General features: G+C 29.6%; 45 protein-coding genes. 2 read left to right on the top strand and 43 right to left on the bottom strand.

Annotated elements, in window-relative coordinates:
• Positions 1–19 precede the first annotated feature (19 nt).
• The 43 genes from ACQRC6_RS07040 to ACQRC6_RS07250 form a co-directional block, all read right to left on the bottom strand.
• Complete coding sequence (locus ACQRC6_RS07040; RefSeq protein ID WP_427848336.1) at positions 20–337, bottom strand: YerC/YecD family TrpR-related protein; 318 nt, start codon at positions 335–337, stop codon at positions 20–22.
• 109 nt (positions 338–446) lie between these two features.
• Positions 447–1,097, bottom strand: a complete 651-nt coding sequence (locus tag ACQRC6_RS07045) for an ATPase (protein ID WP_427848337.1) — start codon at positions 1,095–1,097, stop codon at positions 447–449.
• Between the two features lie 4 nt (positions 1,098–1,101).
• Positions 1,102–1,335, bottom strand: coding sequence for a hypothetical protein (locus ACQRC6_RS07050; protein ID WP_427848338.1), 234 nt, complete (start codon positions 1,333–1,335; stop codon positions 1,102–1,104).
• Positions 1,336–2,787, bottom strand: coding sequence for an AAA family ATPase (locus ACQRC6_RS07055; protein WP_427848339.1), 1,452 nt, complete (start codon positions 2,785–2,787; stop codon positions 1,336–1,338).
• Entirely contained in the window at positions 2,784–3,761 is a 978-nt protein-coding gene (locus tag ACQRC6_RS07060; RefSeq protein WP_427848340.1) for a metallophosphoesterase family protein, read from the bottom strand. The genes ACQRC6_RS07055 and ACQRC6_RS07060 overlap by 4 nt, the downstream gene beginning before the upstream one ends.
• Before the next feature lie 11 nt (positions 3,762–3,772).
• The gene (recA, locus tag ACQRC6_RS07065) at positions 3,773–4,843 is read right to left on the bottom strand and encodes a recombinase RecA (protein ID WP_427848341.1); all 1,071 of its coding nucleotides are present in this window, start codon (positions 4,841–4,843) and stop codon (positions 3,773–3,775) included.
• Positions 4,844–4,845: 2 nt separating this feature from the next.
• Entirely contained in the window at positions 4,846–6,081 is a 1,236-nt protein-coding gene (locus ACQRC6_RS07070) for a competence/damage-inducible protein A (protein WP_427848342.1), read from the bottom strand.
• Positions 6,082–6,089: 8 nt separating this feature from the next.
• Positions 6,090–6,623 (bottom strand): CDP-diacylglycerol--glycerol-3-phosphate 3-phosphatidyltransferase, encoded by a 534-nt coding sequence (gene pgsA / locus ACQRC6_RS07075; protein WP_293559201.1) that lies wholly within the window; start codon positions 6,621–6,623, stop codon positions 6,090–6,092.
• Positions 6,620–7,936, bottom strand: a complete 1,317-nt coding sequence (rimO, locus tag ACQRC6_RS07080; protein ID WP_427848343.1) for a 30S ribosomal protein S12 methylthiotransferase RimO — start codon at positions 7,934–7,936, stop codon at positions 6,620–6,622. Before rimO ends, pgsA begins: the two co-directional genes overlap by 4 nt.
• Complete coding sequence (locus ACQRC6_RS07085) at positions 7,929–10,319, bottom strand: DNA translocase FtsK 4TM domain-containing protein (protein ID WP_427848344.1); 2,391 nt, start codon at positions 10,317–10,319, stop codon at positions 7,929–7,931. The genes rimO and ACQRC6_RS07085 overlap by 8 nt, the downstream gene beginning before the upstream one ends.
• 38 nt (positions 10,320–10,357) lie before the next feature.
• On the bottom strand, positions 10,358–10,789 hold the full coding sequence (dut, locus tag ACQRC6_RS07090) for a dUTP diphosphatase (protein WP_427848345.1): 432 nt from the start codon (positions 10,787–10,789) through the stop codon (positions 10,358–10,360).
• A gap of 56 nt (positions 10,790–10,845) precedes the next feature.
• Positions 10,846–12,951, bottom strand: coding sequence for a polyribonucleotide nucleotidyltransferase (locus ACQRC6_RS07095; RefSeq protein WP_427848346.1), 2,106 nt, complete (start codon positions 12,949–12,951; stop codon positions 10,846–10,848).
• A gap of 43 nt (positions 12,952–12,994) precedes the next feature.
• Positions 12,995–13,261 carry a 30S ribosomal protein S15 gene (gene rpsO / locus ACQRC6_RS07100; RefSeq protein ID WP_075658746.1) on the bottom strand — a complete coding sequence of 89 codons (267 nt, stop codon included), beginning with the start codon at positions 13,259–13,261 and terminating at the stop codon, positions 12,995–12,997.
• Between the two features lie 290 nt (positions 13,262–13,551).
• Positions 13,552–14,481: a DDE-type integrase/transposase/recombinase gene (locus tag ACQRC6_RS07105; protein WP_427848347.1), complete on the bottom strand. Its 930-nt coding sequence runs from the start codon at positions 14,479–14,481 to the stop codon at positions 13,552–13,554.
• Positions 14,482–14,546: 65 nt separating this feature from the next.
• The gene (locus tag ACQRC6_RS07110) at positions 14,547–15,485 is read right to left on the bottom strand and encodes a bifunctional riboflavin kinase/FAD synthetase (protein WP_427848348.1); all 939 of its coding nucleotides are present in this window, start codon (positions 15,483–15,485) and stop codon (positions 14,547–14,549) included.
• Positions 15,472–16,371 carry a tRNA pseudouridine(55) synthase TruB gene (truB, locus tag ACQRC6_RS07115; RefSeq protein WP_293557279.1) on the bottom strand — a complete coding sequence of 300 codons (900 nt, stop codon included), beginning with the start codon at positions 16,369–16,371 and terminating at the stop codon, positions 15,472–15,474. The genes ACQRC6_RS07110 and truB overlap by 14 nt, the downstream gene beginning before the upstream one ends.
• Positions 16,368–17,342 (bottom strand): DHH family phosphoesterase, encoded by a 975-nt coding sequence (locus ACQRC6_RS07120; protein WP_427848349.1) that lies wholly within the window; start codon positions 17,340–17,342, stop codon positions 16,368–16,370. The genes truB and ACQRC6_RS07120 overlap by 4 nt, the downstream gene beginning before the upstream one ends.
• On the bottom strand, positions 17,335–17,688 hold the full coding sequence (gene rbfA / locus ACQRC6_RS07125) for a 30S ribosome-binding factor RbfA (protein ID WP_293557277.1): 354 nt from the start codon (positions 17,686–17,688) through the stop codon (positions 17,335–17,337). The genes ACQRC6_RS07120 and rbfA overlap by 8 nt, the downstream gene beginning before the upstream one ends.
• Positions 17,688–19,994 carry a translation initiation factor IF-2 gene (gene infB / locus ACQRC6_RS07130; protein ID WP_427848350.1) on the bottom strand — a complete coding sequence of 769 codons (2,307 nt, stop codon included), beginning with the start codon at positions 19,992–19,994 and terminating at the stop codon, positions 17,688–17,690. Before infB ends, rbfA begins: the two co-directional genes overlap by 1 nt.
• Before the next feature lie 24 nt (positions 19,995–20,018).
• A complete protein-coding gene (gene rnpM, locus ACQRC6_RS07135) occupies positions 20,019–20,282 on the bottom strand; it encodes an RNase P modulator RnpM (RefSeq protein WP_293557275.1) in 264 nt (87 codons plus the stop codon).
• Positions 20,283–20,308: 26 nt separating this feature from the next.
• Positions 20,309–21,586, bottom strand: a complete 1,278-nt coding sequence (gene nusA, locus ACQRC6_RS07140) for a transcription termination factor NusA (RefSeq protein WP_427848351.1) — start codon at positions 21,584–21,586, stop codon at positions 20,309–20,311.
• A gap of 11 nt (positions 21,587–21,597) precedes the next feature.
• Entirely contained in the window at positions 21,598–22,059 is a 462-nt protein-coding gene (gene rimP, locus ACQRC6_RS07145; RefSeq protein WP_293557273.1) for a ribosome maturation factor RimP, read from the bottom strand.
• 102 nt (positions 22,060–22,161) lie between these two features.
• The gene (locus ACQRC6_RS07150; RefSeq protein WP_427848352.1) at positions 22,162–26,403 is read right to left on the bottom strand and encodes a PolC-type DNA polymerase III; all 4,242 of its coding nucleotides are present in this window, start codon (positions 26,401–26,403) and stop codon (positions 22,162–22,164) included.
• 4 nt (positions 26,404–26,407) lie between these two features.
• The gene (gene ispG, locus ACQRC6_RS07155) at positions 26,408–27,463 is read right to left on the bottom strand and encodes a flavodoxin-dependent (E)-4-hydroxy-3-methylbut-2-enyl-diphosphate synthase (RefSeq protein ID WP_427848353.1); all 1,056 of its coding nucleotides are present in this window, start codon (positions 27,461–27,463) and stop codon (positions 26,408–26,410) included.
• A complete protein-coding gene (gene rseP / locus ACQRC6_RS07160; protein ID WP_427848354.1) occupies positions 27,460–28,470 on the bottom strand; it encodes an RIP metalloprotease RseP in 1,011 nt (336 codons plus the stop codon). Before rseP ends, ispG begins: the two co-directional genes overlap by 4 nt.
• 9 nt (positions 28,471–28,479) lie before the next feature.
• The gene (locus tag ACQRC6_RS07165) at positions 28,480–29,262 is read right to left on the bottom strand and encodes a phosphatidate cytidylyltransferase (RefSeq protein ID WP_427848355.1); all 783 of its coding nucleotides are present in this window, start codon (positions 29,260–29,262) and stop codon (positions 28,480–28,482) included.
• Between the two features lie 2 nt (positions 29,263–29,264).
• Entirely contained in the window at positions 29,265–29,990 is a 726-nt protein-coding gene (locus tag ACQRC6_RS07170; RefSeq protein ID WP_427848356.1) for an isoprenyl transferase, read from the bottom strand.
• Between the two features lie 45 nt (positions 29,991–30,035).
• Positions 30,036–30,593, bottom strand: coding sequence for a ribosome recycling factor (frr, locus tag ACQRC6_RS07175; RefSeq protein WP_427848357.1), 558 nt, complete (start codon positions 30,591–30,593; stop codon positions 30,036–30,038).
• 9 nt (positions 30,594–30,602) lie between these two features.
• Positions 30,603–31,307, bottom strand: a complete 705-nt coding sequence (pyrH, locus tag ACQRC6_RS07180) for a UMP kinase (protein WP_320850464.1) — start codon at positions 31,305–31,307, stop codon at positions 30,603–30,605.
• Positions 31,308–31,323: 16 nt separating this feature from the next.
• Positions 31,324–31,968, bottom strand: a complete 645-nt coding sequence (tsf, locus tag ACQRC6_RS07185) for a translation elongation factor Ts (protein ID WP_293557265.1) — start codon at positions 31,966–31,968, stop codon at positions 31,324–31,326.
• A 71-nt stretch (positions 31,969–32,039) separates the two neighbouring features.
• A complete protein-coding gene (gene rpsB, locus ACQRC6_RS07190) occupies positions 32,040–32,834 on the bottom strand; it encodes a 30S ribosomal protein S2 (protein WP_427848358.1) in 795 nt (264 codons plus the stop codon).
• A 366-nt stretch (positions 32,835–33,200) separates the two neighbouring features.
• Positions 33,201–33,743: a rubrerythrin family protein gene (locus ACQRC6_RS07195; protein WP_427848359.1), complete on the bottom strand. Its 543-nt coding sequence runs from the start codon at positions 33,741–33,743 to the stop codon at positions 33,201–33,203.
• Positions 33,744–33,851: 108 nt separating this feature from the next.
• On the bottom strand, positions 33,852–34,919 hold the full coding sequence (gene prfA / locus ACQRC6_RS07200; RefSeq protein WP_427848360.1) for a peptide chain release factor 1: 1,068 nt from the start codon (positions 34,917–34,919) through the stop codon (positions 33,852–33,854).
• An 8-nt stretch (positions 34,920–34,927) separates the two neighbouring features.
• The gene (gene prmC, locus ACQRC6_RS07205) at positions 34,928–35,764 is read right to left on the bottom strand and encodes a peptide chain release factor N(5)-glutamine methyltransferase (protein ID WP_427848361.1); all 837 of its coding nucleotides are present in this window, start codon (positions 35,762–35,764) and stop codon (positions 34,928–34,930) included.
• A 42-nt stretch (positions 35,765–35,806) separates the two neighbouring features.
• The gene (gene rpmE / locus ACQRC6_RS07210) at positions 35,807–36,010 is read right to left on the bottom strand and encodes a 50S ribosomal protein L31 (RefSeq protein ID WP_005956574.1); all 204 of its coding nucleotides are present in this window, start codon (positions 36,008–36,010) and stop codon (positions 35,807–35,809) included.
• Between the two features lie 141 nt (positions 36,011–36,151).
• Positions 36,152–37,582: a transcription termination factor Rho gene (rho, locus tag ACQRC6_RS07215; protein ID WP_427848362.1), complete on the bottom strand. Its 1,431-nt coding sequence runs from the start codon at positions 37,580–37,582 to the stop codon at positions 36,152–36,154.
• 5 nt (positions 37,583–37,587) lie between these two features.
• Positions 37,588–38,553, bottom strand: a complete 966-nt coding sequence (gene glpX, locus ACQRC6_RS07220; protein WP_427848363.1) for a class II fructose-bisphosphatase — start codon at positions 38,551–38,553, stop codon at positions 37,588–37,590.
• 1 nt (position 38,554) lies between these two features.
• Positions 38,555–39,208 (bottom strand): fructose-6-phosphate aldolase, encoded by a 654-nt coding sequence (gene fsa / locus ACQRC6_RS07225; protein ID WP_427848364.1) that lies wholly within the window; start codon positions 39,206–39,208, stop codon positions 38,555–38,557.
• A 4-nt stretch (positions 39,209–39,212) separates the two neighbouring features.
• Positions 39,213–39,689: a 2-C-methyl-D-erythritol 2,4-cyclodiphosphate synthase gene (ispF, locus tag ACQRC6_RS07230; protein ID WP_427848365.1), complete on the bottom strand. Its 477-nt coding sequence runs from the start codon at positions 39,687–39,689 to the stop codon at positions 39,213–39,215.
• Positions 39,686–40,387: a 2-C-methyl-D-erythritol 4-phosphate cytidylyltransferase gene (gene ispD / locus ACQRC6_RS07235; RefSeq protein ID WP_427848366.1), complete on the bottom strand. Its 702-nt coding sequence runs from the start codon at positions 40,385–40,387 to the stop codon at positions 39,686–39,688. Before ispD ends, ispF begins: the two co-directional genes overlap by 4 nt.
• Positions 40,388–40,391: 4 nt before the next feature.
• Positions 40,392–41,834 (bottom strand): peptidoglycan D,D-transpeptidase FtsI family protein, encoded by a 1,443-nt coding sequence (locus tag ACQRC6_RS07240; RefSeq protein WP_427848367.1) that lies wholly within the window; start codon positions 41,832–41,834, stop codon positions 40,392–40,394.
• Positions 41,827–43,092 carry an FtsW/RodA/SpoVE family cell cycle protein gene (locus ACQRC6_RS07245; RefSeq protein WP_427848368.1) on the bottom strand — a complete coding sequence of 422 codons (1,266 nt, stop codon included), beginning with the start codon at positions 43,090–43,092 and terminating at the stop codon, positions 41,827–41,829. The genes ACQRC6_RS07240 and ACQRC6_RS07245 overlap by 8 nt, the downstream gene beginning before the upstream one ends.
• 4 nt (positions 43,093–43,096) lie before the next feature.
• The gene (locus tag ACQRC6_RS07250) at positions 43,097–43,537 is read right to left on the bottom strand and encodes an FHA domain-containing protein (protein WP_427848369.1); all 441 of its coding nucleotides are present in this window, start codon (positions 43,535–43,537) and stop codon (positions 43,097–43,099) included.
• A gap of 124 nt (positions 43,538–43,661) precedes the next feature.
• On the opposite strand from ACQRC6_RS07250, the gene ACQRC6_RS07255 reads away from it, so the two are divergent.
• Both ACQRC6_RS07255 and ACQRC6_RS07260 read left to right on the top strand, forming a co-directional pair.
• Positions 43,662–44,279: a RecX family transcriptional regulator gene (locus tag ACQRC6_RS07255; protein WP_427848370.1), complete on the top strand. Its 618-nt coding sequence runs from the start codon at positions 43,662–43,664 to the stop codon at positions 44,277–44,279.
• Positions 44,272–44,559 (top strand): GIY-YIG nuclease family protein (locus ACQRC6_RS07260; protein ID WP_427848371.1); only part of this gene is annotated, 288 nt, incomplete at its 3' end. The genes ACQRC6_RS07255 and ACQRC6_RS07260, both read left to right, overlap by 8 nt.

The following is a 44,559-nucleotide window of genomic DNA, read 5'->3' on the forward strand; positions in this document are numbered from 1 at the left end:
AAAAAGAATAAGGTCAGCCTTATTCTTTTTCTTCATCTTCATCTATAATATTTAACCTTGTTAAAATTAATTTATAACCATCAGCACCATAATTTAAAGATCTGTTAATTCTTGAAATAGTTGCAGTTGAAGCTCCAGTTTCGCTTTCGATTTCATGATAAGTTTTATTTTTAACAAGTAGTTTTACAACTTGTAATCTTTGTGCAATTGCTTGTAATTCTTTAACAGTGCAAATGTCTTCAAAGAATCTATAACATTCTTCTAAGTTTTCTAGTAATAAAATTGCTTCAAACAAGCCATCTATTTCCTTACTTTTTATTTTTGAGTCGTAAATCATTGTATCCTCCTGACTTCAATAATAATGTTAATATACGAACAATTCATATTTCCATTAATATACTAACAATTTTACTTGCTAAAGTCAAGGCAAAAATCTAAGATATAAATCACTGATTATATACACTTACTTCGCTAATTCCCCTTTTATTTGTTACATGAAAAGCTTTATCACAAATTTGAGAAAGATGTGGATTGTGAGTAACCATAATTATTTGTCTATCAAATAAATTTGATGATTTTTTCAGAAATTCACCTAAATTAAAAATATAATCATTGCTTACATGTTTTCCAGGTTCATCAAGAATAAGCGGACCAGATAGCTTTGGTTGATTTAGCTGTAAGAATGCAATTCTAAGAGCGAGTGAAATAATATCAACGACTCCTCCACCTCTTGAAATTTCTGGTTTAGTTTTTATACTGTAACCTTCAGGATAATTACTTTGTACAAAAAATTCTGCAACAGGAACAGAACGAGATTCAGATAGTTCAATTAAAAATTCAATATCTGTTTCAAAAATAAATTGTAAACATTTTGTGACTGTATCTTCAATTTGTCTTTTAGATTGTTCTCTTGCAAATTCAGAAGTTTTTTGAAATAAAACAGAGACTTTAGTAAGAATATCGCTGTACTTTTCTTTATCATTTAAAGTTTTTTCAGTTTTTTCTAATTGTTGGGTTAAAATTTCAATTTTTCCCTCATCACTTAAAATTTTATTATTTAGTTCAATTAGTTTTAAATCAAGTTCTTTTAAGTCCAAAAAATCACACCCTAGGCATTAAATTACTAGCTTCGTCAAAAAGTTTATCAATTTCATTTTTTAAATCAGAAATTTCACTTTCAAGATCTTCAGGTTTTATACCCAGCTTTTCGATTTCAGCAAGAATATCTTTTTTTTGTGAGTTTAATTGTTCCAATCTAGCTTCAGATTTATATTTCATATTTTTTAATCTGTCTAAATTATCTTTTAATATTTTCAAATTATCTTCGTAATTCATTTAATCATTCCTCAAGTGGTATTTAATGTGTTCAATTGAATTTTCATCAATTTGACTGTAACAGAAAGGGCATATTCCCATTTCTAAGATTATTTTTTCGTAAGAGTCAGAACATTCTTTAATATTTGTATAAATATTTTTAAGACTATTTTCTGTATCAAAAATTTGTGTAGAAATCTCTTTAAAAATATTATTTATTTCAATAATCTTTTTTAAAGAATTTAATTTATCTTGTATATTAGTTTCAATAAAATTAATTTTATCATTATTGTCAAAATTTTTTATGTAATCCTTACCTAGATCAAGTTTTAAATTAATTTTGTTTAAACTATCTTTATACTCATAAATTTTTGAATAAAAAGTTAAATTTTCTTCTAAGTTTTCTATAATTTTTTGAATATTGTCATTGTTCTTATATTTTTTCAAATCATTATTTACATTAGCTACATTCTTGATATTTTCTAAATATTTAGTGTACAAACTTTCGTAAATATCTAAAATCTTTTTTTCATCATTAATTTTAGATATTATGAGATTTAGTTGGTCTAGAGATTTAAGCTCAATTAAAATATTTTTTATGGAATTTGTTTCAATATCAATTTTTTCTATTTTTTTTAAATAATTTTCAAAACTATTTTTCTTAAAAATAAAGTTTTCTAGTGTTGATGCAATCTTTTCTAAATCATTAAGACTTTTAAACTTTTTAACTAAATTTGTGATTTCATCAAGTTCAATTTTGTTTTTATCAAGAGTTACCTTTAATTTAACACAAAGATTCAATCTTTCTTGCAGATATTTAATTTTGTTTCTAATTTCAGTAATTTTTTCGAATTTTTCTTTATAATCTTTAATATAATTAAATTTGACAAGTTGTTCCTTTAATTCATCCCTATTTTTTATTAATTCAGCGATTTCTTGATTAGTTCGCTTGTTATCTCTTACTACAGTCCTCAGTGCATCATCAACATAATTTACGCCTATTAATCTACCAATTGCAGATGCACGAAGCGATGCTTGTTCATTTAATAAAAATGGTCCATCTAATTGTTCGGCAATATTTAAAATTGTTTTATTATTTGAATTATCTAGGGGAACTTTATACATATTTGTTGCATCTGTAATTTCCTTTGGAACATCAATGCCAAATCCCTCAAATCTCATTTCATTGCCTGAAGAATCAACGAAAAAATAAGAATTTTTTGATGGAGTTTTAGATCTTTCAACTATTACACCATTGGAGAAAGTGATTTTTACAGAGACATCTTTCTCGCCTTGTCTAATAAAATAATCTCCCTTTGGCTCATTATAAAGAGCCCATTTTATAGCTCTTAAAATTGCTGTTTTTCCTACATCAGAATTGCCTAAGATTACATTTAGACCTCTGTCAAATTCCATTTCAGTGTAATCATGAGATTGAAAATTATGAAGTTCAATTTTTTTTATATAAATCATGAATAACTAACTCCATTAATCTGTGCTTCTTCGAATCTTTTCAAGGCTTCTTTTTTTACTTCTTCAGAAATATTTTCACTTTTAGAAATTTTTAAAAGTAAATCAAAAATATCTAAGCTTTTATAGTTAGAGGTTGAGTCAATACTTTCTTTAAATTCAGCAAGTTTAAGCCCCTTAAATTGATGCCTTTCCATCTCAGATCTATCCAATACTTCATCTCCTGGTTTTGCGCATTTTAAAAAGCGATCTTCTATTTTTATTTGATCATCCAAGGTAATAATATTAACTTTTGGTCTTCTTTTAATTTCTGCATTAGAATTTGAGATTCTAATTAATGCTCCAGGATTTACAAAATATTTATTATCTATTTTAACAGTTTTAAACCCAAAGTGATAATGACCTCCAAGAGTTATGTCTGCTTTAGTTTCCTTAATGTCGTCAATTAAAGTATGGGAAACTTCTTTCATAAAAGGTTTGTCAATTAAAAATCCATGAGTCATATGAATTGAAAATTTACAGGTATTATCAACTTCATTTAAAATATAATTATGTCTATTAGAAATTTCATCCATGGAATATACATAGGGCGAACCAGTTAGTTGAACTTTTATATCTTTTTCTAATATTATTTTTTTATAATTTACTAAATGCATAATGCCCAAATTACATAAAAGTCCAAGCATAGTTCGATCTAAAGTGTCTGGATTATGACCAAAAATATCATGATTTCCACTAATAATATATATTGGTACACCATATTGTTGAAAAATTTGTGCAAATTCTGAAACTATACTTACTGAAACGTCAGGTCTATCAAATAAATCGCCACCATGCAAGACATAGTCAATTTTTTCTTCTTTTATAATATTTGCAATTTCTCTTAATTTTTCTTTTAAAGTCTCTTTATAATCATCTAACCTATTTTGAGGATTGGTTCCTCTAATATGAGTATCTGTTAGATAGAGTATTTTCAAAAAATCACGCCCTATTTATCCTCTTCTAAAAAATTTTCTGGCTTAGCTGATTCATTATCACTATCAAGTTCATCTTCTGGTATTAGATTGTAGTAAACTCTAACTTTATGTTCAATTTCCTTTAACATTTCAGGATGTTCTTCTAAAAAATCCTTAGAATTTTCTCTACCTTGACCAAGTCTTTCCTCGCCATAGGAGTACCATGCGCCTGCTTTTTTGACAATATCAGCTTCAGCTGCTACGTCAAGAATATTTCCAACGCTAGAAATCCCCTTGCCATACATAATATCAAATTCAGCTTGTCTAAATGGAGGTGCGATTTTATTTTTAACTACTTTAACCCTAACTCTATTCCCTATTATTTCGTCACCTTTTTTAATGATTTCTGACCTTCTAATATCGAGTCTTACTGAAGAATAAAATTTAAGAGCTCTACCACCAGTAGTGGTTTCAGGATTTCCAAACATAACTCCAACTTTTTCTCTAAGTTGATTAATGAATACAACAGTACATTTAGATTTATTTATTGCACCAGTAAGTTTTCTAAGAGCTTGTGACATTAATCTTGCTTGAAGACCAATTTGGGCTGCACCCATTTCTCCATCAATTTCTGCCTTTGGAACAAGAGCTGCAACTGAGTCAATTACAATTAAATCCACAGCATTAGATCTAACTAGAGCTTCTGTAATTTCAAGAGCTTGTTCTCCAGTGTCAGGTTGTGAAATAATCAAATTTTCTATGTCTAAGCCAAGATTTTTTGCATAGCCAGGGTCAAGAGCGTGTTCAGCATCTACAAAAGCACCTGTTCCCCCCTTTTTTTGAGCTTCTGCTAACATATGAAGTGCCAAGGTAGTTTTACCAGAGGATTCAGGTCCGTATATTTCAATAATTCTTCCCTTAGGTATTCCACCAATTCCAAGAGCAATATCTAGAGCTAGAGAACCTGTAGGTATTGATTCAATATTAAGCTTAACATCTTCTCCTAAAATCATAACTGAACCTTCACCATACTGTTTTTCGATTTTTGATAATACATTGTGAAGAGCTTCTTGTTTATCTTTGCTTAAATTACTATCTTTCATAATTACTCCTTAAAATTTTTTCTAAGTATATAAAGTATTTGAGACAATACTCTATTTACAGTGCTTCTTCTTATTTTATTTCTATCTCCCGAAAAGAAATAGTGCTTAGTATAATATTTGTCATCAGATAAATAAATGCAAGTAAAGACATTTCCTACTTCGGTTTCAGAAGGATTAGGTCCTGCTTCGCCAGTAGTTGATACACCAATGTTTGCATTAGTTTTTTCTTTTACTTTCCTTGCCATTTCATAGGCAGTATTTTCGCTAATAGCTCCAAACTCCTCTAATGTATCTTTAGATACACCTAAATTTTTATTTTTTGAATTATTGGAATATGTGACAAAAGAAGTTTCCATCACACCAGATGCACCACTAATGTCTGTAATCGCAGCACTTAACATTCCGCCAGTTATTGATTCTGCAAAGGAAATTTTTAAATTATTTTTGTTTAAAATTCTTACAATTTCTTTTGCAACATCATCATTATTCTCAGAATAAACGTGAGTTTCAAATTCGGCATAAAGTGATTTTAAAACTTTTTCTATGGAAAATTGCAATTCCTCTTTTTTTGTACTTTTGCCAATAATTTTGACTTCAGTGTAAGTCCCATGAGCAAAAGTATTTACGCTTACGCTTTTATCTTCAAAGGACATCTTTCTAATTCTATCTTCTATTAAAGATTCACCAAGTCCAATAATATCAAGAGATTTTACCATTATATTTTCATCAGTAAAGGAGTTATTAGCAAAATAATAATCCATCATTGGTTCCATTTCGTTTGGAGGTCCTGGTAAGAGAATAATTCTTTTGTTGTCAAATTCTATGGATTCGCCAAGCGCTACTCCCCATTTATTTTCAATTTTTTCAGAACCTTTTATTAGCATAATTTGTTTTAAATTATTTGGAGTCATAGTTCTGCCAAGTCTTGTAAATCTATCTTCCATTTTTTCTTTTTCTAACTCATCAATATAGAGATTTCTATTTAAAAACTTTGCTACGGCTTCTCTTGTTATGTCATCATTAGTAGGTCCAAGTCCACCACTTATAATAATTAAATCAGAGTTATTGGTAGAATAATTTAATTCCTTAATTATTTCATCTAAGTCATCATCAACAGAAACCTGTCTATTTACTTCAATTCCCATATCAGTTAATTTTTCGGAAATATATTTAGAATTTGTATTTGTAATTGAACCAATTAAAATTTCTTTGCCAATTGTTAAAATGCTAGCTTTCATATTTCTCCTTAAATATTCTCTAAATCAAGAACTTTTTTATTCTTAATTAAATAATCTGCACCTGAAATTACTGTAAAAACAACAGCTAGATAAAATATTCCCATTCCAATAGGTCTAAGAGAACTAATTCCTGTTAAGAGTAAAATATTAGATATTAGTTGTGTAACAGTTTTAAATTTACCAAGAGGACTGGCTGCTATGGTAATATTTTCAGAAGCTGCTATAATTCTAAAACCCGTGATAGTAAATTCTCTTGCAATAATAATTATTACAGCCCATGCGGGCATTTCACCAGAACTAACTAACATAATCATTGCAGAACATACTAAAATTTTATCTGCAAGAGGATCTGCAAATTTCCCAAAATTTGTGACTAAATTATCACGCCTTGCTAAATGTCCGTCTAAAAAATCTGTAAAAGAAGCAATAGCAAAAATAAGAGTTGCAATAATTCTTGAATTGTTAAAATCTAAGTACATAAATAATACAAAAACTGGAACCATCAAAGTTCTCATAAGAGTCAATTTATTTGGGGTATTCATATAACTTCACCTACTAAATCATAATCTAAAGTATCAATAATTTTAACATTAACAAAATCATTAACTTCAAGATTTTTATTTGATTCAATATATGTTACTCCGTCGATTTCAGGAGCATCCATATAAGTTCGTCCAATGTAATTATTTTCATCGATTTTTTCTTCAATTAATACTTCTAAAGTTTTATTAAGATTTTTTGAAAGAATTTTACTAGATATGTCACTTTGGATTTTCATAATTTCATCATTTCGACTTTGTTTTACCTCATCTGATATTTGATTTTCAAATGTAGATGCTTTTGTTCCGTATTCTTTAGAGTATTTAAAAACCCCAAGTTTATCAAATTTTGTTTCTTTAATAAAATCAATGAGTTCTTTAAAGTCTTCATCACTTTCTCCAGGAAAACCAACTATAAAAGTTGTTCTAATTACAATTTCTGGGATTGATTCACGTAAACTTTTAAGAGTTTTAATGATGTGATTTTTGCTAGTTTTTCTATTCATATTTTTTAAAACATTGTCAGAAATATGTTGAAGTGGCATATCAACATATTTTACTAATTTTTCATTAACCTTAAATTCTTCGATTAATTCATCTGTAAAATGATCTGGATATAAATATAAAACTCGAATCCATTTTAAATCTTTTATTTTTGAAATTTCTTTAATTAAACTTGCAAGAGAATATTTTGAGTACAGGTCAATTCCATAATCAGTAGTGTTTTGTGCGATTAAAATAATTTCTCTTGCACCCTTACTTACTAAATATTCAACTTCAGAGTATATATCTTCAATTTTTCTAGATCTATTTTTGCCACGAAGTGAAGGAATAATGCAATAAGAGCAATTGTTATTGCAACCTTCAGAAATTTTCACATACTCAGTAGTATTTACGATTTCTTTTTTTATGCCCTCTATATAAGCAGAATTCAAATTATCAGTTTTTACAAACAAATCTCCTGCAAGACTTCTATCTAAAAGTTCATTTATATAATTTATATTACCAGTACCAATAATTCCATCTATTTCTGGAATTTCTTTTAATAGCTCTTCGGGATATCTTTGAGCTAAACAACCTGATAGAAGAACTTTTTTACATCTTCCTTCATTTTTATATTCCACAGATTCTAAAATAGTGTCAATGGATTCTTCTTTTGCAGCATCAATAAATCCACAAGTATTTACAATTAAAATATCGGCTTGACTGGCAGAATTTACCATTTTGTATTTTTCCTTATCCAAAAGTGAATACATCATGGATGAGTCAACATCATTCTTTGAGCAACCCAATGTAACTATATGCACATTATTCATCTTTATCACCTAAAATTATATCTATTTCTTCCTTTGTTTTCAAAAGCTTTCTAGGCTTTGAACCTTCATGTGGACCAATTATGCCCATTTCTTCCATTTGATCTATGATTCTACCAGCTCTTGAATAACCCACTTTTAATTTTCTTTGAATGTAAGAAATGGATGCTTGCTCATCGTTAACTACAAGTTCAACTGCATCTTTGAAAAGTAGATCTCTCTCTTCTTCGCCTTTTAATTTTTTGCTTTCAATAGCTTTCTCAATTTTTGATTCAACATTTACCCTTACTTCATTGTTGCTTTTTACAAAATCGACCACTCTTTCAACTTCGTTATCACTTATAAAAGCACCTTGTATTCTCTTAGGTTTTGGATACTTACTTGGATAAAATAGCATATCTCCCTTTCCAAGGAGTTTTTCAGCTCCACTCATATCGAGAATTGTCCTTGAATCAATAGATGATGCAACTGCAAATGCAATACGTGAAGGGATATTTGCCTTGATTGTCCCTGTAATTACATCTACTGAAGGTCTTTGCGTAGCAAGAATTAGATGCATTCCAGCAGCTCTTGCCTTTTGTGCAAGTCTAGCAATATATTCTTCAATTTCCTTAGAGGCAACCATCATGAGATCCGCAAGTTCATCGACAATAATTAGGATTTTAGGAAGTTTTTCTTTCTCTCTTCCCTCTTCAACCATTTTTTTGTTGTAGCCCTTCAAGTCTCTCACGTGTTTCTCGGCAAAGGAAATATATCTTTTTTCCATTTCATCGACAGCCCAGTTAAGTGCAAAGGCTGCTTTTTTGGGATTAGTAACAACGTCGATTAAAAGATGTGGTATGCCATTATAGACACTAAGTTCAACAACTTTTGGATCTATAAGCATAAGTTTTACATCCCTTGGAGAGGATTTATATATTACACTAGTGATTATTGAATTGATACATACTGATTTACCAGAACCAGTAGCACCAGCAATTAATAGATGAGGCATATCTTCCATGCCTGAAATTAATATATTTCCTTCAACATCCTTACCAAGAGTTAATGGTATATCTGAATTAATAGTTTTAAATTCATTAGAATCAATTAACTCTTTAAGACTAACAGCATCCTTTTCCTTATTTGGTACTTCAATACCAACTACATTTTTTCCAGGAATTGGTGCTTCTATACGAAGGTCAGAACTAGAAAGAGCCATGGCAATATTATCGTTTAGTCCAACTATTCTAGATAATTTAATTCCAGGAGCAGGTTTTAATTCGTAGGATGTTATTACAGGGCCACGATTTATTGCAACAACTTTAGATTCAATACCAAAGTTTCTCATAGTGTTTTCGATAATTTTTCCCTTTTCAATAATTTCGTCCTTAGAAAATCTACCCTTTGGGTTAGTTCTATCTAATAAAGCTATATCGGGATAAGTGTAGGTATATTCTTCTTTATTCTTATTTTCAATGTCATTTTTTATAGTATCAACAACATCTTCTTCAATTTCCTCATCTTGTAATTGAGTAATTATTTTAGAATTATTATCTTCTATAATTTCATTACTATTTTCTTTAATTTTTTCAGATTCTTCTTCAATATTTTCTTCAGAATAATCTTTAATAACTAAGTTTTCTACAAATTCTTCTGTGTCCTTTGAATTTTCTTTAGCTTTTTTGAGTTCAATTTTTTCTTTCTTAAGATTTTCTTTTTCTAATTTCTTCTTTTCTTTTTCTTCTAATTTAATTTTTCTATCAGCTTTTTTTTCTTCTAATATTTTCTTTTTATCTTCAATGTATTCGCCCATATCTTCAATATATTCGCCCATATCTTCAATAAACATAATCATTTGGTCGATGTTTATTTTTATCATAAAGTAAAGTGAAGCAATAATTATTATCCCAAGAATTAAATAAGTACCAAGTGAACCTAAAAGTTTATATGAAAAAAATCCAAAGATTGCTCCAATTATACCACCACTTCTAGTTATATCCATATACTCAGTTGATTTTATAATTCTTTCTATTAAAGTCATGTCCATTTCCTTGGATCCATCAAGGAAAATTAAAATGCACAAGAATATTATAAGGGAACAAAGAATATACCTTCTCATATGAAATTTAGTAGCTTGAATATTAAACAATATTCCCCAAAAAATGAATAGTAGAGGAATAATAAAATTTCCAGAACCAGTAATAACAGAAAATAATTTATATATTAAGGTACCAATTAGCCCCATTTTTTGACTGTATAGGCAAATGAAAAATACTATGCCTATTACAATTAAAAATAGACCAATAATTTCTTTTCCAGAAGAAATACTTGAAGAAGTTTTTCTTCTTTTTTGAATATTTTTTTTATTTGAATTTTTTTTATTGTTTTTTTTGTTTTTTATCAAGAGAAAGCACCTCATTAATATTATAACAATTTGTCATCTTAAACGCCAGTATGACCAAATCCTCCAGTGCTTCTTTCTGTATCACTTATCTCTTCAACTTCAACAATTTCTGGAGTTTCAATTTTCATAAAGACAATTTGTGCAATTCTCTCACCGTCTTTAATAATAACTTTTTCATTACTCATGTTAATCAAAATTACTTTTAATTCTCCACGGTAGTCTGAATCGATTGTTCCTATTCCGTTTGGAAGACCTAGACCTTTTTTTAAGGCAAGACCAGATCTTGCCCTAACTTGAGCTTCGTATCCTTTATCAAATTCAAGAAATAATCCCGTAGGAACTAATACTCTATCAAGTGGTTTTAATACTATATCTTCGTCAAGATTTGCCCTCAAATCCATTCCTGAAGAACCTTCAGTTTCGTATTTAGGAAGTGGATGCTTACTTTTATTTATAATTTTTAATTTCATAAATTCCCCTTTAAAAAATCGCATTAAAATAAATCTTAATGCGACTAAAAAATTATTTATTTATCTTCTGTCTTTTCATCTTCTCTTTTTATAAGAGCTTTTCTTGAAAGTGAAATTTTTCCAGTATCTTCAGATATTTCGATAACTTTAACTTCAACAGTGTCGCCAACTTTTAAAACGTCTTCAACATTATTTGTTCTTTCATGAGCAATTTCAGAAATATGAAGAAGCCCTTCAGTTCCCTTTTTAATTTCAACAAAGGCACCGAATTTAACTATCTTTTTAACCTTACCTGTATAAACATCACCAACTTCAATGTCTTTTACAATGTCTTCTATGATGGCAATAGCCTCTTTAGCTTTTTCATCGCTTTCAGAAAGTATAGAAATTCTTCCATCATCGTCGATATCGATTTTAACGCCAGTTTGTTCAATAATTTTATTAATTATTTTTCCACCGGCACCTATTACTTCACCAATTCTTTCAGGATCAATAGAAATCATGTGAATAATTGGGGCGTATTTAGAAAGCTTAGACCTTGGTTTGTCAATAGTTTTAGCTAAGTGATCAAGAATCTCAATTCTTGCAACTTTAGCTCTTTCAAGTGCAACTTCAAGGATTTCTTTTTTAATTCCTTCGACTTTAATATCCATTTGAATAGCTGTAATTCCCTCGCGAGTTCCAGCTACTTTAAAGTCCATATCTCCAAAATGATCTTCAAGTCCTTGAATATCTGTTAAAATTTTTATGACACCATTTTCTTCAATAAGTCCCATTGCAATACCAGCTACGGGTGCTTTAATAGGAACACCTGCGTCCATAAGAGCTAGAGTAGATCCACAAATTGATGCTTGAGAAGAAGAGCCATTAGATGATAAAACTTCAGAAACAACTCTAATTGTATATGGGAAAGTTTCACTATCAGGAATTACAGGTTTGAGAGCTCTTTCGGCAAGAGCGCCGTGACCAATTTCACGTCTACCAGGGGATCTTGATGGTTTAGTATCACCAACGCAGAATCCTGGAAAATTGTAGTGATGAATATATCTTTTTGGCTTGTCATCTCCAAGACCATCAATAACTTGTTCTTCAGAAATTGCACCGAGAGTTGCAATTGATAACACTTGAGTTTGTCCTCTAGTAAATAGTCCTGATCCGTGAGTTCTTGGTAAAATTCCAACTTCAGAAGAAAGAGGTCTTATTTCTGTAAGTTTTCTATCGTCAGGTCTTCTTTCCTCTTCAAGTATTCCTCTCCTAACTTCATTTACTTCAATTTCTTCTAAAGCAAATTCAACGTCTTTTGCATTTTCTTCCATAAGATCTTTAAAATGTTCTCTTATGTCATTTTTTGCAGCTTCAGTTTTTTCAACTCTTGTGATTTTATCTTTTTGTCTTATTGCGTCAATTAATAAATCTTTGCCATATTCTTTAACTTTAGCAACAATTTCTTCGTCAGCTTTAAATACCTCGTATTCAGCTTTTTCTTTTCCAACTTCTGAAGTAATTTTATTTACAAAGGTACAAATGTCTTTAATAACTTCATGACCTTCTAAAATAGCCTCCAACATTTCAGCTTCACTTACTTCTTGTGCACCGGCTTCAACCATCATAATAGCGGTTTCAGTGCCAGAAAGAGATAAATTAATTCTGGAATTGTTTCTCTCTTCTTCATTAGGATTTATAATGTATTTTCCATCAATAAAACCAACTTCAACAGATCCAGTAGGTCCGTCAAAAGGAATATCAGAGATAGAAAGAGCAATAGAAGAACCTATCATAGCAACAATTTCAGGTGAGTGATCTTGATCAACACATAATACTGTTGCAACAATTTGTACATCATTTCTATATCCCTCAGGGAAAAGAGGTCTAAGAGGCCTGTCGATTAATCTGGCAGATAGAGTAGCTTTTTCGCTTGGTCTTCCTTCACGTTTAATGAATCCACCAGGAATTTTCCCAACAGCATACATCTTTTCTTCATAATCTACACTTAGAGGAAAAAAGTCGATTCCCTCTCTTGGCTTAGATGAAGCTGTAGCTGTAACTAGGACAACAGTATCTCCATATTGTACTAAACAAGCACCATTAGCTTGTTCTGCAACTTTTCCAATTGTAACTTTTAATTGGGAACCTGCAAGATCCATAGTATAAGTTTTTTCCATTATTTCCTCCTTCTAATAAGAAAGAGCGGAATTACCGCTCCTACTATCCTCTTATTTGTAGTTTTTTAATAAGTGTACGATATCTTTCTATATCACTGTTTTTTAAATATCTTAATAAATTTCTTCTTTTACCAACCATTTTAAGAAGTCCTCTTCTTGAGTGATGGTCTTTCTTATGAATTCTTAGATGTTCATTTAAATCATTAATTCTTCTAGTAAGAATTGCAATTTGTACCTCTGGTGAACCAGTATCACCTTCATGAGTCTTAAATTCATCAATAATAATCTTTTTAATATTTGGTTCTAGCATATTTTCCTCCTAATTTTTAATAAAGCTAATCAAAGTACACGTCGAGGAGCGTCGAACTGTGAATAGCTATTTAACCTTATATATCTTATCATATAATGCTTAAAATGTAAAGTTATCTATTCCTTGTAATCAAAACATCTTCTTAACTGTCAAGACATATGTTACACTTTTTGTACCCCAATACAATTTCTTCAAAAGCTTTTATATATTAGCTAGAACTTAATGAATGATTGTCAAGGGCTTTAGAGCGTTAGCGTCCCTTGACCAAGAATGAATTAAGTTCTATAATCTCAGGAAGCTTTTTGAAGATTATATTCTTTTATTATTTCATTTGGACTCTTAAATTTTAATACATATTTTGCTGTGCTATTGTATTGTGTTTCATGTTTTTTTATTGCTCTTTTTAACTGTTTTTCACTGGTAAATACTGCTCTTGCGTAAATTATTTTTTCATCTTCTCTATGACTTCTTTCTACTTTCCCGTTTTGCCATGGTGAGTATGGTCTTGTTCTTTTTATATCTATTCCAAGCTTTTCTGCTACTTTTTGAAACTTAGATATTTTATTTGTTTTGTCAATGTCATTAACAAATTCATACCCGTTATCCACTTGTATTGTTTTTATTTTAAATCCCATTTCGGTTTCTAATGTTTTTAGGAATTTTGAAGTTTCATAGGTGCTTTTTTCTTTTACTATTTTTAATATTCTTTTTCTGGAATATTCATCTATTGCTGTTATTTGATAATATTTATTTCCATATGTGGGGAATCTTATGCAGCTTTCTGGTACATATTTTATGTCTATTTGCACTTTTTCTCCGGGATATTTTCCATCTAATCCTATATATCTTGTGTAGCTTTGACGCTTGATTTTTGGCTTTTTAAATCCATATTTGCGTATTTGCCTACACATATTCCCAAAAGATCTTTCATAGCCCTTAGATTTGCATCTGACATATACTTCTGCCAATCCATAGACTCCTATTTCTTTATACATTCTTTCAATTAACTCTAATTCTTCTTTTTTGTGGGCTTTTGGGCTTGTTTTTGGGCGTCTAGATCTTAATGCTAAACTTCTTACATTTCCATCGTATTTTTTTAACTGTCTATATACAAATTGACGATTAGTATGATATCTTCTTGCAGCTTTAGTAACACCATGTTTAAGTGCATATTCACATAATATTTGACGAAATCTCATTTCTTCTGTTATTATTGACATAGAGAGGGCTCCTTTCGATACTTTTTTTGCTTATTATATTGTATCAGAAGTACCTCTCTATTTTTTTATTTCTGTAACATATGTCTTATCACATTACATCTATTCCTTGTAATCAAAACATCTTTCGCTATTTGACTAAATAAATCTTCTATATTATTAAACTTTAGTTCAGGTCTAACAAAATTTAAAAGTTCAAGTTCTACAATATCACCATAAATATCTTTGGTGAAATCAAGTATGTGTGCTTCAATTTTTACACCATCATGTTCAACAGTTGGATTTGTTCCAATATTTGTAGATGCTTTGTATCTTTTTCCTTTAATGATAATATCACTATCATATACTCCAAACTTTGGTATTACAAAATTATCTATTAGTTCAAGATTTGCAGTAGGATAACCCATTTTTTTACCTAATCCCTTAGCATGAATAATCTTTCCAATTAGCTTATAAGGTCTTGATAATAAAAAATTAGCTTCTTTTATTTTTCCACTTTCAATAAGTTTTCGAATTAAAGATGATGAAATTTTTTCTCCATTGTAAGAAATTTGATCTATTACTTCAACAGATTCAAATAAATACTTATTCTTTTTTAAAAATTCTACATTTCCAGATTTTTTATATCCATAAGTATAATCATAACCAACGACGACGCCTTTAATTTTTAAATTTTTTGCTAAAAAGCAATCTAAAAATTTAATTGGACTATAAGACATAAACTTCTTTGTAAAATTAATGAGATAAATCAAATCTATGCCTAAATTTTCTAGAATTTCAAACTTTGTCTTGTTAGTTGTAATAATCTCTTTCTTTCCTACCTTTACAAGGTTATCTGTGTGCTCGTTAAAAAGTAAAAGACTTGACTTAATATTTAATTTTTTAGCATTTTCTATTGCCTTATTTATCAGTGCAATATGTCCTCTGTGAACTCCATCAAAATTTCCAAGTGCTATAACTGATTCTTCATTTGCAATATAATTTAAGTCTATTTCAATTATTTTCATAAGTCACCATTAAATTCTTTTTCATCTTGAGAAAAATTTCTCCATCTTTTTTTCTAATTTCTCCAATGCCTAAAAATCTATCATTTGAATAAATTCTATAATCTTCATTAATAAGATTTTTGTCTAGTTTATAAAATTGTCCCATCAAAAATTTTTTGCAAAAAAAACTTGGAATATCAAGTCTTTTTAAATTGCTAAGAGCTAAATCCATAGGTAGAATTTTTTCTTTTATTTCATTGATGCTTAATTTTTCAAAGTCAGAAACTGTTATGGAGTCTTCAATTTTAAAATTTCCTGTTCTTATACGTCTAAGTTCAGTTAAAGTTCCAAAAGTTCCAAGATATTTTCCAATATCATTTGCAAGGGACCTTATATATGTGCCCTTAGAAACGTCAACTAAAACAGTAAATTCATCACTACCATTAAAATCTATAAGTTCATTTTTATAAATTTCTATATCTCTTTTTTTGATCTCAACATCTTTACCTTCTCTTGCATATTCATAAAGTTTTTTTCCATTAACTTTTAAGGCAGAATAAATTGGAGGTTTTTGAGAAATTTTGCCAGTGAATTTAACTAAAGTTTCCTTAATTTCTTCTTCAGTAAAATTAACTTCTTTTTCATCTAAAATATTTCCAGTTATGTCGTAGGTATCAGTTAAAATTCCAAGTTTAATTTTTGCTTTATATACCTTATCACTAGATAGAATATAATCACTAATCTTTGTTGCCTTGCCAATGGAAATAACGAGAACTCCTGTCGCCATTGGATCAAGAGTTCCAGTGTGGCCTACTTTTTTTATGCCTAATTTTTTTCTAACTTTATAAACTAAATCGTGAGAAGTTATTCCCTTTTCTTTGTCAAAAATTAAAAGCCCATCTATCATAATTGTTCTTCAGCTACTTTTACTACATCTTCTTTTGCTTTGTTTAAATCTGTATGATTAATTGTACCTCCAGAAGCTCTGACATGACCGCCACCATTAAATTTTGAAGCAATTTTTGTGCAATCAAGATAGGACTTTGATCTTAGCGATAGTCTAATACAGTCGTCTTTTTCTTTTAATAAAACTGCAAGTTCAACACTATCAATATCTCTTACAAATTCAACTATTCCGTCTGCATCAGCCTTTTCAGCCTTTGATTTTATCATGTCATCCTTTGTAACAAAGACAACTGCAATTTTGTCATTGTCAAAATATTCAATAGAGTTCATTGCTCGTATCAATAAATCCGTTTTTTGTCTAGATCTACTTTGATAAACATTTACTGTAACTTCATTTATATCAATATCATATTTAAATAAGTTCGATGCAATTAAAAATGTATTTGAATTTACAGAGCTATATTTAAATGAGCCGGTATCTGTTGAAAGTCCAGTAAAAAGTGAAGTTGCAATATCTTTATTTAGTTCTAAATCAAGAGTTTCAAAAATTCTTGCAAGGACTTCACAAGTTGCAGGAGATTTGTCGTCAACAATATTTAAATCGGCAAATTTTGTATTACTAAAATGATGGTCAATATTTACAGTTTTTTTTGATGTTTCAAAAATTTTTTTAATATTGTCGCCCATTCTATTCTCGTCAGATGAGTCTAATGCAATAAATAAATCAAAAGCATTATTTATTTTGTCAGGACTTTTTGCGTATGATAAATTTGGCAAGAATTTAAAGGGATTTGGAATAGTGTCATCTAACACATAAACAGCATTTTTACCAAGTTTTTTTAACATCCCAACCATGGCTGTAACAGACCCTAAATTATCTCCATCTGGATTTAGATGAGAAGCAACTGCAATATTTTCACTTTCATTAATTAAATTTTTTAATTCAGAAGAAAGTTCTTTTAAATTAATCATTTCCACGATTTACCTCGTCAATTAATTTGTCAAGCTCAAGAGCCTTTTCTATTGAATCATCCTTAATAAAAATAAGTTCAGGCATTGCTCTCAATTTGATTTTTTTTGCCAATTCTTTTTTTATAAATCCCTTTGCAGAATTTAACCCTTCTACTGCTTCATCTCTATCAGAATCATTTCCCAGTACGGAAACATAAACTTTTGCAAAAGATAAATCATTAGTTACATCTACATGAGAAATACTTGTAATAGAAGGAATTCTAGGATCTTTTAGTTCATTTTGGACAATATTTGAAATTATTCTTTTTACTTCTTCAGATATTCTATTAATTCTCTTATTGTTCATTATGATCTCTTAACTTCCTTTATTATATAGGATTCAAGAAGGTCTCCCTCTTTAATGTCATTGAAACCATCGATTACAAGACCACCTTCAAATCCAGTTGCAAGTTCCTTTGTATCGTCTTTAAATCTCTTTAGAGAAGAAATATCGCCTTCATGAATAACTACGTCATCTCTAAGAACTTTCACTTTAGAATTTCTTAAAATTTTACCATTTAAAACATATACCCCTGCAACCATCTGATTGTTAGGAAGTTTAAATGTTTGTCTAATTTCACATCTTCCAAGAATTTCTTCTACAATATCGGGGTCAAGCATACCCTTTGCTGCTTGTTCGATATCGTTTATAATTTCATATATTACTCTGTAAGTTCTAATTTCAACGTCTTCACTCTTAGCAAGTTCCATGGCATTGATGTTTGGTCTTACATTAAATCCAATTACAATTGCATTTGATGCAGAAGCGAGTGTTACATCAGATTCGTTAATTCCACCAACTCCAGAGTGAATAATTGAGATTTTTACTTCTTCTGTTGATAGTTTTAGAAGTGATTGATTCAATGCTTCTACGGAACCCTTTACGTCAGCTTTTACAACTATATTTAATTCTTTTACATCTTCTTCAGAAATTTTTTCAAATAAATTATCTAAGCTAATTTTTGTAGTTTGGCTAAGTCTTTTTTCTCTAGTAATTTCGGCGTTTTTATCTGCAATAGCCTTTGCTGTCTTATCGTCTTTTACTGCATAAATTGTATCACCTGCGTTAGGAACGTCGTTAAGTCCAAGAACTACCACTGGCATAGATGGACCAGCTTTTTTAACTTTCTTGCCCTTATCATCTTCCATTGCTCTAATTCTTCCTGAACATACCCCAGATACAATTGAATCTCCAAATCTTAAGGTACCGTTTTTTATAAGAACAGTAGCCATAGGACCCTTAGCCTTATCTAAGTTTGCTTCAATAATTGTACCAATAGCTCGTCTGCTAGGGTTAGCCTTTAATTCCCTCATTTCAGCAACTAGAAGAATCATTTCAAGAAGTTCGTCAATACCTTCACCAGTTTTTGAAGAAACACCAACAACTATTGTATCTCCTCCCCATTCTTCAGCAACTAAATTTTCATTCATAAGTTCTTGTTTTACCTTTTCGGGATTGGCTTCAGGCTTGTCAATTTTTGTAATTGCAACAATAATAGGAACTTCAGCAGATCTAGCATGTGAAATAGCTTCAATAGTTTGTGGCATTACACCATCGTCTGCAGCGACAACAAGTACAGCAATGTCTGTCGTTTGAGCTCCTCTAAGTCTCATAGAAGTGAAAGCTTCGTGTCCAGGTGTGTCTAAGAAAGTAATTTTCTTTCCAGCTAAATTAACTGTGTAAGCTCCAATATGTTGAGTAATTCCACCAGCTTCTGATTGAGTTACATGAGTTTTTTTAATGGAATCAAGTAGAGATGTTTTACCGTGGTCAACGTGTCCCATTACTGTAACAACAGGTGGTCTAATTTTTAAATCTGTTTCTTTATCTTTTTTTAATAGTCCATATTCTTCTTCAATTGAATCATCGAGTTTTTGTTCTTCTATTTCAATTTCAATTCCAAGTTCATCTGCTAAAAGAACACAAGTATCTTCATCAATACTTTGATTTTGGTTAGCCATAACTCCGAGGCTTATTAATTTAGTAATTACTGTAGATACAGATACTCCAAGTTGATCTGCAAAATCTTTTACTGTAATTGGTGCAATCACTATTATAGGATCATCTCCTTTGCTATCTTCTTCCGTTTTGTGTCTTGATTTAACTTTTTTCTTTGGCTTTTTCTTAGTTAAATCTCTATTATAGGAGTTGTTAAATTCCTTTTTATTTTCTTTATTATTTTTAAATTTTTTCTTTTGATTTTTACTAAAATTGTCATCATCAAAAGAGTCTTCTTTTTTTGTTTTGTGAATTTTATTTTTATGAATTTCCTTTTTGTTTTCATCAAAGGAATCTTTATTTAATTGATCATGTTTCTTTTGATTTTTAACTTCATTATGTCTAATATGTTTTTCTTGTTTTTTCTTATTAGAATCTGTAACTTTTCTTTTATCTTTTGCATCTCTATTATTTTTAGAATTATTATTCTTTACAGGAGATTCATTCTTAGAAGAATTTTTTGCATATAATTTTCTTATTTTTTCTTCATCAGCACTTTCTAAAGTTGACATATGGTTTTTTACAGGTATTTGCATTTCATTTAATTTTAAAATTAATTCTTTACTAGTAATACCAATTTCCTTTGCCAATGCGTGCACTCTAATTTTTGACAAATTGAACACCTCCTCAAAAGAAGCTTAATCCACAGAATTAATTAGTTTTTCATATATTTCCTCACTAATTTCTGTTTTAAATGCCCTATTTAGGGATTTTGACTTTATCGCTTTTTCCAAACAATTTTTGTCATTACATAAATAAGCTCCTCTTCCATTTGCCTTTCCAGTTTTATCTATAAAGATTTCATCATCTTTGTTTTTAACCACTCTAATTAAATCTTTTTTTGGTTTTTGTTCACGACAACCTATGCAAGTACGCATAGGTATTTTCCTAATTTTAGTCATTTTTTACTCCGTTAAATTAAGAATTTTTAATCATCATTTTCTTCATTTTCTTTTATTTCTTCAAACTTATCAGCGTCTTCATTTTCTTTTTTGAAAAAATCTAATTCCAAATTGTCATCTTCTTGAATTTCTTTTCTTTCAGTATTTTTAGAAAAGTCTTCAGAACTATGAATTTCATCAGAACTTTCCATTTCTTCATGCATTTCTTTCTTTGCATTTGCAAATTCGTCAGCTAACTCTTCTTCAGTAATTCCTCTATCTTCTAGATAAGCTTCAAATTGTTCATTAGATTTAATGTCAATTTTCCATCCAGTAAGCTTGGCAGCAAGTCTAACATTTTGTCCTTCCTTACCTATGGCAAGAGATAATTGGTAATCTGGAACTATTGCAAGTGCAGATTTTTCAGCTTCATTTACAAATACTTTTTCTACTTTTGATGGACTTAAAGAATTTGCAATAAATTTGTCAATTTCTTTTTCATAAATAACTATATCAATTTTTTCATTATGAATTTCATCTACAATCGCATTAACTCTTTGACCTTTATATCCAACACAAGCTCCTAGAGGATCTACCTCAGGATCTCTTGAAAATACAGCTATTTTTGTTCTTGAACCAGCTTCTCTTGATATAGAATAAATTTCTACTATTCCTTCACTAACTTCCGGAACTTCTAATTCAAAAAGTCTTTTAATTAAATCTGGATGCGACCTTGAAAGAATAATTTGCGGACCTTTAGTAGATTTTTCAACTGATAAAATTAACATCTTATATCTATCGCCATGTTCGTATCTTTCATTGATAATTTGTTCACTATATGGGAGAATAGCTTCAGTTGTTCCTAAATCTACATATACATTGTTGTACGCTTTTCTTTGAACCACTCCAGTGATAATTTCTTTTTCTCTTTCAACAAATTCTTCGAAAACAATATCTCTTTCAGCATCTTTTATTCTTTGAATAACAACTTGTTTAGCCGTTTGAGCTGCAATTCTGCCAAAGTTTTTTGGATGTATTTCTAAATTATAAACATCTCCAATTTCGTATTTTGGGTCTATTCTTTTTGCATCTTCTAAAGATATTTGAAGTTGTTCATCTTCAACATTTTCGACAACATCTTTTGATGCAAATAACTTAATTTCTCCAGTTTCTCTATTCATATTAACAATTACATTTTGAGATGTGCCATAATTTTTTCTATAACTAGAAACTAAAGCTGATTCCAAAGCTTCGAAGACAATTTCTTTAGAAATCCCTTTTTCCTTTTCAATTTCATTCAAAGCGTCTATAAACTCTTGGTTCATTTAATCCTCCATTAAAATTTAATAGTTTGTTTCATAGATGAAATTGATTTAATAGGTATAACAATATCTTCATCATCAATTTTACAATAAAAGTTTTCATCATCGTATTTGTCTAAAACAAAACTAAATTCTTTTTTTCCGTCAATTGGTGCATAAAGTTTTACATCAACTTCATTTCCAATATTTCTTCTATAGTCATCTTTTGTTTTTAAAGGTCTATCAAGTCCCGGTGAAGAAATTTCAAGATAATAAGGATTTTTTAAAATTTCAAGATTATCCAATTTTTTTTCTAAATTTCTACTCATTTCTGTGCAGTCATCAAGATCAATTCCTTCTTTTTTGTAAATAAAAATTGATAAAAGGTCGTGTTTTGATCCATTTTGAAATTCTATGTCTACAATTTCGTAACCTAGTTCTTCTGCTACCTCTTCAGCTAGTGGGTAAATCTCTTTTTTTAATTCTTTTTTATTCACTTAACACCTCACTACTAAAAAACAAAGAGTGGGTTAACCCACTCTTTACACTAAAATATCTTTCTTATTAAATTATAACACATATTGCTAAAATTACAACTTTCAAAAATTAAATAATGAAATTTGATTGGTCTCATCTAGATCATTTAACATTCCGTTTTTTTGTAAAATTGTTATTACAGAATTTCCTGCCTTTGTTCTCTTAGAAAAATCTTCCACTGACAGAAAAATAGACTTCTGAGCTTCTTCTTCAATACTATTTGCACAGTTTTCTCCTATTCCAGGTATGGCTCTAAGTGGCATTCTTATCTTATCATTTTCGATTGTGAATTTTGAAGCCTTTGATTTATATAAATCTGCTTGCAAAAATTCGAAGCCTCTTGCATACATTTCAAGTGCAACTTCAGAAACTCTTATCTCTCCCTTATCCTTGGCTGTTGGATTTTGAATTTCTTTTAAAGTCTTAATTCTGTTTTTTAAAAAATTTGGCCCTTCAATAATATTTTCTCCGTTAAAATCATTTAGCTTAATAGTAAAATATGTTGCGTAAAAAGCTAAAGGATAATTTAATTTATAGTATGCAATTCTAAATGATAACATTACATATGCAACTGCATGAGCCTTTGGAAACATATACTTAATTTTTTTACAAGAATCAATATACCATTCAGGTAAATCTAACCCCTTCATTATTTTTTCTTGCTCTTCAGTAAGTCCCTTTCCTTTTCTTACCTTTTCCATAGTGTCAAATGCCATTTTATTTTCTGCACCAGCATTTATTAAATAAACCATAATATCTTCTCTAGTTGCTATTACATCTTTTAACTCTGCTCTTCCTGAGTTCACAAGTTCCTGAGCATTTGAAATCCAAACATCAGTACCATGAGATAACCCAGAAATTCTTACAAGGTCTGCAAAACTCTTTGGTTTTGTTTCCACAAGCATAGCTATTACAAAGGATGTACCAAATTCTGGTATGCCAAGTGTTCCTGTATCACATGAGAAAATTTCTTCATCCATATTAAAAATTTCTGCACTATTAAATATTGATAGTACCTTTTCATCGTCAAGTCTAATTTTACTTGAATCAATTCCTGTAAAATCTTCAAGCATCTTTATAATAGTTGGACCGTCGTGACCAAGTATGTCAAGTTTTAAAATCTTTCCATGAATAAAGTTATAATCAAAATGTGTAGTTATTACTCCAGAAGCTGGGTCATCTGCAGGATATTGTATTGGCGTGAAATCAAAAATACTTTTATTCTTTGGAACAATCATAACTCCGCCAGGATGTTGTCCACTTGTTCTTTTGCCATCAGTTATTTCTTTTGCCAATCTATCTACTTCTATTGGAGAAATATTTTTATTTTCAAAATATTTTTTAACATAACCATAGGCGGTTTTTTCTGCAATCTTTCCAATTGTACCAGCTCTAAATACATATCCTTTGCCAAATAACTCTTCGGTATATTTATGAGCTTGGGGTTGGTATTCTCCCGCAAAATTCAAATCAATATCAGGTTCCTTGTCACCATAAAATCCTAAAAATACTTCGAAAGGAATATTATGTCCGTCTTTTTTCATTGGAGTTCCACATTCTGGGCAAAGTTTATCTGGCATATCAACTCCGCTGCCAAATTCCAAATTTTTTGTAATTTCAGAATGTTTACAATTAGGACAAATATAATGTGGCGGAAGTGGATTTACTTCTGTTATACCTGACATTGTAGCTACAAAAGATGATCCAACAGAACCTCTAGAACCTACTAAAAATCCATCATCATTAGATTTTTTTACAAGTTTTTGCGCAATAATATAAAGCACAGAATATCCATTTGAAATAATAGATTTTAATTCTTTTTCAAGCCTTTCTTCTACTATTTGCGGAAGAATATCTCCATAAATTTCGTGAGCTCTTTTATAGGTCATTTCTCTTAAACTTTCATCTGAACCTTCAATAACTGGAGGATATTTTCCATCGGGAATTGGTTTTATTGATTCTATTTCATTTTTAATTTTATTAGTATTAGTTATTACAACTTCATAAGCTTTTTGATTTCCCAAATAAGAAAACTCATCAAGCATCTCCTCTGTAGTTTTAAAATAAAATTTTTGCTCGCGATTTGCTCTCGGGTCAGGTCTTCCTGGCTTTCCGTTTAAAACAATTCTTCTTAAAATATCTTCTGATTCTTCAAGATAATAGGTATTTGAGTCTGCAATTACAGGAATTCCTAATTTTTCTCCAAGCCAAACAATTTTTTCATTAATTTCTCTTATGTCATCTATGCAAAATTTTCCATCTTGAATTTCAATTATATTGTCACTTGCTGGTTGAATTTCTAAAAAATCATAATATTTTGCAATTTCTAATAGTTGATGATCCGGGCACCTCCTATAAACAGCATCAAAAAGTTCTGAGCTTGCAAGACCAGAGCCAACTAGTATGCCTTCCCTATATTTGTCTAATAAAGTTCTAGGAACTTTTGGAGAGAAATTATAAAACTGCATATGAGAAGCTGAAATTAGTTTATATAAATTTTTAAGCCCGACTTCATTCTTAACTAATAAAAGCAAGGAACTTTCAAATAAACGTTTAGAATCTATGTTTACAATTTCTTTGTTTAAATTATCAAAATTAAATTCTTTATCTTTTTTAAATCTTTCAATTAATTTTATAAACATAGCTGCAGTAGCTTCGGCGTCATTAACAGCTCTATGTGCGCCAATAAGAGATACGCCTAAATTTTTACAAAGAGTTCCTAAATTAAATCTCTTCATATCAGTCATAATTGCCCTTGCAAGGATTAATGTATCGAGAATAGGGTGATTAAATTCTAAATTATTGTTGGCATATTCTCTTCTAATAAAAGAAATATCGAATTTAGCATTGTGCGCTACGAGAACTGAGTCTTTGGCAAAATCGAAAAATTTAGGAATTATTTCTTCGATGGTAGGTTCATTTTCTACTTTTGAATTGCTAATTCCTGTCAGTTCAACAACAACTTGTGGAATTTCCATTTCTGGATTAATTAACTGTGAAAATCTATCTACTATTACTCCGTCAACAATTTTTACGGCACCAATTTCTGTAATTTTATCCTTTCTTGATGATAATCCGGTAGTTTCTATGTCAAATACAACATAAGAATTGTATTTTTTATTTGAATCATAATTTGTTACGATTTTTTCTTCATCATCTACAAAATTTATATCTGCTCCATATAAAATTTTAAGTCCATTTGCTTCTCTTGCTTCCATTGCTTCAGGAAAACCTTGAACATCGTTGGTATCAGATATTGCTAAGGCATCATGACCCCATAGCTTTGCCCTTTTTGCAAAATCAGTAAAGGAAGTTACTCCTGACATTTGAGACATTTTTGAATGAATTCTAAATTCAGTCCTTTTTTCCTTAGAATAATCCATGCGAATAACTTTATCTTTTTTTTCAATGTATCTAATCATAATAGTTTCACATTTTGAAAAATTATCATAGCTTACATTTCCAGTTATTAAAACATGTTCGCCATTTTTAAAGCTTTCTAAAAAATCTCGAGCCTTTTCTGGCTTTAAAAATATTTTTGCAAGAGTTGACGTTGTATAGTCAGTTATAGATAGAGAAATTAAAAAGTTTCCATTTTTTAGTTCTCTGCTTTCAACATTAAATATATCAACTTCTACGGTTACTTTTTGGGAATTTAAGTTTACGTCTATAAGTCTTTGAATGTTTTCAACTTCTTTTTTACCGTAACTATTAATTTTTTTTGTTTTGCTTTCCCCTTCATTATTAACTGTTTTTGTCTTTGTTTCCAATTCTTGTTTTGCAGAAATGACTTCTTCCGCTTCATCAATTTGTGAGATAAAAGATTCAAGATGTTCTTCTTCAACTATTTCTTTTACAAAATCAAAATTTATTATGTAAGATCCAAAAACTTTAAGTTCTTTTTCCAAATAAGCCCCAAAACCATTTTTTGTTAATGTGTAATAGGCTTCTTCTGTTGGTACTTTTATTTCGATTTTAGAATTCTCTTTTTTAATATCAATTTCATCAATCCAAATTTTTGATGAAGGATTGTATTTTAAAATTTCTGCACAAATTAAATCATCTTCACTTTCATAGAGAGAAGATGATTTAAACTCAATATAAATTTTATATTCTTTTAAATTTCTTGAAAATATTTCTTTTATATTTTTCTTTAAACTATTTTCTAGTTCATCTTTAGCTGACACTATAAAAAAAACTTCTCCAGTATTTCTATTTCTTTTAATGGATTCAATATAAATATCTTCAGAAATATCAATAGAAGTAACTTCTAACTTTTTAAAAATATCCTTTAATAAAATCAAATCATCACCCAATTTTTTCAATCTCTTGTAATAATTCACTTAAAAGTTTATCTTCTGGAACTTTTCTAATTATTTCACCTTTACTAAAAATAAGTCCTTCTCCATTTCCACAGGCAATTCCAATGTCAGCTTCTCTTGCTTCACCAGGTCCATTTACTGCACAGCCCATAATTGCAATTTTTAAATTCTTATCCATTGAATAAAGCTTATCTTCCACAGTATTAACAATTTCAATTAAATTAACTTTAGTTCTTGCACAAGTTGGACATGAAATTAAATCTATTCCTTCTCTACGAAGATCTAATGCTTTTAAAATATCCTTTGCAGCTATAACTTCATCTAATGGATCAGATGTCAATGAAACTCTTATTGTATCGCCAATTCCTTCGGCTAAAAGAGTTCCTATTCCAATAGCAGATTTAACTATTCCCTTTTTTGGCGTTCCTGCTTCAGTAACTCCAAGATGAAGTGGATATTTTGACATTTGAGAAAATTTTCTATAACTATCAATTGTTAAATTTACATTTGAAGCCTTTAAAGATACTGCAATATCGAAAAAATTATTTTTTTCGAGAATTTCAACTTCTTCCATTGCACTTAAACATATTGAAGATGCATTAACTCCCTTAAATTTATCTAAAAATTCTTGCTTAATAGAACCGGAGTTCACACCAACTCTTATTGGAATATTATGAAATTTACAAGCTTCTGTTACTTCTTTTATCTTCCATGAGGCTCCAATATTTCCAGGATTTAGTCTTATTGCATCACTTTCATTTTCCGCTGCAGCAATTGCAAGTTTATAATCAAACTGAATGTCAGATATTATTGGAATTTTAATTTCTTTTTTTATTTTTTTAAGAGCGGCTGCATCTTCTAAATCATTTACCGCCATTCTAATAATGTCGCAACCTGCATCTTCTAATATTTTTATTTGTGAAACAGTTGATTTTACATCTTTAGTATTGGTGTTTGTCATTGATTGGATAGAGATAAAAGCATCTCCTCCAATGGGAACATCGCCAACATAAATCTTTTTTGTTTCTTTTCTGTTTATCATTTATTAAACAACCTTCCAATATCATTAAATATAGTTACATATATCATTAAGCTAAATAAAAGACTCATTCCAATTAAAGAAAGTTTTTGTTCAATTTTTTCATCAATTGGCTTTCCTCTTATTGCTTCAATTAATAAAAAGAAAAACTTTCCACCATCAAGTGCAGGAATTGGTAATAAGTTAAATACACCTAAATTCACTGAAATTAAAGCTAAAATTTGTAAGAAATTTAAAAATCCCTTAGAGGATTCAGATCCTATCATTTGTACAACTCCAACTGGGCCTGAAAGGTATTCAATTTTAAAAGAGCCGTCTAATATCACTTTTAAACTTTTTAAAATTATAATGGACATATCAAGAGTTCTTTTTGCGCCAATTTCTATTGATTTAAAAAAGGAATGTTTCAACTTAGATGTAATACCTATTAAATACATTTTATTTTCTTCAGAATATTTTGGCTTTAAATTAAAGCTTAATATTTCGCCTTCTCTATCTACTTTTAAATTTAAATTTTCATCTTTTTTGTCCCTAATCAATGAATTAATTTTGTATATATCTTTAGTTTTTATTTGGTTAATTTCTACAATTTTATCTCCAGATTTTAAACCAGAAATTTCAGCTGGAGAATTTTTTATTACATTTTCTATTTCATTTGATCCATAGCCAACTATGGAAAAAATAATTGTAAATGCAAGAAATCCTAACACAAAATTCATGAAAGCTCCAGCCAAAACAACTGCCATTCTCTTTAAAATAGAAACATTATTAAATGCCCTTGGATCATGTGAGTTTTCTTCTTCACCTTCCATAGCAACATAACCACCAATCGGAAGTGCTCTAAAGCTATAAAAAGTATCTCCCTTTTGTTTTTGGATAAGTTTTGGACCCATACCAATGGAAAATTCATTAACCTTTATTCCTGAAAGTTTTGCAACAGTGAAGTGTCCAAACTCATGAAGCATTACAACTAATAGAAAAACTGCAACAGAACTTATTAAAGTAATCATTTATCCTCCTTAAATAAAATTATACAAAATGAACACAAAGGGACTAATAAAAATTAAACTGTCAAATCTATCAAGTATACCGCCATGTCCAGGAAGAACTTGAGCGTAATCTTTTATTCCTGTATATCTTTTTATCTTAGAAGCAAATAAATCCCCAAATTGACCAGCTACGGAAGCTAAAAAAACAATTAAAACAACAAGAGCATTTATATTATAAATGGAATTGTATTTATTTAACATAATAAAATATGTCGTTGTAATAACAAGCGCAAAAAATGTGCCGCCTATTGCACCTTCTACAGACTTGTTAGGACTTACTCTTTCTATTAATTTATGCTTTCCAAAAGTTGATCCAACAAAATAAGCGAAAGTATCTGTTGAAAAAGATATTATAAAGGCAGAAATAATTAAATAGATATCGTCAATACTACCAAGTAAATTCAATAAAAATATAGCATAAAAATAAGTAAAAAAAGTGTAAGTGTAATTGCTTATATCATAATTTTTTAAAAATACTAAAAGGCATGAGTTAACAACAAAAAAAAGAACAAGAGAATAAATTAAGTTTTTATCAAAAAAAGAACATAAAAAAGTTATAATTGCACCAAAAAATAAAACTGGCAAACATAACTTAATGCCTTTAATGTGAAGAGCATTGTAAATTTCTCTAACACTTTCAAGAGTCAAAAGAAAAATTGAGATCTTAATAGCGTTTATTCCCAAATAAAAAATTAAAATTATTAATAAAATGCCCAATATTCCCGTGATAACTCTTTTTTGTAAATCTTTCAAAATTATAGTCCTCCGTACCTTCTGTTTCGCTTTTGAAAATCATAAATTGCCTTGTAAAATTCATTTTCATGAAAATCAGGCCACAATACATTTGAAAAATAAAATTCGCTATAAGCTAATTGATAAAGTAAAAAGTTAGAAACTCTGTATTCTCCACTAGGTCTAATTAAAAAATCAAGATCATCTTGTTCTTTTGTGTATAAATAGTTTTTAAAGTTTTCTGTGTTGATATCATCAATGTTAATTTTATTAGCAATAACTTCCTTGCAAATCATTTTTGTCGCTCTAACAATTTCACTTTGACCACCATAATTTAGCCCAATATTTAATATCATTCTATCATTTGATTTTGTTTCCTGCAATGCATATTCAATTAGTTTCACTATTGTGGGTGGAAAAACATTGTAGTCGCCTAATACATTAACTTTAACATTATTTTTTTTAATTTTTTCTAATTGAGCTTTTATGTAAAAAGCTAATAAGTCCATAAGTTTTGAGATTTCATTATCGGGCCTCTTCCAATTTTCTGTAGAAAATGCATATAAAGTTAAGGATTTTATATTTATTTTATAAGCTGCCTCAACTATTTCTATTACTCTTTTAGTTCCCTCTTTGTGCCCAAAAGTTCTTGGCATATTCCTATTTTTTGCCCATCTTCCATTCCCGTCCATAATTATCCCCACATGTTTCGGAATGTTATTTAAGTCTAATTCTTCGTAATAATTCATAAAACTCCTTAAAAAAAGAGCCTTAGAATAATCTAAGGCTAAAAATTAAATTTCCATAAGTTCTTTTTCTTTATTTTCTGCTACTTTGTCAACTTCTTTAATATATTTATCTGTCAACTTTTGAATATCTTCTTCATATGAAACCTTGTCATCCTCAGAAATTTTCTTAGCTTTTTCAGCTTTTTTAATATCTTCCATAGCATCTCTTCTAATATTTCTAATAGAAATTTTTGCTTCTTCAGCATATTTGCCTACTAATTTTGTAAGATCTTTTCTTCTTTCTTCTGTAAGTTGAGGAATAACAAGTCTAATAATTTTTCCATCATTTGAAGGTGTTATTCCTAAATCTGATTTTAATATCGCTTTTTCAATTTCAGGAATTAAAGTAGAATCCCAAGGTTGAATTGTAAGTAGTCTTGGCTCTGGAGCAGAAAGACTAGAAACTTGATTAATTGGAGTTTGTTGTCCATAATATTCAACATGAATTTTATCTAGTAAAGTAGTATTAGCACGACCTGCTCTTATAGATTGAAGTGATTCAACTAATGATCCTACAGTTTTTTTCATTCTGGATTCAGAATTATTTTTTAGATCAGATATCATAATATCCTCCTATTTAACACTTGTACCAATTTCTTCGCCACACACAACTTTATACATTGCATCTTCCTCATCAATTCCAAAAACCCTTAGAGGTATATTGTTATCCATGCAAAGTGTAGTTGCAGTGCCATCCATTATTTTTAAATTTTTATTTAAAATTTCTCTATAACTTAAATTGTCATATTTTTTTGCATTAGCATTTATATTTGGATCAGAGTCGTAAATTGCATCTGTACCTTTTTTAGCCAAAAGTATAACATCGGCATCAATTTCTGCTGCCCTAAGAGCAGCGGCAGTATCAGTTGAGAAATATGGATTTCCAACTCCAGCTGAAAATATAACAACACGACCCTTTTCTAAATGTCTTATAGCACGTCTTCTTATATATGGTTCTGCAACTTGCTTCATCTCTATAGCAGTTTGCACACGAGTAATAACGCCTAATTTTTCTAAAGAGTCCTGTAATGCTAAAGCGTTCATAACAGTACCTAACATACCCATATAATCAGATGTGGCACGATCAATATTATTTTCGTCGCGTCCCCTCCAAAAGTTTCCGCCACCTACAACAATTCCCGTCTCAACACCTAATTCATAAATTTTCTTTACTTGCCTTGCAATTAAATTGACATAATCAATATCAATTCCAACGGAATTTGAACCTGCTAGTGCTTCGCCGCTGAGTTTTAAAACAATTCTCTTATATTTTGGCATTTACTCCTCCAATTTGTTAACCTATTTGTTTAGCTACTTCTTCAGCAAAGTTTTCTTCTCTTTTTTCAAGACCTTCGCCAACTTCAAATCTAACAAATCTTCTGATCTTTATATTTTCACCAATTTTTGCTATTAAATCATTTAAAATATCCTTGATTTTTTTGTCTGGATCTTTAATAAAATCTTGGTCAAGAAGACAAATTTCTTCATAGAATTTTTCCAGTCTACCTTCTACCATTTTTTCAATAATATGTTCTGGTTTATTTTCTCCTCTTGCTTGTTCAGTAAGAATATTTTTTTCATGCTCAACTTCTTCAGCAGGAACTTCTTCACGACTAACATATTTTGGAGCAACTGCAGCAACTTGCATAGCAATATCTCTAACAAAATTTTTAAATTCTTCGTTTTTAGCAACGAAGTCTGTTTCAGAGTTTACTTCAACTAAAACCCCAATTCTTCCACCATGAATGTAAGAGTCAACAAGACCTTCAGATGCAATTCTTGAAGATTTTTTAGCAACAGATGCCAAACCTTTTTCTCTTAGAAAATCAACTGCCTTGTCCATATCTCCATTTGTTTCTGACAAAGCTTTCTTGCAGTCCATCATGCCTGCTCCAGTTTTTTCTCTTAATTCTTTAACTAATGCTGCTGTAATAGCCATTTTAATTCACTCCTTATTTATTTTAAAAAAAGAGAGTTTTAAAGGATTACTTTAGAACTCTCGAAATATCTTTACTCTTCTATAGTTGACTTTTCATCCTCAACAGTTTCTTCGTTTTCAATAGATTTTACAGAAACATCTTGAGTGGATTCATCATAATCATCATCGTTATCTTCAATTTGGCTTCCTTGTTTTCCTTCGATAACTGCATTAGCAATAGTTTCAGTAATAAGTTTTACTGCTCTAATTGCATCGTCATTTCCTGGAATTGGAATATCTAATTCTTCAGGGTCGCAATTTGTATCAACGATACCGATAACAGGAATTCCTAAAATATGTGCTTCTTTAACTGCAATTCTTTCTTTTTTAGGGTCAACTACAAATAGTGCTTGAGGCATTCCCTTCATTTCTTTAATTCCGCCAAGGAATTTTTCAAGTTTTTCTCTTTCATGTAGTAATTGAGCAACTTCTTTCTTTGGAAGAACATCAAATGTTCCATTTTCTTCCATTTCAAATAATTTGTATAGCCTTTCAATTCTCTTGTTAATAGTCTTATAGTTAGTTAAAAGACCACCTAACCATCTTTCATTAATATAAGGCATACCACATTTAGTTGCTTCTTTTTCGATTGCGTCCTGAGCTTGTTTTTTTGTACCAACAAAAAGAATTTCTCCACCATTTGCTGCAATCTCTCTTACGAAATCATAAGCTTCTTCAACTTTTTTAACAGTCTTTTGAAGGTCGATTATATAAATACCGTTTCTTTCAGTAAATATAAATCTCTTCATCTTAGGATTCCATCTTCTAGTTTGGTGTCCGAAGTGAACACCGGCTTCTAATAAATTTTTCATTGAAATTACTGACATTTAAGCCACCTCCGTGTTTTTTCCTCCATTTTTATCACTTATCAAAGGGACCAAATTGGCAACTCCTTAGATATCAAAAAATGTGTGTATTAGTTACCGGATAAAAGTATAACATAATGTGTTAAAATTAGCAATATTTTGTTTATTTTATATTGACCTTTGCCAGTATTTAAAATTAAAAAAATAAAATTCTCTAAAGATTTAGAAAAAACTTTAATATTATATTAATACATAAAAAGACTAAGTTAGTCTGCCAAAAAATTTTAATTTTTTCAAGAAATAGTAAAAAATATATAAAAAAAGAGTCAATATCATACTACCGACTCTTTTATGTATTAGCCTCTCTATAAGAGAGACTTTTTTAAATTAGTAAGCTATAAATTTGCTTCCTGCACATCCGCAAATTGGACATTTTTCTTCTTCTTCAAATGCTATATATCCACATACAGGACATAGATAAATATTTTCAACATCAAGATCTTTACCTGAATCTACAGCTTCTTTTGCAGTTAAATATCTTTCAGCGTGAACTTCTTCAGCAGCTGTTGCAAATTTCATAGCTTTAACAGCTTCTTTTTCTCCTTGCATTTCTGCAACTGCGATAAAAGCAGGATACATTTGAGTTGATTCAAATATTTCTCCATTTCTTGCAGCTTCAAGATTTTCAGAAGTGCTATTAATTCCAAAACCAGCCATTGATGTTACAGGAAAATCACCTGATACATCTTTAAGAGCTTTGAAATGTAGCGTTGCGTGAATTTTTTCTGCATCAGAAGTTGCATCAAAAAGTCTTTTTACATTTTTAAATCCATCTTTTTCAGCTACATTACCCCAGATATTATATCTAGTACGAGCTTGAGATTCTCCTCCGAATGCTGATCTTAAATTATCACTTGTCATTTGATTCATAATATTACCCCCATAAAATTTAATAATAAATTACTCTTATTATTATAGACTAATATTTATGAAAAATCAAATAAATATACTAAAAAAATCTAATATTTGTCTAAATTATTAATCTAAATTTTCAATTTTTTTTGTTTGATCATATGTTATCAAGGCGTCTATTATTTCATCTAAATCTCCATCATTAATAGCGTCAATTTTGTGGGATGTAAAATTAATTCTGTGATCAGTTACCCTTCCTTGAGGATAATTATAAGTTCTGATTCTTTCAGATCTATCCCCAGTTCCAATTTGCGAAGATCTTTCCATTGATTCTTTCTCATTTTGCTCTTGAAGTTTTAAATCATATAATTTAGACCTAAGTAGTTTAATTGCTTTTTCCTTATTTCTAAGTTGTGATTTTTCGTCTTGACAAGAAATAACTATTCCAGTTGGAATGTGAGTAAGTCTTACTGCAGAGTCAGTTGTATTTACACATTGTCCACCGTTTCCAGAAGCACGGAATACGTCAAATTTAATTTCTGTAGGATCAATTTCAACATCTACATCTTCGGCTTCTGGTAAAACTGCAACAGTAGCTGTAGAAGTATGAATCCTTCCACCACTTTCTGTTTCGGGAACTCTTTGAACTCTGTGCACTCCTGATTCATATTTTAATCTTGAGTAAGCCCCATTTCCTATAATCATGAATACAATTTCTTTAAATCCCCCAATCCCAATTTCGTTTGAAGAGATTGTTTCAACTTTAAATCCAGATCTTTCTGCATATCTAACATATTGTCTATATAAAACTCCAGCAAAAAGAGCTGCTTCATCTCCGCCAGCTCCAGCACGAATTTCAACCATTACATTTTTATTGTCATTTTTGTCTTTTGGAATTAACAAAATTTTCAAATCATTTTCTAATGATTCCATTTTTTTTGTTTCTTCATTTATTTCATCTTTTACTAAATTTTTAAATTCATCATCTAATTTTTCTTTAATCAATTCTTTATTTTCATTTAAAGATTTCAAAGTATTTTTATATTCTCTATATTTTTCAACAATAGGTTCAATTTCGGCATGCTCAATTGCCTTTTGTTGATATAACTTAGAATCATTAATAACTTCTATATTGCTTAAATCTTTTTCAAGCTCTATTAATTTATCTTCAAAAACAGAAAGTTTTTCGTACATATTTGCTCCTATACTTTTAATTGTCCAACTACTACTCTATCTAAATTGTTTAGATCCTTAAAAATTTCAACATTAAAATTTTTTCTCATGAGCAATGAAACATCTTTTGCTTCATCATAACCTATCTCAAATATTAAAAATCCATTTTTATTTAAGTAATCTTGTGACTTTTTTATTATTTTTCTATAAAAATAAAGTCCATCACTTCCACCATCTAGGGCAAGTCTTGGTTCGTGATTTCTCACCTCAACTTGCAGGTTTTCTATTTCACTAGTTTTAATATAAGGAGGATTTGAGTAAATTAAATCAAATTTTTCTTCAACTTCCTCAAATAAATTGCTCTTTAAAATTTTAATATTTGATTTTAAAATTTTTTTATTTATATTTGAATTTTTAATTGCGTAGGGACTTATATCAACTGAAGTAATATTAATTTTCCCTGCACTTTCTAAATCAACAGTAATACTCACAATGCCTGTTCCACATCCAATTTCAAGCATATTTTTAATATTATTTTCTTTAACTAGTTTTAATATTATTTCAACAGAAGTTTCTGTATCCTGTCTAGGTATTAATACATTTTCTAAAACTGTAAAAGTCCTACCATAAAAATCTTCTTTTCCAAAAATATATTGTAGTGGTATTCCTTCTTGTCTTTTTGTTAAAACATTGAAATAATTTTCTTCTATTGATTTTTCAAGTTCTTCATCGTCATGTGCAATTAAATAATACAAGTCTTTATTTAAAAGTTCTGTTAAAATTTTTCGCGTTTCAAAAGCAGGATCTGTATATTCTAAATTTTTTAAAAATTTTCTTCCCTCAATAAGTGCATCTTTTATTTTCATAAATTTAAGTAATAAAAAAGGTTAGCTAGGCTAACCTTACTGTCATTTATTTCTCTTGTATCTGCTATTGAATTTTTCAATTCTTCCGCCATGATCAGAGAGTTTTTGCTTTCCTGTAAAGAAAGGATGACAAGCTGAACAAATTTCAACTTTTAAATCTTCTTTAACAGATCCTGTTTTAAAAGTATTGCCACAAGCACAAGTTACTGTAGCTTCTTTATAATCTGGATGAATTCCTTTTTTCATTGTTTAGCCCCCTTAAAGTATTTTATAACTCAATTTTTATATTATAACATAATTTTCATTATTATACAAATTATATTTATTACCTCAATTATTATACAATAAACTAGGCTATAAATCAACATTTTAAGAAACAAAGATAAACTATTTATTTAAAAACTCTGAATTACTCTTTGTATTTGAAAGTTTATCTAAAAATTTTTCGGTTACATCTTCAATATTCTCTTCGTTTAAATTTTTTCTAAACTCGTAATTAAATGCTAGCTCGTCTTTATTCAATAATAGTTCTTCTTTTCTTGTGCCAGATTTTAAAATATCAATAGCAGGAAAAATTCTCTTTTCTGAAAGAGTTCTGTTTAAGTGAAGTTCCATGTTGCCCGTTCCCTTAAACTCTTCAAAGATTACATCATCCATTCTTGAACCTGTATCCACAAGAGCCGTGGCAAGTATGGTTAAACTACCGCCCTCTTCAATATTTCTTGCAGCACCAAAAAATCTCTTTGGTTTGTGAAGTGACAGAGGATCAAGTCCTCCAGAAAGAGTTTTGCCACTTGTGGGCGTGATTAAATTATAGGCACGAGATAATCTAGTTAAAGAATCTAAAAGTATTACAACATCTTCTTTATTTTCAACTAATCTCTTAGCCCTATCGATTACCATTTCAGCAACACGAGTGTGATTTTTAGGGTTTTCATCAAAGGTTGAATACACCACTTCACCTTTAACAAATCTTTTCATGTCCGTAACCTCTTCAGGTCTTTCATCAACTAACAATACTATCAAATGCAAATTGGGATAATTTATATTAATTGATTTAGATATTTTTTTCAAAAGAGTTGTCTTTCCAGATTTTGGTTGAGATACTATTAGTCCCCTTTGACCAAGTCCTACTGGTGAAAGCAAATCTATTACTCTCATTGCTATATCTTCCTCTTTTGTCTCTAAATTAATTTTATTTTTAGGATAGATTGGAGTTAGATTGTCAAAATAAGGTCTGTTCAATACTTTTGAAGGATGCATTCCATTTACTAATTTAATATATAACAGAGCATTAAAACTTTCTCCATCCTTTGGAGGAGATTTAATTCCAAGAATTTCATCGCCATTTCTAAGTCTAAACTTTCTTATTTGTGATGGGGACACATAGATATCCTCTTCACTTGGAAGATAATTAACTCGTCTTAAAAATCCATAACCATCTTGATGAAGTTCTAAAATCCCTTTAACATAGTCTTTTTCTTCTAAATTTTTTAAAGTTTTTTGTGCATTTTCTGAAAGATCTAAATTTTCAATTTTTTCATTTTCTCTTATTAAATTTATTTCTTTAATTAGTGCTTCTTTTTTTAAACTATAGGATTTTTCAATTCCATAATCTTTAGCAATATCTCTAAGTTCAGAAACTTTTAACCTCTCCAAAGGTTCATCTTTCAAATTTTTATTTTGGATCTCGCCTTTAATAATATAATGTTTTAAATCTTCAATATTATATTTTTCAACATCTTTTAATCCTAATGATTTAGAAATTTTTCTCAAATCATCTATGGATTTATTTTTTAATTCATTGTCATTGTTCATAATAATTATTTTGCGTAATCAGGTTTTAAATCAAGAGAGTGAATTGATTTTATAAATCTTTGCGTTCCACTAGGAAGTCTTAGGACTAAAGTTTCAGTCTTTGCTTTATTGTCCCCGTAGTATTTTACTCCTTCAAGAATTTCTCCAGAAGTAATACCAGTTACTGAGAAAATAACTTCATTTCCCTTTACTAAATCTTCAATTGTATAAACCTTTTTTAAATCTGAATCTAAATCCCTACATCTTTGCTCTTGCTTTTCATCTGTTGGATGAAGTCTTCCTTGGAAATCTCCACCTAAACATTTTAAGGCTGCAGCTGCAATTACCCCTTCAGGTGCACCTCCACGACCAATTACAAGATCAATTCCAGAATCTTCATAACAAGTTTCAATAGCTGTAACAACATCACCGTCAGAAACTTTTTTAACTCTCGCTCCAATAGAAATTATCTCATTAATTAGATTTTCATGTCTAGGTCTATCTAAAACAGCTACGACTATATCATTAATATTTTTGTTAAGAGCTTTTGCTACTCTTTTAATATTTTCAGTTGGTGTATCGTCAAGTTTAATAAGTCCCTTAGCTTTTGGTCCACAGGCAATTTTATCCATGTATATATCAGGTGCATTTAAAAGACATCCTTTAGGAGCTACTGCAAGTACAGCGATAGAATTATCAGTACCATTTGCAATAGAATTTGTTCCATCAATAGGGTCAACTGCAATGTCTACTTGTTCTTCGCCTTTTTTTGTACCAATTTTTTCTCCAATATAAAGCATAGGAGCTTCATCAATTTCTCCTTCGCCAATAACTACAGTTCCATCAATATCAACTGTGTCAAACATTCTTCTCATCGCATCAACTGCGGCACCATCTGCTGCATTTTTGTCTCCCCTTCCAAGCCATTTACCTGCTGAAAGTGCTGCCGCTTCTGTTACTCTTGCTAAGTTTAGTGCTAAATTTCTGTCCATCTTATTTCTCCTTTGTCTTTACATTTTTAAAATCTTCTAAAAATCTTTTTAAACCACTATCTGTTAATTCATGCTTAATCATTTCTTTAAATATTTTATAAGGAATAGTTGCTATATCTGCACCAGTTTTCGCAACATCTTTTACATGATTTATATGTCTTATGCTCGCTGCAATAATTTGAGTATTATATCCATATTGTTTAAATATATATGCTATATCCTCAACAAGATTAATTCCCGATTCACCAATATCATCAAGTCTTCCCATGAAAGGACTCACATAGGTAGCACCAGCATTTGCTGCTAATAAAGCTTGAGAAACTGAAAATACCAAAGTTACATTGGTCCTTATGCCCTCTTTATTAAGTATACTTACAGCCTTTAATCCCTCTTCAATCATTGGAATTTTTATTACAATATTCTTAGAAATTTTTGCAAGAGCTCTTGCTTCTTTAAGCATTCCATTCAAATCTGTAGAAATAACTTCCGCAGAAATGTCTCCATCAACAATTTCAGATATTTCTTTGATCACATCTTCAAAAACTCCGCCACTTTTTGAGATAAGTGTTGGGTTAGTTGTTACTCCTGATAGAACACCCCAAGAATTAATTTCCTTAATTTCTTCAATATTTGCCGTATCAATAAAAAACTTCATCTAATTAATCATCCCTTTCAAGTAAACATACTGATTCTGAGGAAATTCCCTCTTCCCTTCCAATAAAGCCAAGTTTTTCAGTTGTCGTTGCCTTTATAGAAATATTTTCTATATCCGTATTTAAAATATCTGCAATTACCTTTCTCATTTTGTCAATATAGGGTGCTAATTTTGGCTTTTCGCAAGCGACGACAACATCAATGTTTCCAATTTTATAGTTTTTAGATTTCATAATTTCAAAAACTCTTTTTAAAAGAATTTTTGAATCAATGTCTTTGTAATTATTGTCATTATCAGGAAAATGGTAGCCAATATCTCGAAGAGCAAGGGCACCTAAAATTGAATCCATAATCGCATGAATAAGTACATCTGCATCAGAATGGCCTAAAAGTCCCTTTTCATAAGGAATTTCAATTCCGCCAATAAATAATTTTCTATCTTCTACTAATTTATGAACATCATAACCAATTCCTATTCTCATGTATTCACCTTCTTTACTAGGATGTTTGCAATGGACAAGTCTTCCCTTGTAGTGATTTTTATATTGTCATATGAGTTATAAATTAATTTCACTTTAATTCCCGTCTTCTCAACTAAGGAGCAATCGTCTGTACCATAATATCCTTCAGAATAAGCTTGATCGTAAGCTTTCATAAGAATATCTTTTTTAAAAACTTGAGGCGTTTGAACCTGCCACAGTCTATCTCTATTTGGAGTATAATCTACAAGTTTTCCATCCGTAGAAACTTTTATAGTGTCTTTAACTGGATTTGCCAAGACAGCTGCTCCAGTATCCAATACATTCTCAATTGCTTCGTCAATTTTATCTACTGATACAAAGGGTCTTGCTCCATCATGGGTAAGGATAATATCAGTTTTTTCTGGCATTTTTAAAAGTCCATTATAAATTGAATCCTGTCTCTCTTTGCCACCGTAGACTATTTTGTAATTTATATTAATTTTATGTTTTTCAATGATATCATATACATATCGCATATCACTTTTTTTTACTATCAAAATTAAAAAGTCAATGTACTTTGATTTTTCAATCTTCTTAATAGTATGAGCAAGTATTGGCTTGTCATCAATGGAAAGAAATTGTTTATTTATTCCCATATTCATTCTCTTTCCCATTCCCGCTGCAGCAACAAAGGCCGTTACAAAATTATTATTAAACATGACATCACTCTTCTTCAAGTTGTAAATTGTTTACAGCATATTTTAAAAGTTCACCTGCAATAGGGGCAGCTGCCTCTGACCCATAATCTTTTACGTTTGGAATTACAACTGCAATTGCAACTTTTGGATCATCTGCAGGAGCAAATCCTATAAACCAGGCATTATTAGTTCCTTCTTTTAAATCAAGTTGAGCAGTACCAGTCTTTCCTGCAACTTTCAAGCCATGAACATAAGCTTCTGTTCCAGTACCATTGTTAACAACATTGACCATGTATTTAGTAATTTGATTTGCATTTTCTTTAGAGGTTACTTCGCTTAAAATAGTTGGAGAATTTCTCAATATATTCTTTCCATCTGAGGAATCAATTCTTTTTACAATATGAGGTTGCATCATTACACCATCATTAGCAATGGTAGACGCCACCATACACATTTCAAGAGGCGTAACTAAAACTGTGTCGTGTCCAATACCTGCAGCTCCAAGTGCAGTTCTATCAAATCCACTCCTCTTGTAATCCCATGTTGAAGTTTCTAGAGGTAGTTCAAAATCAACTTTTTTATTTAACATGTATTTCTCAGAAACTTGTGCCATTTCATCTATTCCCATATCAACAGATTTTCTTACGAAATAAGTATTTAATGAATTTGTAAATGCTTTTTTAAGGTCAACTCTTCCATAAGTTTTGTTACCTGCATTTCTAAATTCACGACCATTATCAATTTTCTCCACTCCCTCATCTGTATAATTTTGTGAAATTCCAGATTCTAGTATGGCAGTAGTTGTAATTATCTTATAAATTGAACCAGGTGCAAATTTTCCTTTTGTGGAACTATTAAAAAGGGCACCATTATTTTCCTCATTAATTTTTTGCATATCCTTGGCTATATTTTGCGAATTAAAGTCTGGAAGTGAAATCATGGAAAGAACTTCTCCAGTTTTGGGATTCATCATTACTACTGAACCCTTTTCAGTTTTTCCTGATAAAACTGATCTAGTTTTTTCTTGGAGATTAGTATCGGTTGTTAATGTAACATCATCTCCACTATATAGATCATAATTTTTATTTATTATTGATTTGAAGGTTTTTAAAATCTTTGAGCCCTCTTTACCAACGAGATAGCTATTTAATTCTTTTTCAAGACCGTATTTGTCTACTATTTTGTCAGAATAACCAATTATGTGAGAATAAATAACAGGTTGATTGTAAATTCTATGATAATTATATTTTTCTCCATTTGAATAAGCAAGAACTTCGTGATTTCTGTCGTAAAAAGTTCCACGTTTAACAGAATTTTCTCTCAACTCACTTCTTCTGTTTGCAGGATGATTAATAATGTCTCCTGCTTTAAAGACTGTGAAATAAGTGAGATAAATTATTGGAGCAACTAATAGCATCATTAAAAAAACAAGTAAAACCAAAATTCTCTTATTGTCTTTACTATTCATTGTCAATTCCCCTATCATATTTGTAAGATAAATCTTCACTAGTAACTTGAAGTATTCCAAGTGCAACAAAACTTGAAATCATAGAACTTCCGCCATAAGAAATGAAAGGAAGTGTAAGTCCTGTCATTGGTATTAATTTTATAACACCACCAATATTAAGAAAAGCTTGTACTGTAAATAAAATTGCAATAGCGAGAGCAAGAATCCTGTAAAACAAATATTCTTGATTTAGTGCAATCTTTATGGCTCGATAAACTAAAAGCATATAGAGCATAATAATTCCAATGCCTACTAATATGCCCATTTCTTCACAAATTGATGAAAATATAACATCTGAGTAAGAAAAGGCAATTTGTTTTGGATAACCAAGCCCAATTCCTTGACCGAAAAATCCACCTTCGCTTATTCCAAAAAGTGACTGAACAATTTGTCTAGCGCTATTTACTACTTTATCAGCTGTCCATGGGTTTAGCCAAATATCAACTCTATTTCTGACGTGAGAAAATAAAAAATATCCAGCTACTGAGCCAAACAACATAAGTCCAATATTTACTATAATTGATTTTCTGTCTTCATCATAGATGTATTGAAGAAGAGTATATATGCTAATAAATATAGCAGCTGTCCCAAGGTCTCTTTGAATAAATAAAAATCCAACAAAAATATATATTACTGCCATTAAGTAATACGAAGTATGTTTGTAATTTAATTTTTTAAGTCTTGTTTGGAAAGTTGTATAAAAAGAAGCTATTAAAAATATTACTAAGATTTTAGTAAATTCTGAAAGCTGAATTGTTATCCCTTCTGAAATTTCTATCCAGTTTTTTGCACCATACTTATCTGGTGCAAGAATAATTGTAAGAAGAAAAAATAAAACTGAAAGCCCTAAGTAAAGACCTGTCATATATTCAAGCCTTCTCATAGCCCTAATTACAAAATATGTTAAATAAAAAACTAATATACCTGCCAATACCCAAATAAGTTGTCTTAATCCAAGTTTTGGAGATAACCTATATATAGTTATAATTCCAAGACTCAAAAGCATTGAGACTATTAAAAATATATAATTGTCTCCTGAAGATACTTTTCCCAAAACTAAATTTGAAATGTATACAATTAAAATCAAACCTAAAAATAAAATAACTATATATTTATCAACATTGTTATTGTTAAAAGAAAACAACAATAAAATACTTAGAATTTCAAAAATCAAAAGGAGATTTCTAGGCTTTCGCTGTTTTAAAATATTATCTAACACAATTTCACCTTTTATCTACAAAAATAAATTGAATAAAACCAACACCAATTTTGTCATTATTTTGAAGTTCAATTAACTCATTGGGTTCAATTTTCGTACCATTTAAAAAAGTTCCATTGGCAGAACCAAGGTCTTCAATATAATATGCTTGATTTTTGTCAAGAATTTTTAAATGATTTTTACTTACAAATTTATCCTTTATAACCACATCGTTCCTTGAACTTCTGCCAAGAGTTATATCGCCATCTATTACATAATACTCCTGCATTTTAAAGTTCAATGAATCAAGTCTATTTACCACTTTTAAATAAGCATCATCAAGGGACTCTCCTCTACTTGTCATGCTTTTCACATCGAGATACATCAGTCTTAAAATACTAAAAATAAAAAGATAAATTAAGATTATAAAAACATATCTCAGCACTTGTGAGATTAATTCAAACATATTACACCTCTTCGTCTTAAACTCTCTATAATTATATACTCTTTACTTTTATTTTTCCACAGTTTGTTAAATTAGATGAATTTTGAATTTTCTTTTTTTATGTTAAAATTATCTTGGTGATAAAATGATTATATCAAATATAAGTTTTGAAAATAAAAAATTTCATATTCTTTTTGATAATGGCAAAGAAATAAATATTTCAGAAGAAACTCTAATTGAATTTGGTCTCTACAAAGGTCAAGAAGTAGAAGATGAAATTATCGAAAAATTAAAATTTGAAGATGAAAAATCAAATGCCCTTCTTATAGCCTATAAATTTTTACAAAGAAATAAGACTGAAAAACAGCTAATAGACCATTTGTATAAAAATAAAGTAAGTAAAAATATAATAGATATAATTATCCCCATCTTAAATGAAAAAAAGTATTTAAATGACGAGGATTATGCAAGGAGATACTTATATGATGCCATGAATATAAAAAAGTATGGCAAGATAAAAATTATTTACATGTTAAGGTCTAAGGGAATTGACAATAGGATTATTGAAAAAATTATGAAAGACTATGATTATGAATTGGAATATTTAAATGCCGAAAAACTTATAAGCAAAAAATTAGATGCTAATGAAAAAGATTTAAAAAAAATAAATTCTGCAAAAAAGTATTTGCAAAGTCGTGGATTTGAATTTGAGATTGTAAATTTCACAGTTGACGAATATCTTAGTGGAGAATCTTATGTCTAGTTACGTTTATATTTTAAAGTGTGGCGACGGGAGTTTATATACTGGATACACTAATAACTTAGAAAAAAGATTAAAGGCACACAATGATGGAATTGCATCAAAATATACCGCATCACATCTTCCTGTTGAAATGGTTTTTAGTGAAGAATGTATCGATAAATCCGACGCTTTAAAAAAAGAACATTTTATAAAAACTCTTACTCGTAAAAATAAATTAAAATTAATTCAAAACAAATTATCCCTTCAAAACTTGTACGATAATTATTTACTTAAAAATAAA

Origin of the sequence: Peptoniphilus sp. SGI.035, assembly GCF_050315115.1 — a bacterium.
Classification (GTDB): domain Bacteria; phylum Bacillota; class Clostridia; order Tissierellales; family Peptoniphilaceae; genus Peptoniphilus_A.

Bases quoted from the DNA above. Each gene is read 5' to 3' on its own strand.
- ACQRC6_RS07040 (WP_427848336.1), bottom strand. From the start codon at position 337: ATGATTTACGACTCAAAAATAAAAAGTAAGGAAATAGATGGCTTGTTT.
- ACQRC6_RS07050 (WP_427848338.1), bottom strand. From the start codon at position 1,335: ATGAATTACGAAGATAATTTGAAAATATTAAAAGATAATTTAGACAGA.
- ACQRC6_RS07055 (WP_427848339.1), bottom strand. From the start codon at position 2,787: ATGATTTATATAAAAAAAATTGAACTTCATAATTTTCAATCTCATGAT.
- recA (WP_427848341.1), bottom strand. From the start codon at position 4,843: ATGAAAGATAGTAATTTAAGCAAAGATAAACAAGAAGCTCTTCACAAT.
- ACQRC6_RS07070 (WP_427848342.1), bottom strand. From the start codon at position 6,081: ATGAAAGCTAGCATTTTAACAATTGGCAAAGAAATTTTAATTGGTTCA.
- pgsA (WP_293559201.1), bottom strand. From the start codon at position 6,623: ATGAATACCCCAAATAAATTGACTCTTATGAGAACTTTGATGGTTCCA.
- rimO (WP_427848343.1), bottom strand. From the start codon at position 7,936: ATGAATAATGTGCATATAGTTACATTGGGTTGCTCAAAGAATGATGTT.
- dut (WP_427848345.1), bottom strand. From the start codon at position 10,789: ATGAAATTAAAAATTATAAATAAAAGTAAGCATCCACTTCCTAAATAC.
- ACQRC6_RS07095 (WP_427848346.1), bottom strand. From the start codon at position 12,951: ATGGAAAAAACTTATACTATGGATCTTGCAGGTTCCCAATTAAAAGTT.
- rpsO (WP_075658746.1), bottom strand. From the start codon at position 13,261: ATGCTAGAACCAAATATTAAAAAGATTATTATTGATGAATTTAAGACT.
- ACQRC6_RS07105 (WP_427848347.1), bottom strand. From the start codon at position 14,481: ATGTCAATAATAACAGAAGAAATGAGATTTCGTCAAATATTATGTGAA.
- ACQRC6_RS07110 (WP_427848348.1), bottom strand. From the start codon at position 15,485: ATGAAAATAATTGAAATAGACTTAAATTATATTGCAAATGAAGAATCA.
- truB (WP_293557279.1), bottom strand. From the start codon at position 16,371: ATGATAGATGGGCTTTTAATTTTTGACAAAGAAAAGGGAATAACTTCT.
- ACQRC6_RS07120 (WP_427848349.1), bottom strand. From the start codon at position 17,342: ATGATTAATTTAAAAGAACTTTCTTCTGAATTAAAAAATTTAATTAAT.
- rbfA (WP_293557277.1), bottom strand. From the start codon at position 17,688: ATGAACAATAAGAGAATTAATAGAATATCTGAAGAAGTAAAAAGAATA.
- rnpM (WP_293557275.1), bottom strand. From the start codon at position 20,282: ATGACTAAAATTAGGAAAATACCTATGCGTACTTGCATAGGTTGTCGT.
- nusA (WP_427848351.1), bottom strand. From the start codon at position 21,586: ATGAACCAAGAGTTTATAGACGCTTTGAATGAAATTGAAAAGGAAAAA.
- ispG (WP_427848353.1), bottom strand. From the start codon at position 27,463: ATGATAAACAGAAAAGAAACAAAAAAGATTTATGTTGGCGATGTTCCC.
- rseP (WP_427848354.1), bottom strand. From the start codon at position 28,470: ATGATTACTTTAATAAGTTCTGTTGCAGTTTTTCTATTAGTTGTAATG.
- ACQRC6_RS07170 (WP_427848356.1), bottom strand. From the start codon at position 29,990: ATGAATTATTACGAAGAATTAGACTTAAATAACATTCCGAAACATGTG.
- frr (WP_427848357.1), bottom strand. From the start codon at position 30,593: ATGATATCTGATCTAAAAAATAATTCTGAATCCAGAATGAAAAAAACT.
- pyrH (WP_320850464.1), bottom strand. From the start codon at position 31,307: ATGCCAAAATATAAGAGAATTGTTTTAAAACTCAGCGGCGAAGCACTA.
- tsf (WP_293557265.1), bottom strand. From the start codon at position 31,968: ATGGCTATTACAGCAGCATTAGTTAAAGAATTAAGAGAAAAAACTGGA.
- rpsB (WP_427848358.1), bottom strand. From the start codon at position 32,834: ATGTCAGTAATTTCAATGAAAAATTTATTAGAAGCCGGTGTTCACTTC.
- ACQRC6_RS07195 (WP_427848359.1), bottom strand. From the start codon at position 33,743: ATGAATCAAATGACAAGTGATAATTTAAGATCAGCATTCGGAGGAGAA.
- prfA (WP_427848360.1), bottom strand. From the start codon at position 34,919: ATGTACGAAAAACTTTCTGTTTTTGAAGATAAATTAATAGAGCTTGAA.
- prmC (WP_427848361.1), bottom strand. From the start codon at position 35,764: ATGAAAATAAAAGATGCACTTATTGAGGGAAGAAAATTTTTAAAAAAT.
- rpmE (WP_005956574.1), bottom strand. From the start codon at position 36,010: ATGAAAAAAGGAATTCATCCAGATTATAAAGAAGCTACAGTAACTTGT.
- rho (WP_427848362.1), bottom strand. From the start codon at position 37,582: ATGAACAATGACAATGAATTAAAAAATAAATCCATAGATGATTTGAGA.
- glpX (WP_427848363.1), bottom strand. From the start codon at position 38,553: ATGGACAGAAATTTAGCACTAAACTTAGCAAGAGTAACAGAAGCGGCA.
- fsa (WP_427848364.1), bottom strand. From the start codon at position 39,208: ATGAAGTTTTTTATTGATACGGCAAATATTGAAGAAATTAAGGAAATT.
- ispF (WP_427848365.1), bottom strand. From the start codon at position 39,689: ATGAGAATAGGAATTGGTTATGATGTTCATAAATTAGTAGAAGATAGA.
- ispD (WP_427848366.1), bottom strand. From the start codon at position 40,387: ATGTTTAATAATAATTTTGTAACGGCCTTTGTTGCTGCAGCGGGAATG.
- ACQRC6_RS07240 (WP_427848367.1), bottom strand. From the start codon at position 41,834: ATGAATAGTAAAGACAATAAGAGAATTTTGGTTTTACTTGTTTTTTTA.
- ACQRC6_RS07250 (WP_427848369.1), bottom strand. From the start codon at position 43,537: ATGTTTGAATTAATCTCACAAGTGCTGAGATATGTTTTTATAATCTTA.
- ACQRC6_RS07255 (WP_427848370.1), top strand. From the start codon at position 43,662: ATGATTATATCAAATATAAGTTTTGAAAATAAAAAATTTCATATTCTT.